The sequence below is a fragment of the Pseudomonas sp. 2(2015) genome (genome assembly GCF_000955865.1).
Classification (GTDB): domain Bacteria; phylum Pseudomonadota; class Gammaproteobacteria; order Pseudomonadales; family Pseudomonadaceae; genus Aquipseudomonas.
This window is the reverse complement of the sequence record NZ_JYOF01000015.1, coordinates 233538-291208: the sequence shown is the minus strand read 5'-3', so window position 1 is coordinate 291208 and position 57671 is coordinate 233538. Positions and strand designations below refer to the sequence as shown.

The 57671-nt window shown below is 63.9% G+C and carries 46 protein-coding genes (2 of these 46 cut by a window edge); 31 read left to right on the top strand and 15 right to left on the bottom strand.

From position 1 onward, the window contains the following. The 3 genes from UB48_RS20865 to UB48_RS20855 all read right to left on the bottom strand — a co-directional run. Positions 1-196, bottom strand: the start of a protein-coding gene (locus UB48_RS20865) for an MFS transporter (protein ID WP_045200515.1). 1115 nt of this gene lie to the left of the window's left edge; only the first 196 of its 1311 coding nucleotides appear in the window; it begins with the start codon at positions 194-196; its stop codon lies off the left edge, out of view. A gap of 96 nt (positions 197-292) precedes the next feature. Then, entirely contained in the window at positions 293-778 is a 486-nt protein-coding gene (locus UB48_RS20860; RefSeq protein ID WP_045200513.1) for a hypothetical protein, read from the bottom strand. A 181-nt stretch (positions 779-959) separates the two neighbouring features. Then, on the bottom strand, positions 960-1439 hold the full coding sequence (locus UB48_RS20855; protein ID WP_045200511.1) for a sigma-70 family RNA polymerase sigma factor: 480 nt from the start codon (positions 1437-1439) through the stop codon (positions 960-962). Between the two features lie 227 nt (positions 1440-1666). Between UB48_RS20855 and UB48_RS20850 the strand changes: the two genes are divergently transcribed. Genes UB48_RS20850 through UB48_RS20840 form a run of 3 tightly spaced genes read left to right on the top strand, consistent with a single transcriptional unit; the run spans position 1667 to position 6217 of the window. After that, complete coding sequence (locus UB48_RS20850; RefSeq protein WP_045200509.1) at positions 1667-2845, top strand: efflux RND transporter periplasmic adaptor subunit; 1179 nt, start codon at positions 1667-1669, stop codon at positions 2843-2845. Next, entirely contained in the window at positions 2846-4813 is a 1968-nt protein-coding gene (locus UB48_RS20845) for a MacB family efflux pump subunit (RefSeq protein WP_045200507.1), read from the top strand. Positions 4814-4816: 3 nt separating this feature from the next. Then, positions 4817-6217 carry an efflux transporter outer membrane subunit gene (locus UB48_RS20840; protein ID WP_045200505.1) on the top strand — a complete coding sequence of 467 codons (1401 nt, stop codon included), beginning with the start codon at positions 4817-4819 and terminating at the stop codon, positions 6215-6217. A 79-nt stretch (positions 6218-6296) separates the two neighbouring features. Here UB48_RS20840 and UB48_RS20835 read toward each other — a convergent pair whose 3' ends face one another. Then, complete coding sequence (locus tag UB48_RS20835; RefSeq protein ID WP_045200502.1) at positions 6297-7919, bottom strand: twin-arginine translocation signal domain-containing protein; 1623 nt, start codon at positions 7917-7919, stop codon at positions 6297-6299. A gap of 145 nt (positions 7920-8064) precedes the next feature. On the opposite strand from UB48_RS20835, the gene UB48_RS20830 reads away from it, so the two are divergent. Then, complete coding sequence (locus UB48_RS20830) at positions 8065-9036, top strand: siderophore-interacting protein (protein ID WP_045200578.1); 972 nt, start codon at positions 8065-8067, stop codon at positions 9034-9036. A 305-nt stretch (positions 9037-9341) separates the two neighbouring features. On the opposite strand, the gene UB48_RS27760 is transcribed toward UB48_RS20830, so the two are convergent. The 4 genes from UB48_RS27760 to UB48_RS20815 form a co-directional block, all read right to left on the bottom strand. Further along, complete coding sequence (locus tag UB48_RS27760; RefSeq protein ID WP_156160226.1) at positions 9342-9491, bottom strand: hypothetical protein; 150 nt, start codon at positions 9489-9491, stop codon at positions 9342-9344. Between the two features lie 331 nt (positions 9492-9822). Further along, positions 9823-11235 (bottom strand): aspartate aminotransferase family protein, encoded by a 1413-nt coding sequence (locus tag UB48_RS20825; protein ID WP_045200501.1) that lies wholly within the window; start codon positions 11233-11235, stop codon positions 9823-9825. A 158-nt stretch (positions 11236-11393) separates the two neighbouring features. Beyond that, complete coding sequence (locus tag UB48_RS20820) at positions 11394-12719, bottom strand: ATP-binding protein (RefSeq protein ID WP_045200499.1); 1326 nt, start codon at positions 12717-12719, stop codon at positions 11394-11396. Beyond that, on the bottom strand, positions 12716-13399 hold the full coding sequence (locus UB48_RS20815; RefSeq protein WP_045200496.1) for a response regulator transcription factor: 684 nt from the start codon (positions 13397-13399) through the stop codon (positions 12716-12718). Before UB48_RS20815 ends, UB48_RS20820 begins: the two co-directional genes overlap by 4 nt. A gap of 175 nt (positions 13400-13574) precedes the next feature. On the opposite strand from UB48_RS20815, the gene dsbD reads away from it, so the two are divergent. The 4 genes from dsbD to UB48_RS20795 all read left to right on the top strand — a co-directional run bounded on the left by dsbD (position 13575) and on the right by UB48_RS20795 (position 17440). Next, positions 13575-15278: a protein-disulfide reductase DsbD gene (gene dsbD, locus UB48_RS20810; protein ID WP_045200494.1), complete on the top strand. Its 1704-nt coding sequence runs from the start codon at positions 13575-13577 to the stop codon at positions 15276-15278. Beyond that, on the top strand, positions 15278-16135 hold the full coding sequence (locus UB48_RS20805) for a TlpA disulfide reductase family protein (RefSeq protein ID WP_045200576.1): 858 nt from the start codon (positions 15278-15280) through the stop codon (positions 16133-16135). Before dsbD ends, UB48_RS20805 begins: the two co-directional genes overlap by 1 nt. Next, positions 16120-16884, top strand: a complete 765-nt coding sequence (dsbG, locus tag UB48_RS20800; RefSeq protein WP_045200491.1) for a thiol:disulfide interchange protein DsbG — start codon at positions 16120-16122, stop codon at positions 16882-16884. The genes UB48_RS20805 and dsbG overlap by 16 nt, the downstream gene beginning before the upstream one ends. Positions 16885-16960: 76 nt before the next feature. Continuing rightward, positions 16961-17440, top strand: a complete 480-nt coding sequence (locus UB48_RS20795) for a YkgB family protein (protein WP_045200489.1) — start codon at positions 16961-16963, stop codon at positions 17438-17440. A gap of 4 nt (positions 17441-17444) precedes the next feature. On the opposite strand, the gene UB48_RS20790 is transcribed toward UB48_RS20795, so the two are convergent. Next, positions 17445-30407, bottom strand: a complete 12963-nt coding sequence (locus UB48_RS20790) for a non-ribosomal peptide synthetase (protein WP_045200487.1) — start codon at positions 30405-30407, stop codon at positions 17445-17447. Between the two features lie 335 nt (positions 30408-30742). Here UB48_RS20790 and UB48_RS20785 point away from each other — a divergent pair, with 335 nt between their 5' ends. Next, on the top strand, positions 30743-31273 hold the full coding sequence (locus UB48_RS20785) for an RNA polymerase factor sigma-70 (RefSeq protein WP_045200486.1): 531 nt from the start codon (positions 30743-30745) through the stop codon (positions 31271-31273). A gap of 63 nt (positions 31274-31336) precedes the next feature. Here UB48_RS20785 and UB48_RS20780 read toward each other — a convergent pair whose 3' ends face one another. Next, a complete protein-coding gene (locus tag UB48_RS20780; protein WP_045200484.1) occupies positions 31337-32350 on the bottom strand; it encodes a GNAT family N-acetyltransferase in 1014 nt (337 codons plus the stop codon). A 62-nt stretch (positions 32351-32412) separates the two neighbouring features. Further along, entirely contained in the window at positions 32413-33174 is a 762-nt protein-coding gene (locus tag UB48_RS20775; protein WP_045200574.1) for an ABC transporter substrate-binding protein, read from the bottom strand. Positions 33175-33381: 207 nt separating this feature from the next. Between UB48_RS20775 and UB48_RS20770 the strand changes: the two genes are divergently transcribed. Further along, on the top strand, positions 33382-33933 hold the full coding sequence (locus tag UB48_RS20770) for an exonuclease domain-containing protein (protein WP_045200482.1): 552 nt from the start codon (positions 33382-33384) through the stop codon (positions 33931-33933). A 70-nt stretch (positions 33934-34003) separates the two neighbouring features. Next, positions 34004-34288: a pyrimidine/purine nucleoside phosphorylase gene (locus UB48_RS20765; RefSeq protein ID WP_010225980.1), complete on the top strand. Its 285-nt coding sequence runs from the start codon at positions 34004-34006 to the stop codon at positions 34286-34288. Positions 34289-34396: 108 nt separating this feature from the next. Here the strand turns inward: UB48_RS20765 and UB48_RS20760 are convergent, their stop codons facing one another. Then, a complete protein-coding gene (locus tag UB48_RS20760) occupies positions 34397-35086 on the bottom strand; it encodes an alpha/beta family hydrolase (protein ID WP_045200480.1) in 690 nt (229 codons plus the stop codon). Between the two features lie 49 nt (positions 35087-35135). On the opposite strand from UB48_RS20760, the gene ccoN (UB48_RS20755) reads away from it, so the two are divergent. From ccoN (UB48_RS20755) to UB48_RS20680, 16 genes are all read left to right on the top strand, one after another. Next, positions 35136-36560 carry a cytochrome-c oxidase, cbb3-type subunit I gene (gene ccoN / locus UB48_RS20755; RefSeq protein WP_038996264.1) on the top strand — a complete coding sequence of 475 codons (1425 nt, stop codon included), beginning with the start codon at positions 35136-35138 and terminating at the stop codon, positions 36558-36560. 10 nt (positions 36561-36570) lie between these two features. Next, entirely contained in the window at positions 36571-37179 is a 609-nt protein-coding gene (gene ccoO, locus UB48_RS20750) for a cytochrome-c oxidase, cbb3-type subunit II (RefSeq protein WP_038996265.1), read from the top strand. 5 nt (positions 37180-37184) lie between these two features. Continuing rightward, entirely contained in the window at positions 37185-37382 is a 198-nt protein-coding gene (locus UB48_RS20745; protein WP_010225988.1) for a CcoQ/FixQ family Cbb3-type cytochrome c oxidase assembly chaperone, read from the top strand. Then, positions 37379-38326, top strand: a complete 948-nt coding sequence (gene ccoP, locus UB48_RS20740) for a cytochrome-c oxidase, cbb3-type subunit III (protein WP_045200477.1) — start codon at positions 37379-37381, stop codon at positions 38324-38326. The genes UB48_RS20745 and ccoP (UB48_RS20740) overlap by 4 nt, the downstream gene beginning before the upstream one ends. Positions 38327-38812: 486 nt before the next feature. Further along, on the top strand, positions 38813-40255 hold the full coding sequence (gene ccoN, locus UB48_RS20735; protein WP_038993873.1) for a cytochrome-c oxidase, cbb3-type subunit I: 1443 nt from the start codon (positions 38813-38815) through the stop codon (positions 40253-40255). Next, a complete protein-coding gene (gene ccoO, locus UB48_RS20730; protein ID WP_036994387.1) occupies positions 40255-40863 on the top strand; it encodes a cytochrome-c oxidase, cbb3-type subunit II in 609 nt (202 codons plus the stop codon). The genes ccoN (UB48_RS20735) and ccoO (UB48_RS20730) overlap by 1 nt, the downstream gene beginning before the upstream one ends. Positions 40864-40868: 5 nt before the next feature. After that, on the top strand, positions 40869-41066 hold the full coding sequence (locus UB48_RS20725) for a CcoQ/FixQ family Cbb3-type cytochrome c oxidase assembly chaperone (protein WP_010225992.1): 198 nt from the start codon (positions 40869-40871) through the stop codon (positions 41064-41066). After that, positions 41063-42043, top strand: a complete 981-nt coding sequence (ccoP, locus tag UB48_RS20720; protein ID WP_045200473.1) for a cytochrome-c oxidase, cbb3-type subunit III — start codon at positions 41063-41065, stop codon at positions 42041-42043. Before UB48_RS20725 ends, ccoP (UB48_RS20720) begins: the two co-directional genes overlap by 4 nt. A 251-nt stretch (positions 42044-42294) precedes the next feature. Then, the gene (ccoG, locus tag UB48_RS20715) at positions 42295-43710 is read left to right on the top strand and encodes a cytochrome c oxidase accessory protein CcoG (protein ID WP_045200470.1); all 1416 of its coding nucleotides are present in this window, start codon (positions 42295-42297) and stop codon (positions 43708-43710) included. Between the two features lie 12 nt (positions 43711-43722). Then, entirely contained in the window at positions 43723-44262 is a 540-nt protein-coding gene (locus tag UB48_RS20710; protein WP_045200468.1) for a FixH family protein, read from the top strand. A gap of 106 nt (positions 44263-44368) precedes the next feature. Further along, positions 44369-46822, top strand: coding sequence for a heavy metal translocating P-type ATPase (locus UB48_RS20705; protein ID WP_045200466.1), 2454 nt, complete (start codon positions 44369-44371; stop codon positions 46820-46822). Between the two features lie 12 nt (positions 46823-46834). After that, positions 46835-47047, top strand: coding sequence for a cbb3-type cytochrome oxidase assembly protein CcoS (ccoS, locus tag UB48_RS20700; protein ID WP_010225999.1), 213 nt, complete (start codon positions 46835-46837; stop codon positions 47045-47047). Then, positions 47040-47723 carry a sulfite exporter TauE/SafE family protein gene (locus UB48_RS20695; protein ID WP_045200464.1) on the top strand — a complete coding sequence of 228 codons (684 nt, stop codon included), beginning with the start codon at positions 47040-47042 and terminating at the stop codon, positions 47721-47723. The genes ccoS and UB48_RS20695 overlap by 8 nt, the downstream gene beginning before the upstream one ends. A gap of 83 nt (positions 47724-47806) precedes the next feature. Further along, positions 47807-49189, top strand: a complete 1383-nt coding sequence (hemN, locus tag UB48_RS20690) for an oxygen-independent coproporphyrinogen III oxidase (protein ID WP_045200462.1) — start codon at positions 47807-47809, stop codon at positions 49187-49189. A 118-nt stretch (positions 49190-49307) separates the two neighbouring features. After that, positions 49308-50042, top strand: coding sequence for a Crp/Fnr family transcriptional regulator FnrA (gene fnrA / locus UB48_RS20685; protein ID WP_010226003.1), 735 nt, complete (start codon positions 49308-49310; stop codon positions 50040-50042). A gap of 53 nt (positions 50043-50095) precedes the next feature. Further along, the gene (locus UB48_RS20680) at positions 50096-50644 is read left to right on the top strand and encodes an adenine phosphoribosyltransferase (RefSeq protein ID WP_045200461.1); all 549 of its coding nucleotides are present in this window, start codon (positions 50096-50098) and stop codon (positions 50642-50644) included. A gap of 78 nt (positions 50645-50722) precedes the next feature. Here the strand turns inward: UB48_RS20680 and recR are convergent, their stop codons facing one another. Further along, positions 50723-51325, bottom strand: a complete 603-nt coding sequence (recR, locus tag UB48_RS20675; RefSeq protein WP_045200459.1) for a recombination mediator RecR — start codon at positions 51323-51325, stop codon at positions 50723-50725. A 365-nt stretch (positions 51326-51690) separates the two neighbouring features. On the opposite strand from recR, the gene UB48_RS20670 reads away from it, so the two are divergent. From UB48_RS20670 to UB48_RS27115, 4 genes are all read left to right on the top strand, one after another. Continuing rightward, positions 51691-52236 (top strand): fimbrial protein, encoded by a 546-nt coding sequence (locus UB48_RS20670; protein WP_045200457.1) that lies wholly within the window; start codon positions 51691-51693, stop codon positions 52234-52236. A gap of 59 nt (positions 52237-52295) precedes the next feature. Next, entirely contained in the window at positions 52296-53042 is a 747-nt protein-coding gene (locus UB48_RS20665) for a fimbria/pilus periplasmic chaperone (protein ID WP_045200572.1), read from the top strand. Positions 53043-53227: 185 nt separating this feature from the next. After that, entirely contained in the window at positions 53228-55696 is a 2469-nt protein-coding gene (locus UB48_RS20660) for a fimbria/pilus outer membrane usher protein (RefSeq protein WP_045200455.1), read from the top strand. 17 nt (positions 55697-55713) lie between these two features. After that, positions 55714-56706 (top strand): fimbrial protein, encoded by a 993-nt coding sequence (locus UB48_RS27115; protein ID WP_082075486.1) that lies wholly within the window; start codon positions 55714-55716, stop codon positions 56704-56706. A 50-nt stretch (positions 56707-56756) separates the two neighbouring features. Here UB48_RS27115 and UB48_RS20650 read toward each other — a convergent pair whose 3' ends face one another. Both UB48_RS20650 and dnaX read right to left on the bottom strand, forming a co-directional pair. After that, complete coding sequence (locus UB48_RS20650) at positions 56757-57083, bottom strand: YbaB/EbfC family nucleoid-associated protein (protein WP_010226011.1); 327 nt, start codon at positions 57081-57083, stop codon at positions 56757-56759. Positions 57084-57152: 69 nt separating this feature from the next. After that, a protein-coding gene (gene dnaX, locus UB48_RS20645) for a DNA polymerase III subunit gamma/tau (protein WP_045200453.1) crosses the window boundary here: on the bottom strand, positions 57153-57671 show its end. Its footprint extends 1485 nt past the window's final position; the window shows 519 of its 2004 coding nt (coding positions 1486-2004); its start codon lies beyond the right edge, outside the window; its stop codon occupies positions 57153-57155.

The window sequence follows — 57671 nt, the reverse complement described above, 5'->3', positions numbered from 1 at the left end:
AAATCCCGAAGCTCTGCAGCAAACGCAGCCATTCGGGCATCTGCGGTGGGAAGAACAACTGGCTAAGGGTCAGGGCGAAGAACACGAATATGATGAAGTCGTAGATCTCCAGCGCCCCGCCCAGGGCCGCCAGGCTCAGGGTCTTGTGGTCGCTGCGCGATAGCTGCAGCGGGCGCGCAGGGTCAGTGGCCGTCATAGGGGTATCCGCAAGTGATCGAGTGCCGGTACGACAGGCGCACCAAGGCAAACGCAAGAGGATAGCAAAAGCTACCCGGCCACACCCAGCGCGGCTTCAGGACTGGCGGCAAAACGCGGTTTGGGCCAGGTCCATCCGCCGTGGGTTGTACGCCGGCCTGGCGGTGCGCTCGGGGATGCCCGGCAAATGGCCGATCACCTGCGGCGAGTCAATGATATGCATGAAGGACTGGATGGTCTCGTTGTCCGGAACCTTGGACAGGCTGACATTCACCGCGCGGCGCTGGTTGTCGGGAATCGAGGGGATCTTCAAGTGTTGCGATTCGTACAGCAAGGCGTGCTGGATCAGCGGGTTGACCCGGCAGAACCGCTCCAGATCAACGCCGGCATGGCTGGCCAGGTCGATGTTGCCCAGCAGCAGGTTGAACGGTTGCAGTGCGCTCTGCACCAGGCGCTGCAGATCCTCGAAGCTCTCGACCGGGGCTATGCGGTAATAGCCCATGCCATTGAGCATCCGTTCCAGTTGCAACAACTGCATCGGGTGTTCGTCGGCAATCAGGATCCGCAGCGATTTGTTCGGCATCGTCATGACCAAGGCAGAGAGCGTTAGAGACGTTCCTTGACCATACTGCGCCAGATCATCAATTGCAGGCTATTGGCGGGCACTTCGCCAGAGAGAGGGTCTTTACTGATAGTTGTCGGGAAATCGCCATAAATCAAGCAAGGCCATGACGGAATTTTCACATTTTTTCGACGTTGGCCGGTTACTGCGATTCCCACTGACGCATGCGCAGCCGGCAGTGTTTCATGGCGTTAACAATATGTTTCTCCACCACACTGCGCGAGATGCCCAGGCGCTCGGCGATCTGCGGGTGAGAAAGGCCGTCGAGCTTGCGCAGCAGAAAACTCTCGCGACAAGGCTGACTGAGCTCGGCCAACGCGCGCTGCATCAGGTCCAGGCGCTGATTGAGGTCCATGCTTTGGGATGGCGCGGGGGTAAAGAAACGCTCATCGCTGTCGAGCACTTCAAGCGGCTCGGACTGGCGCAGCAAACCACGTCGATGCCCATCGATCACAAGATTCAGAGCGGTGCGATAGAGAAACGCCCGGGGATGCTCGATATCGTCTTCACCGCTGCGCTCGAGCACGCGGATATAGGCATCGTGGGCAACGTCTTCAGCCGCCTGCCGGTTACCCAGGCGGGCACAGAGAAAACTCACCAGTTCGCGATAGTAGTTTTCCAACACAACACCTGGCCGCGACATCTGCGGGGGTTCCCTGACTCGTGGTTGAGCGGATCTGAATGATGGCAGTATGCAATAATACAAATTATAATTATTCTCAGCAAGATCAGACCTTGATCCCGGTAAATTCCACGGCCCCCACCTCGTTTACCTGGGAGCCTCCCGTGTCTGCCGTGCCGCTTCGGCAGTGAGATGTCACGGGCCATTCCATCCGGCTGGAACCCTGCATGAAACGCTCATCGAATACTCGTCGCCTGCTGTTGTGTGGCCTCGGCCTGCTCAGCCTGGGCGCCCTGCTCGCCTGGAAAACCCTGCCCGCCGGTGGCGACCCGTTGAGCACCGTTACCGTGACCCGTACCGACATCGAAAGCAGCGTCACGGCCCTGGGTACCTTGCAGCCGCGGCGTTATGTGGACGTGGGTGCCCAGGCCTCCGGGCAGATCCGCAAACTGCACGTCGAGGTGGGAGATCAGGTCAAGGAAGGTCAGTTGCTGGTTGAGATCGACCCCTCCACGCAGCAGGCAAAGCTTGATGCCGGGCGTTTCTCGATCGACAACCTCAAGGCCCAGCTGGATGAACAGAAGGCTCAGTACCAACTGGCCGAGCAGCAGTACAAGCGCCAACGTAACCTGGCCGCCGGCGGCGCCACCCGCGAGGAAGACGTGCAAAGCGCCCAGGCCCAGCTGAAGGTCACCCAGGCGCGCATCGACATGTACCGCGCACAGATTCGCCAGGCCCAGGCGAGCCTGCGCAGCGACGAGGCTGAGCTGGGTTACACGCGCATCTATGCACCGATGGCCGGCACCGTGGTCGCCGTCGATGCCCGCGAAGGCCAGACCCTTAACGCCCAACAGCAAACCCCGCTGATCCTGCGCATCGCCAAGTTGTCGCCAATGACCGTCTGGGCCCAGGTGTCCGAGGCCGATATCGGCCATGTCAAACCGGGCATGAGCGCCTACTTCACCACCCTGGCCGGCGGCAAGCGGCGCTGGACCAGCAGTGTGCGGCAAATTCTGCCGGTGCCGCCCAAACCCCTGGATCAATCCAGCCAGGGCGGTGGCAGCCCGGCCAGCGCCAGTGGTAGCGGCGCCAGCAGCAAAGTGGTGCTCTATACCGTACTGCTGGATGTCGATAACCCGGACAACGCCCTGATGGCAGAGATGACCACCCAGGTGTTCTTCGTTGCCGGGCGTGCCAGCAAGGTGCTCACCGTACCGGTGGCAGCCCTGGATGATCATGCCGACGGCAATGACCTGCGCATTGCCCAGGTGCTCGACAGCAAGGGCAAGGTCAACCAGCGCCAGGTCCGCACCGGCCTCAGCGACCGCTTGCGGGTGCAGGTGCTCGACGGCCTTGCCGAAGGCGAGCGCCTGCTGATCGGCGCACCTGCCGCAAGCGGGGGTTGAATGTCCACGCCCCTGATCGAACTGCGCGACATCCGCAAATCCTATGGCGGCGTCGATACGCCCAAGGTCGAGGTGGTCCGCGGCATCAGCCTGGCCATTCACCCTGGCGAGTTTGTCGCCATTGTCGGCGCCTCCGGCTCCGGCAAGTCGACGCTGATGAACATCCTCGGCTGCCTTGATCGTCCGACCTCAGGCAACTACTACTTCGCCGGCAAGGACGTCGCCGACCTCGACAGCGACGAGCTGGCCTGGTTGCGCCGTGAAGCCTTCGGCTTCGTGTTCCAGGGCTATCAGCTGATCGCCTCGGGTTCGGCCCAGGAAAACGTCGAGATGCCGGCCATCTATGCCGGCACCCCCGCCGCCGAACGCCATGCCCGCGCCGCCGCCTTGCTCGAACGCCTGGGCCTTTCCAGCCGCACCGGCAACCGCCCGCACCAGTTGTCTGGCGGCCAGCAACAGCGGGTGTCGATCGCCCGCGCCTTGATGAACGGCGGACACATCATCCTCGCCGACGAACCGACCGGGGCACTGGACAGCCAGAGCGGCGCCGAAGTCATGGCCCTGCTCGACGAACTGGCCAGCCAGGGCCACGTGGTGATCCTGATTACCCACGACCGCGAAGTCGCGGCGCGGGCCAAGCGGGTCATCGAGATTCGTGACGGCCTGGTGCTCAGTGATTCGGTAGAGCAATCTGCTGCTCCCGCCGCCAGCGCTCCCGGCCTGCAAGCCGAAGACCTGCGCCAGCGCCTGAACCTCGGCGCCACCGCCAGCGGCGCCTGGAAAGGCGAGCTGGTCGAAGCCCTGCAGGCGGCCTGGCGGATCATGTGGATCAACCGCTTCCGTACTGCCCTGACCCTGCTCGGGATCGTCATCGGCGTGGCCTCGGTAGTGGTCATGCTGGCCGTCGGCGAAGGCAGCAAGCGCCAGGTCATGGCGCAGATGGCAGCCTTCGGCTCGAACATCCTGTACCTGAGCGGCAGCGCCCCGACACTGCGTGAACCGGCCGGGGTCATCACCCTCGACGATGTCGCCGCAGTATCCAGCCTGCCGCAGGTGAAGATGATCATGCCGGTGATCGGCAACTCGCTGATGGTGCGCTACGGCAACAATAACCAGCAGTTCTATGTGGGTGGCAACAACACCCACTTCAGCGAAATCTTCAATTGGCCGGTGGTCGAAGGCAGCTTCTTCACCGAGGCCGATGAACAGAGCGCGGCAGCCGTGGCGGTCATCGGCCAGAAGGTGCGGGAGAAACTATTTGGAGCCGGTAACGACCCCATCGGCCAGTACATCCTGGTCGAAAACGTGCCCTTCCAGGTGGTCGGCATTCTCGCCGGCAAAGGCGCAAGCTCGGGCGACCAGGACAGCGACGAGCGCATCGTGGTGCCCTACTCGGCCGCCGCCATCCGCCTGTTCGGCAGCCGCAACCCGGAGTACGTGACCATCGCCGCCGCCGACTCACGGCGCGTGGCCGACACGGAAGCGGCCATCGACCACCTGATGCGCAAGCTTCACAACGGCAAACACGACTATGAACTGACCAACGACGCGGCGCTGATCCAGGCCGAAGCGCGCACCCAGAATACCCTGTCGCTGATGCTCGGCTCGATCGCCGCGATCTCGCTGCTGGTCGGCGGGATCGGGGTGATGAACATCATGCTGATGACAGTGCGCGAGCGCACCCGCGAGATCGGCATCCGCATGGCCACCGGCGCCCGCCAGCGCGACATCCTGCGCCAGTTTCTCAGCGAAGCGGTGCTGCTGTCGATGGTCGGCGGGGTCACCGGCATTGCCCTGGCCCTGTTGATTGGCGGCGTGTTGCTGCTGGCCGATATTGCCGTGGCCTTCTCCTTGCCTGCCGTGCTTGGCGCCTTTGCCTGCGCGGTGGTCACCGGCGTGGTGTTCGGCTTCATGCCCGCGCGCAAAGCCGCCCGCCTCGACCCGGTCAAAGCCCTTACCAGCGAATAATCCATGAACCTGCCCAGCCGTCTCAGTGTCCTGTCGATCAGTTTGGTGCTTGCCGCCTGTACCTCAACCCCCCCTGCACCTTCGAGTGGCCTGCAGGCGCCAGCGCAATGGCAGGGCCAGGCAGCCAGCACCCCGCTGCCCCACGAGAACTGGTGGCAGCAGTTCTCCAGCCCCGCGCTCGATCAACTGATCGAACACGCCCGGCGCAACAGCTTCGATCTGGCCGCTGCCGCCGCGCGTATTCGCCAGGCTCAGGCCTCGGCGGTCATTGCCGGCGCGCCGTTGCTGCCTGAACTCAAGTTCGGCCTGGATGCCAGACGCCAACGCCTGCTGCATGGCAACGGCTTCGACCAACTCGATGCCAGCAGCCGCGAACGCACCAGCACCTCGTTCGGCACTCGCTTGAGCGCCAGCTACGAAGTGGATTTCTGGGGCGGTAAAACGGCCGCACGCGACAGCGCCCTGTTCAACCTCGATGCCAGCCGCTTCGATCGCCAGACCGTCGAGCTGACCTTGCTCAGCGGTGTTGCCAACAGCTACCTGCAGAGCCTGGCCCTGCGTGAGCAGGTGCGTATCGCCCGCCTCAATCTGAGCAACGCCGAGGATGTCCTGCACCTGGTCGAAACCCGCTATCAGTCTGGCTCGGCCACCGCCCTGGAACTGGCCCAGCAACGCAGCCTGGTCGCCGGCCAGCAGCGCCAGGTGCCGTTGTTCGAGCAGCAGTTGCAAGAGGCGCGCATCACCCTGGCAACCTTGCTCGGCGAGCCGGTGCAGGCGCTGCCCGCCCTTGAAGAATCAATTACCCGCCTGAACTGGCCGCAGATCGGCAGCGGCGTGCCCAGCGAGCTGCTCAGCCGCCGTCCCGACATTGCCACCGCCGAAGCCAGCCTGGCCGCCGCCCAGGCAGACGTGCAGGTTGCCCGCGCAGCAATGCTGCCGAGCCTGACCCTGGGCGCCGACCTGGGCTCGGGTGCCGACACCTTTGCCCAGGTGCTGCGCAGCCCCTACTACACCCTGAGTGCCGGGCTGGCTGCGCCGATCTTCAACAACGGCCGCCTGCGCGCCGAGCGCGACAAGGCCCGCGCCAAGCAGGACGAACTACTGGAGAATTACCGCAGCAGCATCATCAACGGCTTTGCCGATGTCGAGAAGGCGCTCAATGGCATCAGCGGAGTAGACCAGCAGCGCCAGTCGCAGGATGAGGAAGTGCAGCAGGCGCAGATCGCTTTCACCCTCTCCGAGCGCCGCTACCAGGCCGGCGCCGAGACCCTGCTGACCGTACTGGAAACCCAGCGCACCCTGTACCAGGCGCAAGACCAGCAGGTGCAACTGCGCCTGGCCCGCCTGCAAGGCAGCGTGGCGCTGTACAAGGCATTGGGCGGCGGATGGCAGGTGGTTCGCTAAATCATTGACCTGCCTGCACAAAACCTGTGGGGGCCGGCCTTGCCGGCGATGGCCCGCACAGCAGGCCCAATACAGCCAATCAGCTCACAATCCCGCGCAACGACAAATGCCGCGCATACCAGGGCCGCTGCGGCACCCGGCGCACCAGGTCGCCGATCTTGTCGTCTTCACCAAAGGTAATGCGCAGAGCCAGCTTCATGATCTCGACATCCATTTCCACCGATTTGCCCGGGAACATCCCCGGCGTGGTGCTGCAGCCATGGGTCACCGGCCCCAGCCACGGGTCGTCGACCTCGACCCAGCGCCCCGGGGCGAACCACTGCACGCCATTGACCTCAAGACGCCGAACCTGCCCCGGGTTGTAGCGCTCATGGGCGCGGTACCAATCCTCGATGCGATCATCGATCCAGCCATGGAAACCCCAGAACACCGGGTTGACGTGAGACGAGAACGGATCGCCGAGAAAGTCGTTTTCCGCCTCGTACCAGCGCCCGGCAAAATCAGCCGGGTCCCGGGCAAACGGCACTGGCGCACCGTTGACCGGATCACGTGGCACCGAGGCCCAGCACATGTGCAGCCAATCGTGCAGGTTCATTTCCAGCTCCGAACCGAACGCACCGAGGGTCAGCTTTGACAGGTACAGCGGGTCCTGGTACTGCGATTCCCAGACCTGGAAATTACTGCAGAAGGTCTCGCCGGCCTTGATCGCCGAGACCCATACGCCATAAGCCTCGTCGCCCGGTGCCCGCCAACCGGGCGGTACACAGTAACCGTCATGGTTGTCGTAATAGCGGGCAAAACCCTGGCGGTCGTGTTCGACGCTGGGTTGCGGCAAGGGGAAATGCGGCCATGACGGCAGGTCCTGCATCGACCGCGCCGTACCGAGCATATGCCGGTGCATGAACAGAAAGTCCACCCCCGAGCCATTGCGATGCTTGCGCGGGCCGCGGGCATCACGCTCCTTGTCACGCGGGCCGGGCTGCCAGCCCAGGCCACGCAAGGCACCGTGTTTTTCTTCAGACAGCCGATGCCATTTGTCACGGGTCGCGTGCCAGAGCTGATGGAACAAGCGGTGCTCGGCGCTGATCAGCCAGGCTTGCAACTGCGGAGTATAGGGCAGCCGCTCACGGGCTTCAGGAAACAGGCGCTTGACGGCAACAAAGTGACTGTCAGCCAAGGGCAAGACCATCGAGCGATCCAGCGGTTGCAAGCGGCCACTGAGGGTAGCGCTGCCAGCGTTGCCAAAACTGCCCCAGACTTCATCCAGGCTCGCGGTACATTCATAACCCGGCCCGCCCTGGGTGCTCATCAGCCGCCAGCGCACCGTGGCGGTGGACGCCCCGACCAGGTCGCCAAGCACTCGGTAGGCGGCCGGGGCGTCGCTGCGCAGAACCCGTTCGGTATCGACAAAACCACGCAGGCCACGGCCTTTGGCGGCGACGTCGAGGTACATCTGCAAGCCTTCCACAGGCAGCCCGGCGAGCTCGCCATCGGCACCGCTCAAACGCAAATCCCAGACGCCGCGCAATTGATCGGCCAGGTGCTGGCCAGCGGCATCCGCGAGCTCAACGCTGGCCTCGCCGGGGGTGACGATGTCGTCCTGTGGATCGTGGGTCAGTTGCTTGTGCGCGTAATAGGCGGCTGGCACGGTCGCGCCCGCCACCGCCAGGCCCGCTATGAATCCTCGTCGCGAAATCGTCATCGTCCTACCCGTATCAGCCATGAAGCAGGCTTTATCCAAGCTAGGACGTTTCCTGGAGGGGGAAATTTAACCACTGCCGCCCTGTGCTAATTCGATCGGCGGCTATTTCGTTTTCAAGGAACCTCCCTTGGAAAAGGTACCGCCCATGTCAGCCTCCACCTCCCTGACCAACGCCCTGGGCAACGGTCTGCGCAAGCTGGTCGGCAAACCTGCCAGAACCAGTGCCTACGGAGTGTTCGATGTGCAGCTCAAAGCCATCATTGCCCTCAGCCCGTCCCTCAGCCGCTTCGTGTTCAGCGGTGAGGATGTCGGGCAGATGCGTACCCTGGCTGCCGACCAGCGCATCAAGATCTTCTTTCCCTCTGCCGATGGCCAATACCCAAACCTGCCCAAGCAAGGTTCCTGGCAGCAAGCGCGTCGCGGCCTGAGCGCCGAGCAGAGCCCGCCGATGCGCACCTACACCATCCGCGACCTGCGCCGCGAGGCACTGGAAGTGGATGTCGACTTCGTCCTGCACGGCGTCAACGGCCCGGCATCGACCTGGGCGACCCAGGCACGTATCGGCGATCGCCTGCAGATGGTCGCCCCGAACCTGGCCTTCGACGCCGATCCCGGCGGCTACGAATGGCGCCCCCCGAAGAACCTGCGCAACCTGCTGCTGATCGGCGATGAAACCGCCCTGCCGGCAATTGCCGGCATCCTTGAGCAGATGGCCGCAGACCTGCCCGAAGTCCCGGTACAGGCGTTCATCGAAGTCCCCTGCGAAGCCGATTGCCTCGACCTGACCTGCAGCCGCGCCACCGAACTGAACTGGCTGCCGCGCGAAGTGCTGCACTGCACCCACGGCGAAGCGATGATCCATGCCATCCGCGAGCTGGCGCGCCTGCCGGCAGCCGCAGCGCGTACAGGTGCGAAGGTCGCCCTGGAGGAGGTCGATATCGACCGGCAGATCCTCTGGGAACTGGCTCAACCCGGCAACGGCGACTTCTATGCCTGGATCGCCGGCGAGTCGGCAGCGGTGATGAATATCCGTCGCTACCTGATCACCGAGCGCGGGCTGGATCGCAGCGCCCTGACGCTGATGGGCTACTGGCGCGCGGGGCGTAGTTTCGACTGAAGCGCAAAAAAAGGTTCTTCACGGAATCCCGGGGGCTATGATTCTTGGGTTGGGTTGCGGGCTTATCCATTCGATGTGGCGCCGCTGTTGGCCCCTTCCGCCCTTACGGCGGGTCCCTTTTGTTCTTGGCAAAAGTAACCAAAACCGCTCGCTCCAGCATACGGCCCTACGCTGCGCTCCGGGTTCCTTCGCTACGGTGCCTTCCAGGGGCATCGCGGCCTACGACTTGCTTTGCAAGTCTACGTCTCGCGACTTCGGCCTCGGCCGAAGGGTGCTACGCACCAGCCCCCTCCAGACACCTACGCTCAGCCTACTGAAGTCGCGAAGTTACGGGCGGCGCCTGCACTGACGTATCTGCGAAAGCAGATGTTGGCGAAGCCATGCTGACGCAGGAGCGGGACAAGCCCGCTGATAAAACGAGCACCAACTTGTTTGGTCTTGATCTTGATGTTCATGCACGTACTTCCAGGCGCCGCGAAAAGCGACTTCAGGAGGCCGAGTGGAGGTGCCTGTAGGGGCGGTGCGCAGCACCTTCGGCGGCAGCCGAAGACGCGAGACGTAGACTTGCAAAGCAAGTCGTAGGCCGCGATGCCCCGGAAGGTGCCGTAGCGAGGGGACCCGAAGCGCAGCGTAGGGCCGTATGCAGGAGCAAGCGGTTTTGCCTACTTCTTCCCAAGAGAAAAGTAGGCCGCCGTAAAGGCGGAAGGGGCCAGCAGCAGCCCCACACTGAATGGATAAACTCGCAGCCTCAACATCCCAGCCCGGGCTTTTACATGCCTGGGCCGTTTACAGGCTGGCCACCGCCGCAGCAACCGCCCGAGCAAAGCGCGCCGCCACCTCATCAACCTGCTCGGCAGTAATGATCAGCGGTGGCAGGAAACGCACCACGGCGCCCTGACGCCCGCCCAGTTCCAGAATCAGCCCACGCTTTAGGCATTCGCGCTGCACCAGCGGCGCCAGGCGCGGGCAGACCGGCGGATGCCCCTGGGCATCGAGCTGCCCTTGCGGATCAACCAGCTCGACCCCCAGCATCAGGCCACGGCCACGGATATCCCCCAACTGCGCGAAGTCCGCCTGCAAGCGGCGCAGATGGCCGGCCAGGCGTTCGCCCATGGCCTGGGCATGGCTGCACAGGTCGTGTGACTTGAGGTAGTTGATCACCGCCGAGCCTGCGGCCATGGCCATCTGGTTGCCACGGAAAGTACCGGCGTGCGCCCCCGGCTGCCAGGTGTCCAGCCACTGGCGATAGACCACCACCGCCAACGGCAGGCTGCCGCCAATGGCCTTGGACAACACCACCACATCCGGAGTGATGCCTGCATGCTCGAAGGCAAACATTTTGCCGGTGCGGGCAAAGCCACTCTGGATCTCGTCGACGATCAGCGCCACACCGGCCTTCTCGGTAATGCGCCGCACACCCCGCAGCCATTCGATGTCCGCCGGGATCACCCCGCCTTCACCCTGGACCACTTCGACGATCACCGCCGCCGGCAGTTGCACGCCGCTCTCCGGGTCGCTGAGCAGGTTTTCCAGGTAGTGCAGGTTGACCTTCACGCCCTCTTCGCCGCCCAGCCCGAAAGGGCAGCGATAGTCATAAGGGTACGGCAGGAACTGCACGCCATTGGCCAGCAAGGCGGCCAGCGGCTTCTTCGGCCCCAGGCTGCCCATCAGGCTCAGGGCGCCCTGGGACATGCCGTGGTAGCCGCCCTGGAACGACAGCACGGTGTTACGCCCGGTAGCGGTGCGCACCAGTTTCAACGCCGCTTCCACCGCGTCGGTGCCGGTCGGCCCGCAAAACTGGATCTTCGCTTCGCCGCGCAGTTGCTCGGGCAGCAGGCTGAACAGGTCCTGGACGAACTGGTCCTTGACCGGCGTGGTCAGGTCCAGGGTGTGCAGCGGCAGTTCATCGGCCAGCACCTGCTGGATCGCTTCGATCACCAGCGGATGGTTATGCCCCAGCGCCAGGGTCCCGGCGCCAGCCAGACAGTCGATGAACTGACGCCCTTCTACGTCTTCGACATAGATGCCACGGGCGCGCTTGAGCGCCAGCGGAATGCGCCGCGGGTAACTGCGGGCATTGGATTCCTGCAGGCTCTGGCGGGCCAGCAACGGCGACTCATTGAATGCATAAAGTGTTTCAGCAGCGTCTGCGGTGGAAGACACCGGCAGCGCCTGGGCAAGGCTGATAGCGACTGACATCTGGGAAACCCTCGCAAGCAAGCGGATGTGCCCGTCACGCGCCTGTTGCCAGAGGAGTGCGGGTTGTTATCGCTTGAAAAACGCTTCAGCGCCCTGCGGATTTAGCCGATGCCCATCAACGCTGCGGATTTTTTCAACTGCCGCTTTGCACTTACCGGTTACGACGGGTTTGCACGCAACGGAATGTGCAACAACACCCGCAAGCCATCGCTGCGGCTGTCAAAGCGCAAGCTGCCGGCACAGCGCTGGACGATCGCCTGGACAATCGCCAGGCCCAACCCGCATCCGCCGCTCTGGCTATGGCGCCAGAAGCGCTCGGTCAGGTGCTCGATGTCCTGTTCGGGAATACCGGGGCCGTGATCGCGCACCAAAAATGCCACCCGGTCCTGCTCCATCTGCACTGCCAGCTCCACCGGTTCGCTGCCACGGGTATGACGCAGGGCGTTGTCGAGCAGGTTGCGCAGGGCCGTGACCGCCAGTGGCGTGGGCATCCCGAGGTAGAGCTGGGCGGCGCCGGGCGCCAACTGCAGATCGATGCGCCCGGCGTTGTCGACCCCGGTGTCCAGGATTGCCTGGCGGGCGATCTGCTCGGCGTTGCACTGCAGGCCGTCTTCAAACGACAGTCGGCCTTCCACCCGGGCCAGCAGCAACAGTTGTTCAAGAGTCCGGTGCAGACGATCGGCGCCCTGCTCGGCGTGTTCAAGGGCCTGCTCGCGCACCTCGCCATCGGTCATCCGTGCCACCTGCAGGTGGGTTTTGATCGCGGTCAGCGGGCTGCGCAGCTCATGGGCGGCATCATCGGTCAGGCGCCGTTCGCGCTCGATGGTCTGGCCAATGCGCAAAAACAGCTGGTTCTGGGTTTCCAGCAAAGGTTGCAGCTCACTGGGCAGGCCGCGCACCTGCAAGGGCTCAAGGGAGTCCGGGCTGCGCCGGCGCAAGGCATCGCGCATCCGGTTGAGCGGCGCCAGCCCCTTGCCAACACCCATCCACAGCAAGCCGAGGCTGCCGAGCAAGGCCATCAGCACCGGTGCCGAGGCCGCCAGCAGGATCGAACGGTTGAGGGCCTCGCGCTCCTGATGGCGGTCGGCGGTGGTAATGCGCACATCGCCATGGGCATAGGTGAAACTGCGCCAGCGGGCGCCGTCGATGGTCTGGTCGCGAAACCCGCTGCGCTGGTCGTCGAGGGGCTGCTCATTATTGTGGCTGCGGGCAAGAATCTCGCCGCGCAGCGAGCTGACCTGGCAGGCCATGCCGTCGACGCTCAACTGGTCGGCGCTCAGGCGCGTGCCCTCGCCCTTGCTCGACAGCGGTTGCGGCAACTGGTCGACCAGGCCGGCAACCATGCGTGCCGATGCCACCAGGCGCTGGTCGAGGGAGAACATCATCTGCATGCGCAGGTCGCGCAGCATCCACGCCGCAGCCAGCACCCAGATGACGATGAAGGCGGTGCCCAGGATCAGGGTCAGGCGCAAACGCAAGGTCATGCTTGCGGCTCCTCCGGCAGTTGCGCCGGGCCCAGGCGATAACCGAGGCCGCGCACGGTTTCGACAATACCATTGCCCAGTTTGCGCCGCAGGTGATGGATATGCACGTTCAGGGCGTTGCTCTCGACCTCGTCGCCAAAGCCATAGACGCTGTCCTTGAGCTGTTCGCTGGAGAGCACCCGGCCACGGTTGTGTAGCAGCGCCTGCAATAGCGCCTGCTCGCGCCGCGACAGGTCGACCGGGCGGCCACCCAGGCAGGTTTCGCGGCTGCTGGGGTCGTAGCTTAGCGGGCCATGCTCGATGATGTTCACCGCTCGCCCGGCGGCGCGGCGCAGCAAGGTGTGCAGACGTGCGGCCAGTTCACGCAGGTCGAACGGCTTGAGCAGGTAATCGTCGCCACCGGCCTGCAGGCCCTCGACCCGGTCAGTGACCGCATCGCGGGCGGTGAGGATCAGCACCGGCAGCTCATGGCCCTGCTGGCGCAGGCGCTGCAGCAGCTTGAGGCCGTCTTCGTCGGGCAGGCCGAGGTCGAGGACCATGACGTCGAACGCCGCGGCCTGGAGCATGGCCTGGGCCGCGCCGGCGCTGGCCACCCGGTCGACGGTCATGCCCTGGGCGCCCAGGCCGGCGCTGATGCCGCTGGCGATCAGGTCATCATCCTCGCAGAGCAGTACGTGCATGGTCGGGTCTCGGTCATGAAAGGCTTTATTCAAGCCCAGGCGGATTAACCCAGGATTATGCCGCGCCAGGCCACAACCGTCGCGGCCTTGGCGACAGCCGTCAGCCAACGGGTTAACTTTCGGTTAATCGGGCTGGGCCAAGCTGGGCCCTTCATCGCATTGCCAAGGCGTCGACATGCGCGTTTTTCTGTTTGCCCTGATGTTCCTGCTAAGCGGCCTGAGCCAGGCCAACCCGTTTGCCCAGAGCGATTTTTTGCCGGTCAACAAGGCCTTCGTGTTCAGCAGCGAACGCCTGGAATCGGGGCAAATGCGCCTGCACTGGCAGATCACCGATGGTTACTACCTGTACCAGAAACGCCTGAAATTCGACGGCCTGGCCCCCGAGCAGCAACCGCAACTGCCACCCGCCCTGCCCCACAGCGATGAGTACTTTGGTGAAACCCAGGTCTACCGTGGCGAGCTGGAGCTGATCCTGCCCGCCAGCGCCAGCGGCGAACTGCGCATGGGCTGGCAGGGCTGCGCCGACGCCGGGCTGTGCTACCCGCCACAAACCAGTGTGGTCAGCCTGGGTGGTACAAGCGCCGCCGCGCAGGCCAGCGACCAGGCCCTGGCCGGCGGCCTGCAACAGTCGACCCTGGCCTGGAACCTGCTGGCCTTCCTCGGCCTGGGCCTGCTGCTGGCCTTCACCCCGTGCTCGTTGCCGATGCTGCCGATTCTTGCAGGTCTGGTACTGGGCAGTGGTGCCAGTGCCCGCCGCGGCTGGTTGCTGGCCAGCGTCTATGTGCTGAGCATGGCCCTGGTCTACGCCGCCCTGGGCGTGGTTGCCGCATTGCTGGGCGCAAGCTTTCAGGCCTGGCTGCAGCAACCCTGGCTGCTGGGCACCCTGGCCGGGCTGTTCGTGCTACTGGCCCTGCCGATGTTCGGCGCCTTCGAGCTGCAGCTACCTGTATGGATCCGCGACCGCCTGGAGCGTGCCGGGAATGGCACCCGCGGCGGCAACCTGTACGGCGCGGCCTTGCTCGGGGCCTTGTCGGGCCTGCTGATGGGCCCGTGCATGACCGCACCGCTGGCCGGCGCCCTGCTGTACATCGCCCAGAGCGGCAATGCCGTGCATGGCGGCCTGGTACTGTTCACCCTCGGCCTGGGCATGGGCCTGCCGTTGCTGTTGCTGGTCACCCTCGGCAACCGCTACCTGCCGCGCCCGGGCGCCTGGATGAACCGGGTCAAGGGCCTGTTCGGCTTCGTCTTCCTGGCCATGGCCCTGTATACCCTGCGTGCGGTGCTGGAGCCTTCGCTGTGGCTGGGCCTGGCCGGTGCCTGGCTAATCGCCCTGGCCTGGGCTGCGTGGCCGGCCTTGCAAGCTATGCGGGCGCTTCGGGCACTGTCGCTGCTGCTGGGCTTGTGGGGCAGCCTGTTGGTCGTCGGCGCGGCAGCCGGTGGCAACGACCCCTGGCAGCCGCTGCAACCGTTCACCGCCGCCAGCGCGCCAATGGGCCTTGCCGTGCCGCATGATGCCTTCACCACCGTCAGCCAGCCGGCCGAACTGCAGCGCGAGCTGGAGGCGGCCAAGGCCCAGGGCCAGTGGGTGATGCTCGACTACTATGCTGACTGGTGCGTGTCGTGCAAGGTCATGGAGAAACAGGTGTTCGCCCGCGCCGACGTACTGGCGGCGCTTGGCGGCGTGCGCCTGCTGCGCCTGGATGTGACCGCCGACGCACCGTCCAGTCGCGAGTTGCTGCAGCGCTACCAGGTCCCGGGCCCGCCCAGCCTGATCTGGATCGGCCCGGAGGGCAACGAGCGCCGGGCCCGGCGCATCACCGGTGAAATCGATGCGGCGAACTTCCTCCAACACTGGGCCGCTACCCGGAGCCAAGGATGATGCTGACCGTCGCACTCGGGCCACTGACCATGGCCCTGAACCACCTGCTGCTGATCTGCGCCCTGGCCCTGGCCAGCCTTGTTGGCTGGCGCGTCGCCAAGCGCGGCGGCGACAACCCCGAGTCGGTGCTGTTCGGCCTGTTCCTGCTCGGCCTGCTCAGTGCACGCCTGGGCTTTGTCATCCAGTACTGGGCGATGTACCGCGAAGACCTGCTGCAGGTCATCGACCTGCGCGATGGCGGCTTTCTGCTCTGGCCAGGCCTACTGGCGGTAGCCATCGGCGCCTTCTGCCTCGGCTATCGCCGCCCGGCCCTGCGCCGGCCGCTGGGCTGGGGCCTGCTCAGCGGTGGCCTGTTCTGGCTGCTCGGCAGCCTGGCCAGCCACCTGTATGACCAGGGCACTCAACTGCCGGAAATGAGCTTGCGCAAGGCCAGTGGCCAGTCCGTCGAGCTCACCGACTACCGCGGCAAGCCACTGGTGATCAACCTCTGGGCTACCTGGTGCCCGCCGTGCCGGCGCGAGATGCCGGTGCTGCAACAGGCCCAGGGTGATTACCCGGACATCACCTTCCTGTTCGTCAACCAGGGCGAGGCGCCACAGACCGTGGTCACCTTCCTCGCCACCACCGGCCTTAATCTGTCCCACGTGCTGTTCGACAGCGGCGGCCAGCTGGCGCAGAAGGTCGGCTCCATGGCCTTGCCCACCACCTTGTTCTATAACGCCGAGGGTCGCCTGGTCGGCAGCCATCTTGGCGAGCTGTCGCGGGCTAGCCTCAGCCATGCCCTGCAATCTTTCGAGCACGCGCCCGCGCCTGCCGCCCCATCCCCCACAAGGAACGTCGCATGCGATCTCTGCTGAAACTGCCCCTCACCCTGGCCGTGGGCCTGATGACCAGCCAGCTGGCGCTGGCTGAAACACTCCCCAAGGCCATCCAGCAACTGGAGGCCAAAGGCGCAAAAATCAAAGGCAGCTTCGACGCCCCCGATGGCCTGCGTGGCTACGCGGCCGAATACCAGAACCGCGGCCTGGCGCTGTACCTGACCGCCGATGGCAAGCATGTGCTGGTGGGCAGCCTGTTCGACGAGCAAGGCAAGGACCTGAGCCAGGCGCCGCTGGAAAAACTGGTGTACGCCCCCATGGCCAAGGAGGTCTGGGCAAAGATGGAAAAAACCGCCTGGATCGCCGACGGCAAGGCCGATGCACCACGCATCGTCTACCTGTTCAGCGACCCCAACTGCCCGTACTGCAACATGTTCTGGCAGCAGGCGCGGCCCTGGGTCGAATCGGGCAAGGTGCAGTTGCGGCACATCATGGTCGGTATCATCCGCGAAGACAGCCCGGGCAAATCGGCCGCCCTGCTGGCCAGCAAGGACCCGGCCAAGGCCCTGGCACAACATGAAAAGGCCGGCAAGGCCAGTACCCTCAAGGCCCTGGACAAGGTTCCCGAAGCGGTACAAGCCAAGCTCGACGCCAACCTCGCGGTCATGGAAGAACTCGGTTTGTCAGCAACCCCGGCGATCTTCTACCTCGACGACCAGCAGCAACTGCAAACCCAACAGGGCGCACCGCGACCGGAGCTGCTGGGCAAGATCCTCGGCAAGCGTTGAGCACGCGATTGATGTAACAACAGGGCGGTCACGGCGTCTTGAGGATACCTGCCTCATCCCACCACAGGACCTCGCCATGACCCGCCCTGCCTACCTTGACCGCTTCATCCGCTCCTCCCTGGACATCCAGCTGCTGCGCTGGAGCCTGATCCTGATTTTCTTCGGCTTTGGCTATGCCAAGTGGTTCGATTACGAAGCCCAGGCCCTGATCCCGCTGATCGACAACAGCCCGTTGCTGTCCTGGCTGCACCTGGCCTTTGGCATCCACGGCGCCAGCTATGCGCTGGGCGTGGCGGAATGGGCGATTGGCGCGGCGTTGCTGGCCGGCATCTGGCAACCACGGCTGGCGGTGATCGGCGCCCTGGGCTCGGTGCTCACCTACGCCACCACCCTGACCCTGATCGTTACCACTCCGGGCGGCTGGGAGAACAGTGCTGGCGGGTTCCCGGCCATGGGCGGGGCGACGTCCTTCCTGATCAAGGACGCCGTGCTGCTGGCCGCTTCAGTCGCCTTGCTCAAGCACGACCTGCAGCGCAACAGCCCCACCCCGGCCTGAAGCCCTACAGCGCTTCGAGTTCAGCCATCAGGTCACTGAGACGGTCGACCTTGTCATCGCTCAGCTCACTGGCTTTCAGGCTGTCGACATAGGTCGCCAGCTCCTCGACCGTGCTGCACTCGAACATCGCCCGCAGCGGCACGTTCAGTTGCAGCACCTTTTGCACCCGCGAGGCGATCTGGGTGGCCAGCAGCGAATGCCCGCCCAACTCGAAGAAGTTGTCGCGCACCCCGACCCGCTCGGCCTTGAGCACCTCGGCCCAGATCCCGGCCAGGGTGCTCTCCAGTTCGCTGCGCGGCGCCAGGTAGGCCTGGCTGTGCTGGGCGCCGATGTCGATGGCCGGCAAGGCCTTGCGGTCGAGCTTGCCGTTGGCATTGAGCGGCAGTTGCTGGAGCCAGGCCCAGTGCAGCGGCACCATGTACTCCGGCAACTCGGCACGCAGGCGCTGCTTGACTTGCTCCAGCAGCACGCTGGTATCGGCACCCGCAGTGCTGGCCACCAGATAGCCGACCAGGTGCTTGCCATTGACCCCGTCCTGCACGCCGACCGCCGCATCGCGAATCTCGCTTTGCTCATGCAGGCGCGCTTCGATCTCGCCCAGCTCGATGCGGTAGCCGCGGATCTTCACCTGATGGTCGATACGGCCGACGTATTCGAGCACGCCGTCAGGCCGCCGGCGCGCCAGGTCGCCGCTGCGATACAGGCGCTCGCCCGGTGCGCCGAACGGGTGCGGGATGAACGCTTGCGCAGTGCGCAGCGGGTCGCCGACATAGCCCCGGCCGACGCCGGTACCGGCCACACACAACTCACCGACGGCGCCCAGCGGCACCAGTTGCTGATCGTCGCCAATCAGGTACAGGCGGTTGTTGTCGGTCGGCGTACCGATTGGCAGGTAACTGCCACGGGTCGAGGCAGCATCGACGCGGAAGAACGCCACGTCATCGGAACACTCGGCCGGGCCATAGGCATTGACCAGGCCGATGTGCGGGTAGCGCTGCAGCCACTGCCAAGCCAGCTCCGGCGGCATCGCTTCGCCCGTCGGCAGCATCCAGCGCAAGCCATCGAGCTGTTGCTGCTCGCTGGCGAGCATGCCCTGGATCAGCGACGGCACGCTTTCCAGTACGGTAATGCCGGTAGCCTGCACGTGTTCCAGCAACCCTTGCGGGTCGTGGGCAATGGCGTTCGGCACGATGGCTACCTGGGCCCCGAACAGCGGTGCGGCGAGGAACTGCCAGACCGAGATATCGAAACTTTGCGAGGCGGTCTGGGCAATCACATCCTGCTCGTCCAGTTGCAGGTACGGCACCTTGCTCAACTGGTTGTTGAGCATGCCGCGCTGCTCGACCATCACCCCCTTGGGCAGGCCGGTGGAGCCTGAGGTATAGATCACATAGGCAAGGTTGTCCGGCCCGCTGTAGATACCTGGATTAGCATCCGGCCCGGCGGCTGCCTGGACCTGCTCCCAGACCAGCAACTTCGGCCGCCCGGCACAGCTGAGCTCATCAAGCAGAGCACGGCCCTGCTCGGCACAGGCTGCGCTGCACACCAGCACCGGGGTACGACTGAGTTCGATGATCCGCTGCAGGCGTGCACCCGGCAGGCCAGGGTCCAGCGGCAGGTAACCGGCGCCGGCCTTGAAGCTGCCGACGATCATGCCCAGCAGCGGCAGGTTGCGTTCAGCCAGCAGCGCCACTGGCTGATCGATTGCCACGCCGGCGGCCACCAGCGCATGGCCCAGGCGGTTGGCCTGGCGGTTGAGCTCGAAGTAACTCAGCGAGTGTTCCAGGCAGCGCGCGGCAGTGCGTTGCGGATGCGCGGCGACCCGCGCCTCAAACAGCTCGACGTAGCTTTGCTCAAGGCTGTAGGCCTGCTCGCTGCGGTTGCAGTCGTCGAGCAAGAAGCTGCGCTCGGCTTCACCGAGTAATGGCAACTCGCTGACCTCGCCCTGGAAGCCGTCGGCCAGGGCCAGCAGCAGGCGCTTGAATTCGGCCAGCAAGCGCTCGACCGTGGCAGTGTCGAAGTAGCGCTGGTCGAACGACAAATGCAGGCCCAGGTCATCGCCCGGGTAGCAGACCGCGGTCAACGGGAAGTTGGTGTGGGTGCGCCCGGAATCGGAACTGGCGTTGAGGCTTTGTGCGCGATCGAGTACGGCAACCTCCACCGGCGCGTTCTCGAACACGAACAGGCTGTCAAACAGCGGCTGGCCCTTGGGCAGTTCGCTGCATTCCTGGATGCTCACCAGCGGCAGGTACTCGTACTCGCGCAGTTCCATGTTGCGTTCCAGCAGGCCTTGCAGCCACTGGCGCACGCTGCAGCGCTCGCCCGCGGCCGGCAGTTTTACCCGCAGGGCGATACTGTTGATGAACAGCCCGACCGTACGCTGCATCTGCGGCATGCTCACCGGCCGACCCGCCACGGTGACGCCGAAAACCACGTCGCGCTCGCCGCTGTAGCGGCTCAGCACCAGCGCCCAGGCGGCTTGGGCAAAGGTGTTGATGGTCAGCTGATGAGCCTGGGCCAGCTCGCGCAAGCGGGCGCCATCGGTGGCATCGAGGCGCGTGTAGCAATCGCCGACGACCATCCCGGCATTTTCCACCGCATGGTCACGCAGCAATGGCCGGTCGCTGGGCACTGCGGTGCTGCGCTCGAAACCTTCGAGGTTGTTGCGCCACCACTGGCGCGCCTCGTCCAGGTCCTGGTGCTGCAGCCAGCTGATGTAGTCGCGGTAGCGCGGCGGCACCGGCAGTTGCGCCTGACGGCCCTCGCCCAGGGCCAGGTAGATCTCGAAGAAGTCATTCATCAGCAGCGAACGGCACCAGGCATCGATGAGGATGTGGTGGTTGCTCATCATGAACCAGTAGCGGTCCTCGCCCACCCGCACCAGGCGCAGGTGGAACGGCGCCTGCTGAAGCAGGTCGAAACCGGCCTCGCGCTCGTGCTTGTGCAATGCCTGCAGGCGCGCTTCCTGTTCAGCTTCAGGGATACCCGACCAGTCTTGATAGTCGACCGCCGTCGCCCCCGGTTTGTGAATGATCTGTAGCATGGCCTCGCCGGCGTTCCAGCAGAACGAGGCGCGCAAGGCTTCGTGACGGCCAACCACCGCTTGCCAGGCCTGGGCAAAGCGCTGCGGGTCCAGCGCGCTGTTGATCCGGTAGCGGTCCTGCATGTAGTAGATGCCGGTGCCCGGCTCCAGCAGAGTATGCAGCAGCAGGCCCTCCTGCATCGGCGTCAGCGGATAGACGTCGTCGATTTGTGCAGCGGCGACCGGCAAGGCATCGATCTGCTCCTGGCTCAATTGCGCCAGCGGGAAGTCCGATGGCGTGAAGCTGCCAGTGCCCGGCGCCAGGCAATGCTCGATCAGGGCAATCAGTTCGAGCCGGTAGGCTTCGACCAGGGTTTCGATGGTTTCCTGGTCATAGCGCTCACGGCTGAAGGTCCAGCGCAACTGCAACTCACCACCGTACACCTGGCCATCGACGCTCAGCCAGTTGGGCAGCGGCGCCTCCAGCGCATGGGCAAGCCCGACGCTTTCATCCACCGGCTGGTACAGCGCGCCGGCCTGGAACTGCTGGTCGAACTGGCCCAGGTAATTGAAGGTGATCCGCGCCTGGGGCAACGCGGCCATGGCTTCGCGCACCGGCGCATCGGCCAGGTAGCGCAGCACACCGTAGCCCAGGCCCTTGTGCGGCACCGTGCGCAATTGCTCCTTGATGGCCTTGATCGAAGCGCCCTGCCCAGCCGCCTCTTCGACGTTATGCGGGCTCAGGCTCAGCGGATAGGCACTGGTGAACCAGCCGACGCTGCGGGTCAGGTCCATGTCTTCGAACAGGTTCTCCCGACCGTGGCCTTCCAGTTGCACCAACACCGAGCTGTCGCCGCTCCAGCGGCACAGCACGCGAGCCAGGGCGGTCAGCAGCAGGTCGTTGACCTGGGTGTGATAAGCAGCGGGCGCTTCCTGCAGCAATTGCCGGGTATGGGTCGCGTCCAACTGTACGCTGAGGGTCTGCGCCTGCTGGTGCAGGTTCGCCCCCTGCGGGTGATCGCAGGGCAGTTCGCGGCTGGCGCGGCTCAGTTGCGCTTGCCACCAGCGTTGCTCGTCACGCAGCGAGTCGCTGCCGGCATAAGCCAGCAGGCGCGCCGCCCAGTCGCTCATGGCGCGGGTCTTGGCCGCCAGCGGCTGACCGCGGTACAGCGCTTGCAGGTCTTCCAGCAACACCCGCCACGACACACCATCGACCACCAGATGATGGATCGCCAGCAACAGGCCCTGGCGGCCCTCGCCGTCTTCGACCAGCAAGGCGCGCAGCAGCGGCCCGTCTGCCAGGTCGAGGCTGCGCTGGACATCGCTGTACAGCGCCTGGCAGTCGCCCAGGTCGGCTACCGAGGCCTGCCAGAGCAACTCGCGCTGGTCGGCCTGGGCGTATTCACCGTGCCACTGACCACCTGCCTGGGTGAAGCGCAGGCGCAAGGCATCATGCTGCTGCAGCAACTGCTGCAAGGCCTGCTCCAGGGGCTTGCCGTGCACACGCTCGGCGGGTGCCAGCAATACCGCCTGGTTCCAGTGCTGAGGGTGCGGCACATCGCTGTCGAAGAACCAGTGCTGGATCGGCGTCAACGCCGCGCGGCCGCTCAGCGGGCCCTGATCGATCTGGCTGGTTTCGCTGCGGCTGACCACGGTCGCCAGGGTCTGGATGGTCTGGTGCTGGAACAGATCGCGCGGGGTGAAATGCAGCCCGGCCTGACGCCCACGACTGACCACCTGGATCGACAGGATCGAGTCACCGCCCAGTTCGAAGAAGTTGTCCTGCAGGCCGACCTGCTGAACGTTCAGTACCTCGCGCCAGATCGTCGCCAGTTGCTGTTCCAGCTCGCTGCGCGGCGCTTCATATCGTTGGCGGCCCTGCTCCAGGTCCGGCGCCGGCAAGGCGCGGCGGTCGAGCTTGCCATTGCCCATCAGCGGCAGCTGTTCAAGCAGTACCAGGTGAGTCGGCACCATGTAGTCCGGCAGCTGCAGGCGCATCTGCGCCTTCAGTGCATCACGCAGCGCGGCCTGTTCGGTGGCATCCGCCAGGGCCTGGTCGCAGACAAGATAACCCGCCAGTTGTTTGCCCCCGGGCATGTCCAGGGCCAGCACCACGGCTTCGCGCACCGCCGGGTGTTCGAGCAGGCGGGTTTCGATCTCGCCCAGCTCGATACGAAAGCCGCGAATCTTCACCTGATGGTCGATTCGACCGACATACTCCACCAGCCCGTCAGCACCCTGGCGCACCAGGTCGCCGGTGCGGTACAGGCGCCCGCCATTGGCGCTGAACGGATCGGCAACAAAACGCTCGGCGCTCAAGCCCGGGCGCTCGTGGTAACCCTGGGCCAGGCACGTGCCACCGACGTACAGCTCGCCAATGCCGCCTTGCGGCAACAGGGCCAGGTCGGCATCGAGGATGTACGCGGTGCGCGCACCGACCACGCTGCCGATCGGCACGCTAGCGGCGCCGGCTTCCAGTTGCGCGGGGGCCAGGCACGCCAGGGGCATGACCACGGTTTCGGTTGGGCCATAGGCGTTGAAAAACTGCTGCGGGGTAAAGGCCTGGCGAATGCGCTGCAGGTGCTCGCCGGTCAGTGCTTCACCGCCGGTGATCACCAGGCGCACCGGCAGCGCTTCGTTGCGGCTGGCCAGCCATTGCGCCAGCTGGCTGCCGTAACTTGGGGTAAAGCCAAGGATCGATACCTGCTGCTCGCGGATCAGCGTGCAGATTTCTTCCGCGCCCCACTGCCCCTGGGCACGCAGCACTACCCGCGCGCCACAGAGCAGCGGCACCAGCAGGCGCTCACTGGCCGCGTCGAAATTGATCGAATAAAAATGCAGCTCACAGTCGTCGCTGCGCATGCCGAAGCGCTCGATCACCGCCTGGCAGTGCATGGCGATTTCACCATGGCTGACCACCACGCCTTTGGGCTTGCCGGTGGAGCCGGAGGTGTAGATCAGGTAGGCCTGATGGGCCGGCAGGGTCAGCGACGGCAAGGCTTCGCGGCTATACGCGGCGAGGCCGTCACGGTCGTCTTCCAGGCACCAGCGGCCGACCTTGGCCGGCAACTCGCCAAGGGCTTCGAACAGTGCCCGCTGGCCCAGCAACAGGGCGATGCCGCTGTCCTCGATCATGTAGTGCAGGCGCTCCAGCGGGTACTCAGGGTCGAGCGGCACATAGGCGCCGCCGGCCTTGAGGATCGCCAGCAAGCCCACCACCAGTTCCAGCGAACGCTCCAGGGCCAGGCCGACACGCACCTGCGGGCCGACGCCGCGCTCGCGCAGCACCCGGGCCAACTGGTTAGCGCGAGCATCGAGCTCGGCATAGCTCAGGTGCTGACCGGCAAAGGTCAGGGCCAGGGCCTCGGGCTGGCGCGCAGCTTGTTCGCTGAACAGCTGCTCAAGGGTCTGATCCAGCGCCAGGCTGTTGTCACCCTTGAGCGAGTCGCACAACGCCTGTTGCTCGACCGCCGCCAGCAACGGCAACTCGCCCAGGCGCTGCTCGGGATCACCCAGCAGCGCCACCAGCAGGTTCTGCCAGTGGCCGGCCATTTGTGCGATGCGTGGTTCGTCGAACAGGTCGCGGCTGTAAGTCAGGCAGCAACCCAGGCGGCGGTCGAGGTCGGTGACTTCCAGGTTGAGGTCGAACTTGGTCGCGCGGGCGTCGTTGACCAGGTACTCGACCTGCATGCCGGCAAGCTCCCGGCTTTGCTGGAACTCCCAGCGCTGGACGTTGCACATCACCTGGAACAGCGGGTTGTAGGCACTGCTGCGGGGCGGCTGCAGGGCCTCGACCAATTGATCGAAAGGCAGGTCCTGATGGGATTGGCCATCGATCACGGTCTGGCGTACCTGCTCGATCAGTTCGCTAACGCGCATCTGCCCGTCGAGCTGGCAACGCAGCACCTGGGTGTTGAGAAAGGCGCCGATCAGGCCTTCGCTTTCCGGACGAATGCGGTTGGCCACCGGCGCGCCGATGCGCAGGTCGCGCTGGCCGCTGTAGCGGTACAGCAGCGCCGCCAGGGTGGCGGTCATGGTCATGAACAGGGTCAGACCGCGCTCGGCATTGAAGGCACGCACCCGCGCCGCCAGCTCCGGGCTCAGGTCGAAACGATAGAGCTCGCCACGGTGGCTTTGCACCGCCGGACGCGGGCGGTCGGCAGGCAGTTCCAGCACCGGGTGCTCATCGCCCAGCTTGGCCTGCCAGTAGTCGAGCTGGCGCTGACGCTCGCCGCTCTCCAGCCACTGGCGCTGCCATGCGCTGTAGTCCAGGTACTGCACCGGCAAGGGGGGCAGCGGCGATTCGCGCTCGTCGACAAAGGCCTCGTACAGCTCGCCCAGCTCACGGGCAAAGATGTCCATGGCCCAGCCTTCGGTGACAATGTGGTGCAACGTCAGGACGAAATAATGCTCACGCTCGCCGGCCTTGACCAGGCAGGCGCGCAGCAGCGGCCCGCGCTCCAGGTCAAACGGCTGGTGCGCCTGCTCATCGGCAAAGGCCTGCAGGCGTTGCTGGCGGTCCACCACGCCATAACTGGAAAAATCCAGCCAGCTCATCTGCAGGTTGCTGTCTTCGGCCACGCACTGGTACGGCACGCCGTCGATGCTCGGGAAGGTGGTGCGCAGGGTTTCGTGGCGCACGATCAGTGCCTGCAACGCCTGCTCGAAGCGGCTGACATCCAGCACCCCGCTCAGGCGCGCCATGCCGCCGACGTTATAGGCCGGGCTGTCGGGTTCCATCTGCCAGAGGAACCACATACGCTGTTGGGAGTAGGACAGCGGCACCGCCTGGCGACGGTCGATGCGCTGGATTTCGCCCTGCAGGTTGCGCGCGCCACTGTGCTGGATCGCCTCTACCGCGGCGGCAAAGGTACCCAGCTCGCTGGCCTCGAACAGCGTGCGCAGCGGCAACTCGACGTTGCAGGCCTGGCGGGTGCGGGAAATGATCTGGGTGGCCAGCAACGAGTGGCCGCCGAGGGCGAAGAAGTCATCCTGCAGGCCAATCCGCGGGATGCCCAGCACCTCGCGCCAGATCGCGGCGATCTGCTGCTGCAGGGCACTGCCCGGCTCGATGTGTTCACGCGATTGCCATTGCGGCTCGGGCAAGGCCTTGCGCTCGATCTTGCCGCTCGGGCCCAGCGGCATCTGCGCCAGGTGAACCAGTTGCGCCGGGACCATATAGGCAGGCAATTGCTCGGCCAGGGCGGCCAGCATCTGCCCGCTCGCGTCGATACCGCTGTAGTAGCCGACCAGTTGCGGGCCGGCAGGGGTGTCGCGAATCATCACCAGCGCCTGCTCGACGCCGGGCTGCTTAAGCAGGCAAGCCTCGACCTCTTCGGGCTCGAGCCGAAAACCGCGCAGCTTGACCTGCTGATCAAGGCGGCCCAGGTACTCCAGCGCCCCCAGGTCAGCCAGCCAGCGCGCCCGGTCACCACTGCGGTACAGGCGCTGGCCGTCGCCATCGGGCTGCGGCACGAAACGCTCGGCGGTCAGTCCCGCGCGTCCCAGGTAACCCCGGGCCAGACCGACGCCGCCCAGGTACAGTTCACCCGGCACGCCGGGCGAGGTAAGTTCGAGTTCATCGTCGAGCACCCTACACAGTACGTTAGCCAGCGGCCGGCCGATCGGCGAACGCGTACCGTCGGCAGCGCTGCACGGCCAGTGGGTAACGTTGATGGCGGTTTCGGTGGGGCCGTAACGGTTGTGCAGGGCCACCTGCGGCAATACCTGCAGCACCCGCTCACGCAGGCTGGCCGACAGCGCCTCACCGCCAGAGAACAACCGGCGCAGGCTGCTGCACTGTGCCGCCAACGGCTCCTGGACAAACACCTGGAGCAAGGCCGGGACGAAATGCAAGGTGGTCACGCCATGCTCGCGCACCAGCTCGGCGATACGCTGCGGGTCACGGTGCTCGCCGGGGCCGGCCAGCACCAGTTGGCAACCGTTGACCAGCGGCCAGAAGCATTCCCACACCGACACGTCGAAGCTGATCGGCGCCTTCTGCATCAGCACGTCGCTGTCATTGAGTTGATAGCTGTCCTGCATCCACTGCAGGCGCTCGGCAAGTGCCGCGTGGGTATTGCCGACGCCCTTGGGCTGGCCGGTGGAGCCGGAGGTGTAGATCACATAGGCAAGGTTGTCGCCGTGCAGGTGCAGGCCCGGTGGCTGGCACGGCCAGCTGTCGAGCTTGAGGCGGTCCATGGCGATGGCGCTGACATCTGCGGGCAGGCTCAGGCGCTCGAGCACGTCGCTGTGGCTCAGCAGCAGGCTGGCACCACTGTCGGCGAGCATGTAGGCCAGGCGTTCTGCAGGGTAATCGACATCCAGCGGCACATAGCCCCCCCCGGCCTTGAGGATGGCCAGCAGGCCGATCAGCAGTTGCGGCGAACGCTCGGCGGCGATAGCCACGCACACATCCGGGCCAACGCCCTTGTCGCGCAGGTAATGGGCCAGGCGGTTGGCCTGCTGGTGCAGGCTGGCGTAATCGAGGCTGCCGCCCTGCCACACCAGGGCGGTGCGTTCCGGGGTCTGGCGGGCTTGTTCATTGAGCTGCTCAACCAGCCACTGTTGTGCCGGCGCTGCTGGCGCCTGACCCCAGGCGAGCAATTGCTCGCGGCCGTCGGCATCGAGCAGTTGCAGCGCGCCGAGGGCAACTTGCGGTTGCGCGCAGACCTGCTCCAGCAAGGCGACCAGCTGTGTGCTGATACGCGCAACGGTCGCTGCATCGAACAGCTCCACGGCATAGTCGAACGACAGGCTCAGGCGACCCTGATGGTCTTCTTCACTGTGCAACTGCAGGTCGAACTTGGCCTCGCGGCTGTGCCACGGCAGCTCGTCGGCCAGCAGCCCGGGAAGCCGCCGCAGGGCGCCGAGGTCACGCTGCTGGTGGTTGAACATGACCTGGAACAGGCCCTGCTCGCGCGCTTGCGGGAAGGCTTCGAGCAGTTGCTCGAACGGCAGGTCCTGATGCGCCTGGGCCTCCAGGCTGCGCTCGCGCACCTGGGCCAACAGCTGGTTGAACGGCAGGCGTGAGTCAAGCTCGGCGCGCAGCACCTGGGTGTTGATGAAAAAGCCCACCAGGCCCTGGGTTTCAAGGCGCGGGCGGTTGGCGTTGGGCACCCCGACACGGATGTCGGTCTGCCCGCTGTAGCGATGCAGCAGGCTCTGAAAGCCGGCCAGCAAGACCATGAACAGCGTTGCGTCATGATCACGGGCCAGGCTGCGCAAGGCTTCGGCCAGGGTCGGCTGCAGGCGCACGCTCAGGCGCGCGGCGGCGTTGCTTTGGCGGTTGGCGCGCGGGTGGTCGGTAGCCAGGTCCAGCACCGCGTGCTGCTCACCAAGCCGTTCCTTCCAGTACGCCAGTTGCCGGGCACTTTCACCCTCGGCAAGCCACTGGCGCTGCCAACTGCCGTAGTCAGCGTAGCCCAGGCTCAAGGCCGGCAGCCGGGCCTGCTGGCCCTGGCAATGGGCGGCGTACAGGCGCGAGAACTCATCAATGAGGATATTCATCGACCAACCATCGGCGATGATGTGGTGCAGGGTCACCCACAGCTGATGGTCTTCGCTGTCCAGCCGCACCAGGGTCACGCGCAGCAGCGGGCCTTGTTGCAGGTCGAAGGGCTGCATGGCTTCGGCTTCGCGCTGCGCCAATACGTCCTGGCTGCTGGCGGCAGACAGGTCCAGGCGCTGCAGGTTAAACACCTGGCTCGGCAGGATGCGCTGCAAGGCCTGGCCGTCTTCCTCGGCAAACACCGTGCGCAAGGCTTCGTGCCGCGCGACCAGGGCCTGGAAGCTGGCCTGCAGCGCCGCTTCGTCCAGCTCGCCGCGCAGGCGCAGGGCGCCGGGAATGTTGTACGCCGCACTGTGCGGCTGCAGTTGCCAGGTCAGCCACAGGCGGTTTTGTGCCAGTGACTGCGGCAGCGCCTGGGCGCGGTCGAGACGGCTGATGGCGCCACGGGCGACACCGCCGTCGTGTTGCAACGCCTCCACTGCCGCGCTGAAGCCGGCCAGGGTCGGCGCCTCGAACAGCACCCGCACACCCAGTTCAATGCCCAACTCATCGGCCAGGTGCGCGCAGGCCTGAGTGGCGGCGATGGAGTTGCCGCCAAGCAGGAAGAAGTGATCGTCTGCGGCGATCTGCTCAAGGCCCAGCAATTGGCCCCACAGGAGGGCAACCCGGGCTTGCATACTGGTCGCCGCAACCGCCTGATCAGCCACCGCTGCTGCTTGCGGGTCGGGGAAACGCGCGTAGCAATCGAGGCTGCCATCGTCCATGCGCAAGCGGCAGGCCGAGCGCTGCAGCTTGCCGCTGGAGGTCTTCGGCAAGGCGCCAGGGTTGAGCAGCAGGACCACCGCCGGCGCCTGCTGGCAGGCATCGGCGATCACCTGGCGCAGGGTCTTGATCAGGCTCCCAGGGGTGATGATTTTCTGTACGTTGCGGCTGACCTCGACGGCCACGCCGATGCCCTCCTCGCCGCAGTCATCGACCGCGAACACCGCCACCCGGCCTTTGCGCAGCACCTCGACTTCACGCTCCAGGGTCTTTTCCAGGTCCTGCGGGTAGAGGTTGTGGCCGCGTACGATCAGCAAGTCCTTGAGCCGACCGGTGACGAACAGCTCGCCATCACGCAAGAAGCCCAGGTCGCCGGTGCGCAACCAGGTCCGCCCGCCCTGCTCGACAAAGGTGCGCGCCGAGGCTTCGGGGTTGCGCCAGTAGCCCTTGGCGATGCTCGGGCCAGTGGCCCAGATTTCACCGACCTGGTTGTCGGCCAGCGGTGCCAGCGCGAGTGGCTCGACGATCTGCACCGCATGCAGCGGCTGGCTGCGCCCGCAACTCATCTGCACCATGCCCCGGCCCGCTTCGGCGCTGTTGCGCGCCAGCGCCTGGCGATCAAGCTCCAGTGCGCCAATACCTTGGCCGCGGGTGCTGCCGCTGACGAACAGCGTGGCTTCGGCCAGGCCGTAGCTGGCAAAAAAATTCTCCGGCACAAAGCCGCAAGCGGCGAACTTGTCGGCGAAGGCCTGCAGGCTGTCCTGGCGGATCGGCTCGGAGCCGGAATAGGCCACCCGCCATTTACTCAGGTCGAGGCTGGCCATTGCCGCGGCGCTGACCCGTTCGCTGCACAAGCGATAGGCAAAGTCCGGCCCGCCGCTGATGGTGCCGCCGTGGTCGCTGATCGCCTGCAGCCAGCGCTGCGGCCGGGCGAGAAAATACGCCGGGGCCATCAATACGCAGGGCACGCCACTGAAGATCGGTTGCAGCAGGCCGCCGATCAGGCCCATGTCGTGGTACAGCGGCAGCCAGCTGACGATCACGTCATCGGGGTTCACATCGATGCCGAAGCCCTCGCGGATCAGCACTTCGTTGGCTACCAGGTTGCCATGGCTGACCTGCACGCCCTTGGGCAATGCGGTGGAGCCGGAGGTGTACTGCAAAAAGGCGATGTCGTCGCCCTGCAGGGGCGGCGCCTGCCAGCCTGCGGCCAGTTCAGCGGCCAGGCTGTCGACTGCCAGCAGTTGTGGCGCGCCGGGCCCGGCCAACACTTCGAGAGCCTGCAGGCTGTCGTGCAGGGCGCTGGTGGTCAGCAGCAGGCGCGGCTCGGCATCGTCGATGATCGACAGCAGGCGCTCCTGGTGGTGACGGCGCGATGACTCTGGCGGATAGGCCGGTACGGCGATCACCCCGGCATACAGGCAAGCAAAGAACGCTGCGACGTAATCCGGGCCACTGGGGAACAGCAGGATGGCGCGGTCCCCCACCTCGGTACGTGCCTGCAAAGCCGCGGCGATGGTCCGCGCCCGCTGATCGAGGTCGTGATAGGAAAGCACGGCTTGATCACGCGGGTCTTCGGCCAGAAAGCGCAAGGCAACCCGGTCGGGTGTGCGCGCAGCACGTTGAACCAGCGCCTGGACCAGCGTAACCGGGAGTTCGAAGGCGTCCGTCATGAGGGGTTCCTGCCAGAGTCTGTACGTGAAATCAGGTCTCGGCCAGCGCAGGGCGGGCACACTGGCACCGCGTTGCGCCTTGCCGGAGCCGAGGATGTACAGAGAGGAACGGATGGCCGGAGGAAATAATTAAGACGTGCGCAGCCGGTCGGGCCGGGTGAAAAAATCTGGAGTTTGAAGCCGGTCACAAAGTAAAAGCTTAGAACCAAAAAGCATAGAGACTTATTAACTTTCGCATTTGACAATAATTATCATTACGAATAGTTTGTCGCACGTCGTAGGAAGCCTCCGAAACTGGAGCGCTCCACTTCCCTCTTAGAGATAAGGTGATTTCCATGGCGGAACAACTATCCACAAGTAAGTGCGATTCACCGTTACTCCAGGCGTTTGTCGACAACCGCAGCATCCTCGTGAAGATTGCCGCGCGCATTACCGGCTGTCGCTCCCGGGCCGAAGACGTGGTCCAGGATGCCTTCTTCCGGCTCAGCGCAGCGCCGCAGATCACCTCCTCGTTCAAGGCCCAGCTCAGCTACCTGTTCCAGATCGTGCGCAACCTGGCCATCGACCACTACCGCAAGCAGGCCATGGAGCTCAAATACTCCGGCAGCGAAGAGGAAGGCCTGAACGTCGTTATCCAGGGGGCTTCGCCAGAAGCCACGCATATCAACTTCGCCACCCTGGAACACATTGCCGAGGCGCTCAACGACCTGCCCCAGCGCACCCGCTACGCCTTCGAAATGTACCGCCTGCACGGCGTGCCACAAAAAGACATCGCCAAGGAACTGGGCGTCTCGCCGACCCTGGTCAACTTCATGATTCGCGATGCCCTGGTACATTGTCGGAAAGTCTCAAGCCAGAGGGTTTGAGAGCGACAAGCTGCAAGCTTCAGGCGGCAAGTGGGTAGTGATGCCGCTTGCCGCGCTTGAGGGTCAAAGCAACCTGCAACCTTCGAAGAACCGCTCCCGCCCCAGAATCATCAATGCCGCACGCTTGTGCGGAAAGTCGAACTCCTTCTCGCAATGAAAACACTGCTCGTGCATGTAGCCGATCATCTTGCCGTTGTCGGCACGTGGCTCGGCCACTACTCGCTGGGTGCGCGGATCGTCCAGGAACAGGTAGTGGACCAGCGCTGACAACCAGCTGGCGACCTTGTGCGGGCCACGATGCTGCTCCTCCCCCACCAGCATGTGGATGCCGCGATCGTAGTCGTCCACCGCATAGAATGGCGCGATGCGGTCTTCCTTGGCCCAGTAGGCTTCGAAGTAGGCGAACGGCTGGTCGTCGAAGCTACCGATCAGGGTCAGGCTGTGCGGATCGGCTTCGAGCTTGCTCAGGTAGTCACGGTGCTGTTCGAGGCTGCCGCCCTCCTGCCAGAAGTTGAGCACCCGCGGGTTGTTCTGCCAGCGGTTGAAACGCTCCAGGTCCTGATCGATTTCCAGGGTACGTAACGAGATCCAGGCGCCGAGCCGGGCATCGAAGCGCCGATACACTTCGCCACGCGGTTTTGGTGCGCGGCGGGGATGGCGCTTGCCGTCACTGAGCTGCATCTGCTGCGGGTACACGCCTGCGAAGGGCTGGCCGAGCCAGGGTTGTGGCAATTGCCAGAACAGGCTGCGTTCGCACAGGTACTGGCCCGGGCTCGGTGTGCTGACCAGCAAGCCGCTGTTCAGGGCGTCCTGCGGCGCTTCATGCAGCTGCCAGGTCAGGCGCTGACAACCAGGGTCGCGTGCAAACAACCAGTAACAGACAGCCCACAGGGCTTGCTGCGCGCGGTCGCGCGCGTAGTCTTCAAGCTGCACCTGCAAGGTCTCGCCCCGCTGCAGGCGCACCCGCACCAACGGGCTGCCTTCAAGTACCAGGCTCAGGTGGCAATCACCTTCATCGGCGCTGAGGCTGCGCCAGCGCGGCAAGGACAAAGTCGGCGAAGCGGAATCGAATGGCATGATCGAGGCTCACGGAAGGAATGATCGGCTCACCCTTGTGAACGTAGCCTGTGCAGGCAAATTTAGTCGCCCTTGGGCGTGCTGACGCTGATGCGATAGGGCTGGAAGATTTTCAGCATCGCGCCGTTGTCGCGCAGCGACTGCAACAACCTGGCAAACGCCGGCGCGCTGATCGGCGCACCCGGACGCAGCAGTGCGTAGTGATGGTAGACCTGGTCGACCCGGTCGGAGGCCAATAGCTGGTCGGCGCTTTGCGGGTTACGTACGAGAAAATCGCTCAGGTAAGAACGGGTCACCAGGGCGATATCGGCGCGGCCACGCTGAACCATCAGCAGGTTGCTGTCATGGGAATAGGTCAGGGTCGCGTTGTAGGTGTCGGCCAGGTACTTGGGGTCGGGATTGAAACTGGCGAAGGCGTAGTGATAGCCGCTGTACAACGCCAGGCGCTTGCCCTTGAGGTCGTTGAAGTAATGCTGATCGCGGCCGGACTGGCGATGGGTGACGAAGACTTCGGCGTCTTCCAGGCCCATGTCGACACTTTCATGGGGGATCTGCTGCCAGCCCCATTCAGGGTTTTCGAAGATCGCCATGTCGGTGCGCCCCTGCTGGAAGTCGCCAAAACGACGCGGGATCGAGGTCGGCACAAGGACGAAGCGATAACGTTGCTGGGTGTTGTTGAGCGCCTCGATCAATTGCGGCAACAGGCCGGTATCGGCGCCCTGCTCGGGCCGTACGGTATAGGGTGGAAAATGCGCTGCGCCGACCTTGACCTCGATTTCCTCTGCTGCCCAGGCTGAGGGCGACAGCCAGGTCGCGGCAAGCATGAACAGCAAGGGCACGGCCTGTGGCATGGGCGTCGAACTCAAAGCAACACACTCTTTGCGGATTTGAACCGGAATCCGCCTAAGCTAGGCGTTTTCCGGGCGTTGCACAACTGTCGGTTATGCCAAGCGCAGCAGGCAAAACGCCAGGGGATACCCGCCGCGCCCGAGTTTGGCTACGCTCTATCGAGTCTTGTATGGGAGCCTACTATGGGCCATTGGCTGGTGATCGACCTTGAAGCAACCACAGACGATGGCGGCTGGCCGGTCACGGATATGGAAATCATCGAAATCGGCGCGACCCTGGTGGATCGCCAGGGCCGTGAAGTCGGGCATTTCCAGCGTTTCGTGCGCCCGCGCCGGCGTCCGCAACTGACGCCGTTCTGCCGTGAACTGACGCACATCAGCCAGGCCAACGTCGACACTGCGGCCACCTTCACCGAGGTCTGGGCGCAGTTCGAGCGCTGGCTCGGCCATCATGCCAAGCACCTGGAGGGCTGGGTCAGCTGGGGCGATTACGACCGCAAGCAACTGCTGCAGGAGTGGCAGCAGTACCAGCTCGCCAGCCTGCTGCAGACCCTGCCGCACATCAACCTCAAGCAACGCTTCGCCAAGGCCCGCCAGCTGCAGCGCCCGCTGGGCCTCAATGGCGCGTTGCAACTGGCCGGCCTGCAGTTCAGCGGACAGCAGCACCGCGCCCTGGAAGACGCGCGCAACACTGCCCGCCTGCTGCCCCTGACCCTGCCGGCCAATGGCACCTGAAAGCGGATGACGACGCTGCGGGCCTTGGGCATACTGGCCTGCCTTTTTAGCCCCTGTTCAGGAGTCGCCCATGTTTAAAGTCAACGAGTACTTTGATGGCACGGTCAAGTCGATCGCCTTCGGCACCGCTGAAGGTCCGGCCACGGTTGGCGTAATGGCCCCGGGCGAATACGAGTTCGGCACTGCCCAGCGCGAAATCATGCACGTGGTCTCGGGTGCGTTGACGGTCAAACTGCCAGACAGCGACAACTGGGAAACGTTCAGCGCCGGCAGCCAGTTCAATGTCCCGGCCAACAGCAAGTTCCAGCTCAAGGTGGCGGTTGATACGGCTTACCTGTGCGAGTATCGCGGTTAAGCCTGAATCAGGCGCCGACCCCATCGCTGGCAAGCCAGCTCCCACAAGTTGTTCACTGCGACCCTTGTGGGAGCTGGCTTGCCAGCGATGGGCTGCGCAGCAGCCCCGTCACTTCAGAAACGCGACAATCCTGTCCGCCGCCGTCGCCAGATGATCGGCATGGCTGAACCCCGAAGCCTTCAGCGGCTTCAGGTCATGATCCCCCGCCTGCAGCCAGCACAGCTCGATCGCTGACGACAGCGCATAACCTTCCACCGTCTGCCGGTTGCCCAGGGCATCGCGCTCGCCCTGAACAATCAGGGTCGGTGTCTGCAATCCGGCCAAATGCGCCACCCGTGGTTTTTCCGGCTTGCCCGCGGCATAGAACGGATAGCCCAGGCACACCAGCGCATCAGCGCCCAACTCATCGGCCACGAGACTGGCCATGCGCCCGCCCATGGACTTGCCACCGATCGCCAGCGTCCCAGTGACCAATGGTCGCACCTGGCTGTACACCTCACGCCAGCATTCGAGCAGTTTGGCCTGGGGATTTGGCGGCCTTTTGCCACCATCGATGCGTCGCTGGGCCATGTAGGGGAACTCGAAGCGCAGCACCCCCAGGCCTTGCTCCGCCAGCCTTTGCGCGATTTCCTCCATGAACCCGCTGTCCATCGGCGCACCCGCGCCATGGGCCAGGATCAGGCACCCCAAATGCTGGCCATCCCCCTGATTTTGCGGGGCATTCCACAGCCAGCCGCGGCTTTTGACCAGCCGCGCCCATTGATCCCCGTCAATACCGGCCAGTTGCCCATTACTCATGCTTGCCTCGCTGTTTAGTCTGCCTATAACCGTGGATGGGAACCCATACATGAACACAACCAGCAGTACCGCCTACAACTACAAGGTGGTCCGCCAATTCGCCATTATGACGGTGGTGTGGGGAATCGTCGGGATGGGGCTCGGCGTTTTTCTCGCCGCGCAACTCGTCTGGCCTTCGCTCAACTTCGACCTCCCCTGGACCAGCTTCGGCCGCCTGCGACCCTTGCACACCAACGCGGTGATCTTCGCCTTCGGTGGTTGCGCACTGTTCGCCGCTTCCTACTATTCGGTCCAGCGTACCTGCCAGACCACCCTGTTCTCGCCACGCCTGGCGGCTTTCACCTTCTGGGCCTGGCAATTGGTGATCCTGCTGGCTGCCATCAGCCTGCCGCTGGGTTATACCAGCTCCAAGGAGTACGCCGAACTGGAATGGCCGATCGACATCCTGATCACCATTGTCTGGGTGGCCTACGCCGTGGTGTTCTTCGGCACCCTGATGAAGCGCACCACCAAGCACATTTATGTGGGTAACTGGTTCTTCGGTGCGTTCATCATCACCGTGGCAATTCTGCACATCGTCAACAACCTGGAAATTCCGGTCAGCCTGACCAAGTCCTACTCGCTGTACGGTGGCGCCACCGACGCCATGGTCCAGTGGTGGTACGGCCACAACGCCGTAGGCTTCTTCCTGACCGCAGGCTTCCTGGGCATGATGTATTACTTCGTGCCGAAACAGGCCGAGCGTCCGGTGTATTCCTATCGCCTGTCGATCGTGCACTTCTGGGCGCTGATCACCCTGTACATCTGGGCAGGTCCCCACCACCTGCACTACACCGCCCTGCCCGACTGGGCGCAGTCGCTGGGCATGATCATGTCGCTGATCCTCCTGGCGCCAAGCTGGGGCGGCATGATCAACGGCATGATGACCCTCTCGGGTGCCTGGCATAAGCTGCGCAGCGACCCGATCCTGCGTTTCCTCGTGGTATCGCTGGCGTTCTACGGCATGTCGACCTTCGAAGGCCCGATGATGGCGATCAAGACCGTCAACGCCCTGTCGCACTACACCGACTGGACCATCGGCCACGTACACGCCGGCGCCCTTGGCTGGGTTGCGATGATCTCGATCGGCGCCCTGTACCACATGATCCCGAAAGTGTTTGGCCGCGAGCAGATGTACAGCCTCGGCCTGATCAACGCGCACTTCTGGCTGGCGACCATCGGCACCGTGCTCTACATCGCCTCGATGTGGGTCAACGGCATCGCCCAGGGCCTGATGTGGCGCGCAGTCAACGAAGACGGCACGCTGACCTACTCCTTCGTCGAAACCCTGGTGGCCAGCCACCCAGGCTTCATCGTGCGCTTCGTCGGCGGGGCGATCTTCCTCACCGGCATGTTGCTGATGGCCTACAACACCTGGCGCACCGTACGTGCCCCGGTGGCCGCGACCGCCCCTGCCGCTGCGCAGCTGGCCTGAGGAGACCCTGATGAAACACGAAGTAATCGAGAAGAACGTCTTCCTGCTGGTGCTGTTGATGGTGTTTGCCGTCAGCATCGGCGGCCTGACCCAGATCGTTCCGCTGTTCTTCCAGGACGTCACCAACAAGCCGGTGGAAGGCATGAAGCCTTACACCGCGCTGCAACTGGAAGGCCGCGACATCTACATCCGTGAAGGCTGCGTGCAGTGCCACTCGCAGATGATCCGTCCGTTCCGCGCCGAAACCGAACGCTACGGCCACTACTCGGTCGCCGGTGAAAGCGTCTGGGACCACCCGTTCCTCTGGGGTTCCAAGCGCACCGGCCCGGACCTGGCCCGCGTCGGTGGCCGCTACTCCGACGACTGGCACCGTGCGCACCTGTACAACCCGCGCAACGTCGTGCCCGAGTCGAAGATGCCGGCCTACCCATGGCTGGTCGCCAACCCGGTCGACAGCAGCCACACCGAGACCAAGTTGAGCACCATGCGCACCCTCGGCGTGCCGTACACCGACGCCGACATCAGCGGCGCGGTGGAGTCGCTCAAGGGCAAGACCGAAATGGACGCACTGGTTGCCTACCTGCAGGTGCTCGGCACCGCGATCAAGAACAAGAGGTAAGGGCCATGGACTTCACACTGGATATCGGCCAATTGCGCGGCCTGGGCACCCTGCTGGTGGCCATCGCCTTCATTGGCCTGTCGCTGTGGGTGTTCAACGGCCGGCGTGACCGTGAATTCGCCGAAGCCAGCCTGCTGCCGTTTGCCGACGACCGCCTGGCACCTGCCGCCAACGAACCCGAACCGAGGAGTAACGGGCAATGACCACCTTCTGGAGTACGTACATCTGCGTACTGACCATCGGTAGCCTGATCGGCCTGACCTGGCTGCTGCTGGGCACCCGCAAGGGCGAAACCAAAGGCACCACCGACCAGACCATGGGCCACAGCTTCGACGGCATCGAGGAGTACGACAACCCGCTGCCCAAGTGGTGGTTCTGGCTGTTCGTCGCCACCCTGGTGTTTTCGGTCGGCTACCTGATCCTCTATCCAGGCCTGGGCAACTGGAAAGGCATCCTGCCGGGCTATGAGGACGGCTGGACGCAGACCAACGAATGGCAAAAGGAAATGAACAAGGCCGACGCCAAGTTCGGACCGATCTTCGCCAAGTTCGCCGCCATGCCGGTGGAAGAAGTGGCCAAGGATCCGCAGGCGCTGAAAATGGGCGGCCGTCTGTTCGCCTCCAACTGCGCTGTTTGCCACGGTTCCGACGCCAAGGGTGCCTACGGCTTCCCTAACCTCACCGACAAGGACTGGCGCTGGGGTGGCGAGCCGGAAACCATCAAGGCCTCCATCATGGGCGGCCGTCACGGGGTAATGCCGGCCTGGGCCGACGTGATTGGCGAACAAGGCGTTGCCGACGTTGCCGCCTTCGTGCTGACCAACCTCGATGGCCGCAGCCTGCCGCAGGAAGCCAAGGCGGATCCGGCCAACGGCGAGAAGCTGTTTGCCGCCAACTGCGTGGCCTGCCACGGTCCACAAGGCAAAGGCACCCCGGCCATGGGCGCACCGGACCTGACCCACCCGACCGCGTTCATCTACGGCTCAAGCTTCGCCCAACTGCAGCAGACCATCCGCTACGGCCGCCAGGGCCAGATGCCTGCCCAGGAAGCGATCCAGGGCAACGACAAGGTCCACTTGCTGGCCGCCTATGTCTACAGCCTGTCCCAGGAGCAACCTGCACAAGGCGAAAGCCTGTCTGCCAAGTAAAACGATTGAGTAACTGAGCCTTGACTCAAACCGCCGCATCGGCACCCGATGCGGCGGTTCCCTTCGCCCTTGCGACCAAGTGTCGCACCCCGCCCTGCCCCCGCCTTGCACCCCCCTCGATCACAACTAAGCTTGTTGCCACAGCGACTGAAACAGCCGGTGTGTTTGCACCTTTTTGGGGCATTTTTCGCCAGCGGTTCTGCGCAAAGGCTGATGGGGCCGACTCAAGCGCCGATCGGCGAGTGATGAACGGTACTGCGCACGCGCTCATCGAAAGCCTTTGCCATAGACGAAAAATCAAATTTTGGTACACATATCAGATAATTAATTGTGTACAATTTGCCCACCACAAAGGCTCGAAACCGCCGTGGAACAGGCTTTGGCAAGGATCGGCGCGGGCGCCATCGCGTTGCAATAACCACACGGTTTATACATACTTGCGCCGATTTTTACCCTATAAAAACACCCAAACCGTGGAACCTTAGAATGAGCACAGCAATCAGTCCGACTGCTTATAACTATAAGGTCGTCCGCCAGTTCGCCATCATGACGGTGGTCTGGGGGATCCTTGGCATGGGGCTTGGTGTCTTCATCGCCTCGCAACTGGTCTGGCCCCAGCTGAACCTGGACCTGCCGTGGACGAGCTTCGGACGCCTTCGCCCATTGCACACCAACCTGGTGATCTTCGCCTTCGGTGGTTGTGCACTGTTTGCCACTTCCTACTATGTCGTGCAGCGAACCTGCCAGACGCGACTGATTTCCGACAGCCTCGCGGCCTTCACCTTCTGGGGTTGGCAAGCGGTCATCGTCGGTGCGCTCATTACCTTGCCGCTGGGCTACACCACGACCAAGGAATACGCCGAGCTGGAATGGCCGATCGCCATTTTGCTGGCCATTGTCTGGGTCACCTACGGCGTGGTGTTCTTCGGCACCATCGTCAAGCGCAAGACCAAGCACATCTATGTCGGTAACTGGTTCTACGGCGCCTTCATCGTGGTTACCGCGATGCTGCACATCGTCAACCACGCCTCGTTGCCGGTCAGCCTGTTCAAGTCCTACTCGGCGTACTCGGGTGCTACCGATGCGATGATCCAGTGGTGGTACGGCCACAACGCCGTAGGTTTCTTCCTGACCACGGGCTTTCTCGGCATGATGTACTACTTCGTGCCGAAACAGGCCGAGCGCCCGATCTACTCCTATCGCCTGTCGATCGTGCACTTCTGGGCGCTGATCACCCTGTACATCTGGGCAGGTCCCCACCACCTGCACTACACCGCCCTGCCGGACTGGGCGCAGTCGCTGGGCATGGCCATGTCGATCATCCTCCTGGCGCCAAGCTGGGGCGGCATGATCAACGGCATGATGACCCTCTCGGGCGCCTGGCATAAGCTGCGTACCGACCCGATCCTGCGCTTCCTCGTGGTTTCGCTGGCGTTCTACGGCATGTCGACCTTCGAAGGTCCGATGATGGCGATCAAGACCGTCAACTCGCTGTCGCACTACACCGACTGGACCGTCGGCCACGTACACGCCGGTGCCCTTGGCTGGGTAGCGATGATTTCGATCGGCGCCCTGTACCACATGATTCCGAAGGTCTACGGCCGCGAGCAGATGCACAGCACCGGCCTGATCAACGCGCACTTCTGGCTGGCGACCATCGGTACCGTGCTGTACATCTCCTCGATGTGGGTCAACGGCATCACCCAGGGCCTGATGTGGCGTGCAATCAACGACGACGGCACCCTCACCTACTCCTTCGTCGAAGCCCTGCAGGCCAGCCACCCGGGCTTTATCGTCCGCGCCCTGGGCGGTGCGTTCTTCGCCTCCGGCATGCTGCTGATGGCGTACAACGTTTTCCGTACCGTACGCGCCTCGAAGCCGGCCGAAGCTGAAGCCGCCGCTCAGATCGCTGTAGTTGGAGCTCACTGATGAAGCATGAAGTAGTCGAGAAGAATATCGGCCTGCTGGCCTTCTTCATGGTCATCGCCGTGAGCATCGGCGGCCTGACCCAGATCGTCCCTCTGTTCTTCCAGGACGTCACCAACAAGCCGGTCGAGGGTATGAAGCCGCGTACCGCGCTTGAGCTCGAAGGCCGCGACATCTATATCCGCGAAGGCTGCGTGCAGTGCCACTCGCAGATGATCCGGCCGTTCCGTGCCGAAACCGAACGCTATGGCCACTACTCGGTCGCCGGTGAAAGCGTCTGGGACCACCCATTCCTCTGGGGTTCCAAGCGTACCGGCCCGGACCTGGCCCGCGTCGGCGGTCGTTACTCCGACGACTGGCACCGTGCTCACCTGTACAACCCGCGCAACGTCGTGCCCGAGTCGAAGATGCCGGCCTACCCATGGTTGGTGGAGAACAAGCTCGATGGCAAGGACACGGTGAAGAAGATGGAAGTCCTGCGCACCCTCGGCACGCCGTACACCGATGAAGACATCGCCGGTGCCCGCGACGCGGTCAAGGGCAAGACCGAAATGGACGCCCTGGTTGCCTACCTGCAAGGCCTGGGCACCATCATCAAAAGCAAACGGTGACATTGATGGATATCGGGATGATTCGTGGCCTGGGCACCGTCGTGGTGATGGTGGCCTTTATCGGCCTGGCGTTGTGGGTGTTCAGTTCTCGGCGCAAGTCCGAGTTCGACGAAGCGACCATGCTGCCCTTCGCGGATGATCCCGAAGCCAGCAAGCACGTCGAGCAAGCGCAAGCGAAAGCGTCTAGGAGTAACAACGAATGACTACCTTCTGGAGTCTGTACGTCACCGTTTTGAGTCTGGGCACCATCTTCGCCCTGACCTGGCTGCTGCTGTCCACCCGCAAGGGCCAGCGCAGCGAAACCACTGAAGAAACCGTGGGCCACGCCTACGACGGCATCGAGGAGTACGACAACCCGCTGCCAAAATGGTGGTTCATGCTGTTCGTCGGCACCATCGTTTTCGCCCTCGGCTACTTGGTGCTGTACCCGGGCCTGGGTAACTGGAAAGGCATCCTGCCGGGCTACCAGTACCTGGACAACGACAAGAAAACCGAGTTTGCCAACGGCCAGGCCGGCTGGACCGGCGTGCACGAGTGGGAAAAGGAAATGGCCCGCTCGGACGCCAAGTTCGGGCCGATCTTCGCCAAATTCGCGTCGATGCCTATTGAAGAAGTGGCCAAGGACCCACAAGCGCTGAAGATGGGCGGGCGCCTGTTCGCCTCCAACTGCGCGGTGTGCCATGGCTCCGACGCCAAGGGCTCCTACGGCTTCCCCAACCTCACCGACAACGACTGGCGTTGGGGCGGCGAACCGGAAACCATCAAGGCCACCATCATGGGCGGTCGTCACGGGGTGATGCCGGCCTGGGCCGAAGTCATCGGCGAACAAGGTGTTGCCGACGTTGCTGCCTACGTGCTGACCAACCTCGATGGCCGCACCCTGCCCAAGGATGCCAAGGCGGATCCGGCCAACGGCCAGAAGCTGTTTGCCGCCAACTGCGTGGCCTGCCACGGCCCTGAAGGCAAGGGCACCCCGGCCATGGGCGCGCCCAACCTGACCCACCCGACCGCGTTCATCTACGGTTCGAGCTTCGCCCAACTGCAGCAGACCATCCGTTACGGCCGCCAGGGCCAGATGCCTGCCCAGGAAGCAATCCAGGGCAACGACAAGGTCCACCTGCTGGCCGCCTATGTCTACAGCCTGTCGCACCAGCCTGAGAAAACCGCTGAAGCGCAGTAATTCGCCCAGCTGGCAAAAGCCCCGTCAGTGAAACTGCCGGGGCTTTTTTATAGACCCTGTCCCGACCCATGACCTGTGTCAATTGACACGGGCCAATACACTATTAACCGCGATTCCCCAACGCGGCCAAAGGTCGCACCCCTCCCCCCTGGCGGCAGGACAGGCGTATCATGCGCCCTAGAGCAGCAAGCTTTCGACTGCGGCCGGCAGGTACTGGCCGCGGCACTTCTCCACTGCCGTGGGACTCAATGATGAGCAAGCAGATTCCGGTACATGACGTCACCCCGCCTGCCAGTAAAGACACCAGCAGCGTCGATCTCTACGCCTCCCGAGAAAAAATCTACACCCGCGCCTTCACCGGCGTGTTCCGCAATTTGCGCATGGTCGGCGGCGCCGTCCTGTTCCTGTTGTACTTCGGTACGGTATGGCTGAACTGGGGTGGCCACCAGGCCGTCTGGTGGAACCTGCCGGAGCGCAAGTTCTACATTTTCGGCACCACCATCTGGCCCCAGGATTTCATCCTGCTCTCGGGCCTGCTGATCGTCGCCGCCTTCGGCCTGTTCTTCATCACCGTTTACGCCGGCCGCGTCTGGTGTGGCTACACCTGCCCGCAAAGCGTGTGGACCTGGATCTTCATGTGGTGCGAGAAAGTCACCGAAGGTGACCGCAACCAGCGCATGAAGCTCGACAAGGCGCCAATGAGCGGCAACAAATTCCTGCGCAAGCTGGCCAAGCACAGCCTGTGGCTGAGCATCGGCTTTGTCACCGGCATGACTTTCGTCGGCTACTTCTCGCCGATCCGCGAGCTGGTGATTGAGTTCTTTACCGGCCAGGCCGACGGCTGGGCCTATTTCTGGGTCGGCTTCTTCACCCTGGCCACCTACGGCAACGCCGGCTGGCTGCGCGAGCAAGTGTGCGTGTACATGTGCCCGTATGCACGCTTCCAGAGCGTGATGTTCGACAAAGACACCCTGATCGTTTCCTACGACCCGCGCCGCGGCGAAACCCGTGGCCCGCGTAAAAAAGACCTGGACTACAAGGCCAAGGGCCTGGGCGACTGCATCGACTGCACCATGTGTGTACAGGTGTGCCCGACCGGCATCGACATCCGTGACGGCCTGCAGATCGAGTGCATCGGCTGCGCCGCCTGCATCGACGCCTGCGACACCATCATGGACAAGATGAACTACCCCAAAGGCCTGATCAGCTACACCACCGAGCACAACCTGTCGGGGCAAAAGACCCACATGGTGCGCCCGCGCCTGATCGGTTATGCCGTGGTGCTGTTGACCATGATCGGCCTGCTCACTACCGCGTTCGTCATGCGTCCGCTGGTCGGTTTCGACGTCAGCAAGGACCGCGTGCTGTACCGCGAGAACGCCCAGGGGCGGATCGAGAACGTCTACAGCCTGAAGGTCATGAACAAGGACCAGCGCGACCACGTCTACGTGCTCGAAGCCGGCGGCCTGCCTGACCTCAAGCTTGAGGGCGCACGGGAAATCCGCGTCGCGGCCGGCGATATCGTCAGCCTGCCGGTACAACTGTCGATGGCGCCGGAGCAACTGCCGTCGACCACCAACGAAGTCATCTTCACCCTCAAGGACGCTGACGACAGCGCCACCCAGGTTGAAGCCAAGAGCCGCTTCATCGGCCCGCAAATTCGATAAGAGACTGAGCCCATGCCTTCTGCAACTGCCGCAAGCCCCTGGTACAAGCACCTCTGGCCGTGGATCATCATCGGTGTATTGGCCACCTCGGTGACCCTCAGCCTGACCATGGTGACCATCGCGGTGAACAACCCTGATAACCTGGTCAACGACAACTACTACGAGGCCGGCAAAGGCATCAACCGCTCGCTGGACCGCGAGCTGCTGGCCCAGACCCTCAACCTCAAGGCCAGCGTGCACCTGGACGCGCTGACCGGTGAAGTCGACCTGCGCCTGACCGGCAACAGCCAGCCGCAAACCCTGGAGCTGAACCTCATTTCGCCGACCCAGCCGGAGAAAGACCGCAAGATCATGCTGACCCGTAGCGACAGCGAAGCCGGCCGCTACCTCGGCCAGCTTGGCGACAAGGTCGAGGGCCGGCGGTTCGTCGAGCTGCTGGGCAGCCAGGACGCGCATGTCTGGCGTCTGTTCGAGGAAGAAGAAGTCGCCCACGACAAGACCCTGGTACTCGGTGACGAGGCGCTGCAAGGGGCTGAACACCTCGAGAAATGAGTCGTTGCTTATCGCGGGTCAAGCCCGCTCCCACAGGTGCAATGAATCCCTGTGGGAGCGGGCTTGCCCCGCGATCAGCCCAACACCACACCTTGCGACTGACACCATGACCAGCCCCACGCCCTGCTACCACTGCGCCCTGCCCGTGCCCGCCGGCAGCCACTTCACCGCCGTGGTGCTTGGCCAGCCGCGGGCGTTTTGCTGTCCGGGCTGCCAGGCGGTGGCCGAAGCCATCGTCGCCGGCAACCTGGAAAGCTATTACCAGCACCGCAGTGAAGCCAGCGCCAACCCCGATGCCCTGCCCCAGCAACTGGTCGACGAACTGGCCCTGTACGACCGCGCTGATGTGCAAAAGCCCTTCGTGCGCCACAGCGGCGAGCTGGCCGAAACCACCCTGCTGATCGAAGGCATCAGTTGCGCCGCTTGCGGCTGGCTGATCGAAAAGCACCTGCGCAACCTGCCGGCGGTGGCCGAGGCGCGTTTGAACCTGTCCAACCACCGCCTGCAGGTGAGCTGGGCCGACAGTGCGTTGCCGCTGTCCAAGCTGCTCGCCGAGCTGCGCCACATCGGCTACGCCGCCCACCCCTACCAGGCCGACCGCGCCGCCGAACAACTGGCCAGCGAGAACCGCACCGCCCTGCGCCAACTGGGCGTGGCCGGGCTGCTGTGGTTCCAGGCGATGATGGCAACCATGGCCACCTGGCCGGAGTTCAACATCGACCTGAGCCCGGAGCTGCACACCATCCTGCGCTGGGTGGCGATGTTCCTTACCACGCCGATCGTGTTCTACAGCTGCGCACCGTTCTTTCGCGGCGCCGCCCGCGACCTGCGTACCCGCCACCTGACCATGGACGTCTCGGTATCGCTGGCCATCGGCCTGGCCTACGGTGCCGGGATCTGGACCGCAATCACCGGCAGCGGCGAGCTGTACTTCGACGCCGTGGGCATGTTCGCCCTGTTCCTGCTCGCCGGACGCTACCTTGAGCGCCGCGCCCGCGAGCGCACTGCCGCCGCCACCGCGCAACTGGTCAACCTGCTGCCGGCCTCGTGCCTGCGCCTGGGCTCGGCCGGGCAGAGCGAGCGGATCCTGCTCAGCGAACTGCGCCTCAAAGACTGCGTATTGATCCAGCCAGGCCACGTGATCCCCGCCGACGGGCGCATCGTCAGTGGCCAGTCGAGCATCGACGAGTCGCTGCTTACCGGCGAGTACCTGCCGCAACCACGCAGCGCTGGCGACGCAGTCACCGCCGGCACCCTCAACGTCGAGAGCGCGCTGACCGTCGAGGTCCAGGCTCTGGGCCAGGACACTCGCCTGTCGGCGATCGTGCGCCTGCTGGAGCGGGCACAGTCGGAAAAACCGCGCCTGGCGGAAATCGCCGACCGCGCCTCGCAGTGGTTCTTGTTGTTTACCCTGATCGCCTCGGCCGCCATCGGCCTGCTGTGGTGGCAGATCGACCCGTCGCGGGCGTTCTGGATCGTCCTGGCCATGCTGGTCGCTACCTGCCCCTGCGCCCTGTCGCTGGCCACCCCGACCGCGCTGACTGCCGCCACCGGCACCCTGCACAAGCTCGGCCTGCTGCTGACCCGCGGCCACGTGCTGGAAGGCCTGAACCAGATCGACACGGTAATCTTCGACAAGACCGGCACCCTCACCGAAGGCCGCCTGACCTTGCGCGCAATCCGCCCCTTGCGCGACACCGACGCCGATCGTTGCCTGATGCTCGCCGCCGCCCTCGAAAACCGCTCCGAGCACCCCATCGCCCGCGCCTTTGGCCGCGCCAGCCAGGCTGCCGACGAAGTTCAGGCAATGCCCGGGCTGGGTCTTGAAGGCAAGGTAGGCGAGCACGTGCTGCGCATCGGCGAAGCCGGCTTTGTCTGCGCCCTCAGCGGCGCCCCCACACCGGCGATGCCAGACGAAGCCGGGCAATGGCTGTTGCTCGGTGACCAGCAAGGCCCGTTGGCCTGGTTCGTCCTCGACGACCGCCTGCGCAGCGATGCCGCCGACCTGCTGGCGGCCTGCCGCGCCCGTGGCTGGCAGACCCTGCTGCTGTCTGGCGACAGCTCGCCGATGGTCCACAGCGTGGCCGCCGAACTGCAGATCGACCAGGCCATTGGCAGCCTGCGCCCGGACGACAAGCTGGAGCAACTCAAGGCCCTGCAGCAGCAAGGGCGCAAGGTGTTGATGCTCGGCGACGGGGTCAACGATGTGCCAATCCTGGCGGCGGCCGACATCAGCATCGCCATGGGCTCGGCCACCGACCTGGCCAAGACCAGCGCCGACGCGGTGCTGCTGTCCAACCGCCTGGACGCCCTGGTCCAGGCCTTCAGCCTGGCCCGGCGCACCCGGCGGATCATTATCGAGAACCTGCTGTGGGCCTCGGCGTATAATGGCGTCATGCTGCCGTTTGCCGCACTGGGCTGGATCACGCCAATCTGGGCGGCGGTCGGCATGTCGGTCAGTTCGCTGATCGTGGTCCTCAATGCCCTGCGCCTGACCCGCGTCAGCGGCCTGCCGGCCAGCCATGCGCCAGCCACTGCCACGCATCCCGCGACGGCCTGACCAGGAGCCCCCATGCCCGCGCTTTACATCATGATCCCGGCGGCCCTGCTGATCGTCGCCATCGCCATCTACATCTTCTTCTGGGCGGTGGACAGCGGCCAGTACGACGACCTCGACGGCCCGGCCCACAGCATCCTCTTCGACGACCAGGACCCGCAGCACCAGGCGGCCATGGACGAGGCCGACGGCAAGAAACCCGACGACGGTACCCCGCCCCGTGACTGAACTTCTGCCCCTGCTCAGCTCGGCGTTGATTCTCGGCCTGCTCGGTGGTGGCCATTGCCTGGGCATGTGCGGCGGCCTCATGGGCGCGCTGACCCTGGCCATTCCCAAGGAGCAACGCAGCCGCCGCTTTCGCCTGTTGCTGGCCTACAACCTGGGGCGCATCCTCAGTTATGCCCTGGCCGGCCTGCTGCTCGGCCTGGCCGGCTGGGCGGTGGCCAACAGCCCGGTGGCGACCGCCATGCGCGTACTGGCGGCGCTGCTGCTGATCAGCATGGGCCTGTACCTGGCCGGCTGGTGGAGCGGCCTGACCCGTATCGAGGGCCTGGGCCGGGGCCTGTGGCGGCATATACAGCCGCTGGCCAACCGCCTGCTGCCGGTCTCCAGCCTGCCGCACGCCCTGCTGCTGGGCGCCCTGTGGGGCTGGCTGCCGTGCGGGCTGGTGTACAGCACCCTGCTCTGGGCCGCGAGCCAGGGCAATGCCGCCGACAGCGCGCTGTTGATGCTGGCCTTCGGCCTGGGCACCTGGCCGGTACTGCTGGCCACCGGCCTTGCCGCCGAACGCACCAGCGCCCTGCTGCGCCAGCGGGGCGTGCGTATCGCCGGCGGCGTGCTGGTGATGCTGTTTGGCCTGTGGACCCTGCCAGGGCCACACCAGCACTGGCTGATGGGCCACTGAAGCGGCGTTGATACAAATCAACACGGGTTTGCCCGGCACTCCCTAGACTCCGGACACTGCTGCTCTTTCTGGGGACTGCCCGCATGCTCGACGTTCTTCGTTGGGACTCCGACCTGATTCGCCGCTACGACCTGGCCGGCCCACGCTACACCTCCTACCCGACCGCGGTGCAACTGCACAGCGAAGTCGGCTCCTTCGACCTGCTGCACGCCCTGCGTGACAGCCGTCGTGCCGCTCGCCCACTGTCGATCTATGTGCACGTGCCGTTCTGCGCCAACATCTGCTACTACTGCGCCTGCAACAAGGTCATCACCAAGGACCGTGGCCGCGCCGCGCCCTACCTGCAGCGCCTGGAGCAGGAAATCCAGCTGATCGCCTGCCACCTGGACCCCAAGCAGACCGTCGAGCAGTTGCACTTTGGCGGCGGCACCCCGACCTTCCTCAGCCACGTCGAGCTGCGCCAGCTGATGGCCCACTTGCGCCAGCATTTCAACCTGCTGGATGACGACTCCGGCGACTACGGCATTGAAATCGACCCGCGCGAGGCCGACTGGTCGACCATGGGCCTGCTCCGTGAGCTCGGCTTCAACCGCGTCAGCCTCGGCGTGCAGGACCTCGACCCGGTTGTGCAGCGGGCGATCAACCGCCTGCAGAGCCTGGAGCAGACCCGGGCAATCATCGAAGCGGCGCGCACCCTGCAATTTCGCTCGATCAACCTCGACCTGATCTACGGCCTGCCCAAGCAGACCCCGGAAGGTTTTGCCCGCACCGTCGAGGAAGTGATCAAGCTGCAGCCCGATCGCCTCTCAGTGTTCAACTATGCGCACCTGCCGGAACGCTTCATGCCCCAGCGGCGCATCGACAGCAACGAGCTGCCGGCCCCGGCGGCAAAACTGGAAATGCTCCACAACACCATCGAGCAACTGACCGCCGCTGGCTACGTGTACATCGGCATGGACCACTTCGCCCTGCCCGATGACGAGCTGGCGATTGCCCAGGAAGAGTCGACCCTGCAGCGCAACTTCCAGGGCTACACCACCCACGGGCATTGCGACCTGATTGGCCTGGGGGTCTCGGCCATCAGCCAGATCGGCGACCTCTATTGCCAGAACAGCAGCGACCTCAACACCTACCAGGACACCTTGTCCACCGCTCAACTGGCGACCAGCCGCGGCTTGATCTGCAGCGAGGATGACCGCCTGCGCCGGGCGGTGATCCAGCAATTGATCTGCCATTTCGAACTGGACTTCGCAACCATCGAGCGGGATTTCACCATCGACTTTCGCGGCTACTTCAACGACCAGTGGCCCGCCCTGCAGGCCATGCACAAGGATGGCCTGATCGAACTAGGCAACGACAGCATCAAGGTGCTGCCCGCCGGACGGCTGCTGGTGCGCTCGGTGTGCATGGTCTTCGATGCCTACCTGGACCTGCACAACCGCCAACGTTTCTCCCGGGTTATCTGAGGTTTTTTGTCGCAGTCTTGTCCCGTCTGGCCTCGGCACAATCGTCCAAGCTGGCCGAAACACCCTAGCCTGGGTTACCCTTACGGCTTATGTGTGCTTTCCCACAAGGATTGAAGAAATGTCCGAGCCAGTTAAACTGCGCCCCCATAACCAGGCCCATTGCAAGGATTGCAGCCTGGCGCCTCTGTGCCTGCCCTTGTCATTGAACTTGGAAGACATGGATGCACTGGATGAAATCGTCAAACGCGGGCGTCCGCTGAAAAAAGGCGAGTTTCTGTTCCGCCAGGGCGACAATTTTGGCTCGGTCTATGCGGTGCGCTCCGGCGCCCTGAAAACCTTCAGCCTGAGTGACAGCGGCGAAGAGCAGATCACCGGCTTCCACCTGCCCAGCGAACTGGTTGGCCTGTCCGGCATGGACACCGAAGCCTACCCGGTGTCGGCCCAGGCCCAGGAAACCACCTCGGTGTGCGAGATTCCTTTCGAGCGCCTGGATGAGCTGTCGGTGCAACTGCCACAGCTGCGTCGCCAGCTGATGCGGGTGATGAGCCGGGAAATCCGCGACGACCAGCAAATGATGCTGCTGCTGTCGAAAAAGACCGCTGACGAGCGCATCGCCACCTTCCTGGTCAACCTTTCGGCGCGCTTCCGCGCCCGTGGTTACTCGGCCAACCAGTTCCGCCTGAGCATGTCACGCAACGAAATCGGCAATTACCTGGGCCTGGCGGTCGAGACCGTCTCACGGGTGTTCACGCGCTTTCAGCAGAACGGCCTGATCCAGGCCGAGGGCAAGGAAATCCATATCCTTGACCCGATTCAGCTGTGCGCCCTGGCCGGTGGTTCGCTGGAAAGCTGACCCCGCGGATAACAGGTATACTGGCGGGCATTCGTTTCTCAGGATACCCGCCCATGCCCAGCGCCACTTTCGACCTCAAAGCCCTGATCCGCCCCGTACCGGACTTCCCCAAGCCGGGCGTGATCTTTCGCGACATCACCCCGCTGTTCCAATCGCCGCGGGGCCTGCGCCATGTCGCCGATGCCTTTATCGAACGCTATGTTGAAACCGAGTTCAGCCATATCGGCGCGATGGATGCGCGCGGCTTTCTGATCGGCTCGATCATCGCCCACCAGTTGAACAAACCCCTGATCCTGTTTCGCAAGCAAGGCAAGCTGCCGGCCGACGTGCTCGCCGAGGGCTACCAGACCGAGTACGGCGAAGCCTTCCTCGAAGTGCACGCCGACAGCCTCTGCGAAGGCGACTCGGTACTGATTTTTGATGACCTGATCGCCACCGGCGGCACCCTGCTGGCCGCCACCAAACTGGTACGGCGCATGGGCGCGCAGGTATATGAGGCGGCGGCGATCATCGATCTGCCGGAGCTGGGCGGCTCGCAGCGCCTGAACGACGTGGGTGTGCCGACCTTCTGCCTGACCGAGTTCTCGCTGAGCGAGTATTGACAGCATCGCGGGGCAAGCCCGCTCCCACAGGCTAAGGTTCTGTGGGAGCGGGCTTGCCCCGCGATTAAAGACCCAGGGTTACAGCGAGATCGGTTTGCGCCCGGCGAACGAATGCGCCAGGGTGCCGCCGTCGACCAGCTCCAGCTCACCGCCCAATGGCACACCGTGGGCGATACGAGACGCGACCAGACCTTTGTCGGCCAGCAACTGGGCGATGTAATGGGCGGTCGCTTCACCTTCCACCGTCGGGTTGGTGGCCAGGATTACTTCGGTGAAGCTGCCCTGCTCCTCGATCCGCGCCATCAGTTGCGGAATGCCGATGGCTTCCGGGCCCAGGCCATCAAGCGGCGACAAATGCCCTTTGAGCACGAAGTAACGGCCGCGATAGCCGGTCTGCTCGACGGCATAGACATCCATCGGTCCTTCTACCACGCACAGCAGCGTGTCGTCCCGGCGCGTGTCGGAACACTGCGGGCACAGCTCCTGCTCGGTCAGGGTCCGGCACTGGCGGCAATGCCCCACCCCTTCCATGGCCTGGTTCAAGGCCTGGGCCAGCCGGGTACCGCCACTGCGATCACGCTCCAATAGCTGCAAGGCCATGCGCTGGGCGGTTTTCTGTCCGACGCCAGGCAAGATGCGCAACGCGTCGATCAGCTGTCGGATAAGCGGACTGAAACTCATGGGAAAAGGCCTTGATGCAAGTGAAGGCGGTTTATACCTGCCTGACTGGGCAACGTCAAATCTTACAGACATTAAGACTAGCCGCGTAAGAAGCTAATCTTTCTTTTACGCTAGCAGTAATATTGCCTACATCGCATAAAGCATACCAACCCCTTTCTAACCCTTCTTGCCTCAATCCCTTCTATAAACACCCAATCGTACAACACCCGGCTAAGTTCCCTCCGCCATCACCACCCTTCTTCCTACATCCAGCCAAATAAATAATCCGCATAATTTCCTGGCGTTCAAGAGCAAGTAAATATGTCTATGCAACACCTCATTTTACTTATCAACGCGCAATCTTAATTAATCCAGTTGGAAAAAAAATGAACACACGCATTTTCGCTCTTGCCCTGTCCTTACCTCTGTTGGCTGGCGTCACCCTCAATGCCCAGGCAACTGATGGCTTGATCGATTTCACCGGCAGCATCTCGGGCACCACTTGCACCATCAACGGCGGCCCTGGCGGCCAGAACTTCACTGTTGCCATGAGCCCGGCGCATACCACCGAATTCACTACTGTCGGCAGTATCGCCCAACCTCGCCCCTTCGAGATCTCCCTGACCAACTGTGTCGCTGGCACCAGCGGCCAAGTGGACATCGAGTTCCTGGGCGGCGCCAATGTGCAGAACGGCCGACTGAACATGGATGCCGGTCCTACCAGCGCAACTGGCGTGCAGTACCAACTGCTCAACCAGGCGGGCATTCCGATCATTATCGGCGGGGTAAGCGGTGGCCAAAACACTGTCCCCGTAGAACTGGTAGATGGCGCTGCGACCCTGCGCTACACCAGCCAGTACTACGCTTCCGCCGCAGCGGTCACCCCGGGTGCCGCCAACTCCCGCGTTCAGTACGTGATCAATCTGCCGTAATGAACCAGCAGGCGCGCCTTGCGCGTCTGCTACCCCCAATCAGGTCGGATATCGCTTTCATGACTCGCTTTTCTTCCTTCCTGCTGGCTGCCCTCGCGCTACTGGCGGCCAGCGCACCCGCGCATGCCAGCGTTGTAATTACCGGCACCCGTATCATCTTTGCGGCACAAGAGCGCGAGGCTACCGTCAACCTCCTCAACAATGGCAAAGACCCCAGCCTGGTTCAGGTCTGGGTAGACGATGGCGATTCCCGAGCAGCACCCGAGACTCTACAGGTCCCCTTTACCGTAACGCCGGCGCTGGCCCGCATCGAACCGGCTCAAGGGCAGAGTATTCGCCTGTTGCACACCGGCAGCCCGATGGCCAGTGATCGAGAGTCAATCTTCTGGTTCAACATGCTAGAAGTCCCCCCAAAAGCCAAAGACAGCAACGTCCTGCAACTGGCCTTTCGTACCCGCATCAAGCTGCTGTACCGCCCACAAGGCCTGCCAGGCAAGCCCGAGGACGCACCCGCCCTGGTAACCTGGCACCGAGCGCCTGGCCAGGACGGCAAGCCGCACACGCTGGTTGGCCGCAACCCAACGGCCTACTTTGTCAATCTCGGGGGAATAAAAGTCGAATTCAACGGCCAGTCGACGTCCTTGGGCACCGGCTATATTGCACCTTATTCGCTCGCACACTTCAGCCCTTCGGCACCTATTAATCCAAGCGCAACCATCAACTTTACCAGCATTAATGATTATGGCGCAGGCCATAACAATAGCGCGCCCCTAAGTGCAGTGACGGCTACTACACCCAGCCCATAGCCTTACTCCTTATCTGACACTCCGGGCGGTCTCGAAGTTTTCGTGCGTGCCCAGGTTTACTATTGGCACTTCTGAAAATGACGATAATGTTATTGCACTTTCGCTCGCATCGAAAAAGCTCAGCTTCGTTAGTAAGCCGATTACCCGTTGGCCTGGCCAGCCTGTTGCTTTGGCAAGTACCGGTCATGGCCGACACACCTTCGTCCGCACTTGTCGAGTTTGAACCGGCGTTTCTGGGCAACGGTAGTACCTCCCCCGTGGACCTCTCGCGCTATCAGCGACGCAACATCACAAGCCCCGGAACCTACAGCGTGGATGTGCTGGTCAACGATAACTGGCACGGGCGCATGAACCTCAGCTTCAAGGCCTGGCCCGGTAAAGAAGAAGCCCTGGCCTGTTTCGACAACGCTTTGCTGGAGCGTCTGGGCCTGGATATCAGCAAGTTCAGCCCGCAGGCGCAACAGCAGCTGCTTGCCGTCGATACCTGCATCCCCCTGGACGGCGCACTTGACGATGCCAGCAGCCGTCTGGATTTTGCCAGCCAACGCCTGTACCTGTCGGTACCGCAAATCGCGGTCAAGCGCAGTGCGCGTGAAACAGTCGACCCGGCGCAATGGGATGAGGGCATAACGGCGGGTTTTCTCAATTACAACCTCAACAACTACAGCACCCGGCACCGCAATCAGGATAATTCGCGCCAGACCTACCTGGGCTTGGGCGCCGGGCTCAACATCGGGCCATGGCGCCTGCGTCATGACGGTTCACTGAACTGGAGCGGCCAGGGCCAGCAGCGCTATCAGAGCATTGCCAGCTATGCCCAACGCGATATCACGCCCTGGCGCTCGCAACTGACCCTGGGCGAAAGCTACACCTCGGGCGAGCTGTTCGACTCATTGAGTTTCACCGGCATACGCCTGGCCAGCGACAATCGTATGCTCCCCGCCTCGCAGCGCGGCTATGCCCCCGTAGTCCGCGGGATTGCCAGCAGTAATGCCCGGGTGGTGGTCCGCCAACGCGGCGTGACCCTGCATGAAACCACTGTGGCGCCGGGCGCCTTCGAAATCGATGATTTGTATGCAACCGGCTACGGTGGCGATCTGGAGGTCACGGTAACCGAGGCCGACGGCCGCGAACATAGCTTCTCCGTGCCGTACGCTGCTGTTCCGTTATCCGTGCGCGCCGGTGCCAGCCGCTTCAGCGCAACCCTGGGCACCCTGCGCAATCAGGCACTGGACAGTGACCCGGTATTTGTCGAAGGCACCTGGCAATATGGCCTGAACAACCTGGTCAGCACCTACAGCGGCATGACCCTGGCATCAGGGTATGGCTCGGCCTTGTTCGGTGGCAGCCTGATCACTGAGCTTGGTGCGTTCGGCGCCGACCTCACCCAGGCCCGCACCCATCTGCCCGGGCTCGGCAGCCAGCAAGGCCAGAGCCTGCGCCTGAGCTACGCCAAGACCCTGAGTGAAACCGACACACAAATCGCTCTGGCGACCTATCGCTACTCGACCCGCGGCTTTTATGGCCTGGAAGACGCCCAGTTGAGCCGCCAGTTCCTGCGCGATGCAGGCGATCAGCGCCACCAGCGTCATCGCAACCGCACGACCCTGTCGCTGGCGCAACCGCTGGCCGAGCACTATGGACAGTTGCACTTGAGTGCCTCGGCATCCAGCTATTGGGACCATGCCGGCAGCGACGTCAACTATTCGATCGGCTACAGCAATCACTACAAGACGCTGGGCTATACCCTCAGCAGCACCAGGGAACGTGACCGCTTCGGGCGCGCCGACAACACCTATTCCCTGAGCTTGTCCCTGCCCCTGGGCGGCGAACGCGCGCGTAGCCTCAGCAGCAGTATTTCCAGGGACGGCAGAGGCAACAGCCGGGCCCAGGCCACGCTCACCGGCGCCCTCAGTGCCGATCAGCAGGTCAACTATGGCATCACCGCCAGCCAGGATCGCTCCGATGGCCTGAACAACCATACGCTGAGCAGCAACGTACTGTACCGCGGCTCTGCCGCCGAACTCAGTGCATCGATCAGTCAGGGCCGGCATACCTCACAAGCCTCGCTCGGCCTGCGCGGCGCCATTGTCGCCCACGCCGATGGCATGACCTTGTCGCAACCCTTGAGTGAGACCTTCGGGTTGATTCAGGCCAAAGATGCCGATGGCGCTCGGGTGATTTCGGCGTCCGCGCTGAAAGTCGACAGCAGCGGCTACGCGGTCGTCCCGAACCTTACGCCTTACCAACGCAATACGGTTGCCATTGACCCCAAGGGCCTATCGACCGATGTCGAGCTGCAATCGAGCAGCCAGCAGACCGTGCCGCGCGCCGGCGCCATTGCGTTGCTGGTGTTCCAGACCCGCTCCGGACGTTCGGCCGTCATCCATGCCCGCCAGGCCGATGGCCAGCCGCTGCCGTTTGGCGCCGCAGTGCTGGATAGCCAAGGTAACGAGCTGGGCGCGGTGGGCCAGGGTAGCCAATTGTTTGCCCGCGGCCTGCAGGATGCAGGTGAGTTGATCGTGCGCTGGGACAGCGGCCTGGCAGGCAACTGCCGAATTACCTATGCCCTGCCCGCCACCGCGAAAAAAGCCGCGAACGCTGCACCACAGAACATTCACTCCGTTTGCCACGCACCCCCAGCCCACCCTTGACCCGCCGAGACCTGCCCATGTTTTGTTCTCTACCCGCGCGCCTCGCCGGCGCTACAGGATTGTTGCTGCTGGCCCACAGCGGTATCAGCGCCGCCAGCTGTGTACATATCGGCTCAACACCATCTCAGGCGTTTATCACCATAGACTCGAGATTGACGGTGTCTGCCGCAGACCCGGTCGGCACGGTGATTTATGACAGCAACACCCGGTTCGCGACACGCATGGCCTACCGTTGCTCAGCCGCCCATGAGCAGCGCGCCGGCTTTACCCAGGGCTTCACTCACATCGGTGAGGGCATTCATCAAACCAACCTGGAGGGTATCGGTATCAAGATCACCGGTTCCGAAGCCGGCGCCAGTCGTTTTTACCGCTGGCCGGTTCCTACTACCAGACATCCTGCCGGCACTACCGACGTCACCCCTTGGTACAGACTGCAGTTGATCAAGACCGGACCGGTAACCAGTGGGGTGCTGTTTTTCCCTCAGACAATCATTAGCCACACCTTTGAGCCGCATCATATCCCGGCCAATACCGCCAGGCTGACGATGGTGCAAACCCGAGTAGAGGTTGTTTCGGCCGATCCCACCTGCGCCGTCGACCCCGGTTCGAAAACCATCCCCGTTAACCTGCGGGATCATCCAGCAGGGTTCTTCGACGCTGTTGGCAAGGTTACCGCACCCCAGCCACTTGAAATCCGCCTCAACTGTGCCGGCGGCAGTAGCGGCAGCCGCCTCAACGTCAGCTATACCGTCAGCGACGCCAGCAACCCGGGCAACCAGACCTCCATCATCAGCCTGGCCAGTCACGCTACTGCACGTGGCATCGGCATTCGCTTGTTGCGTAGCGACAACACCCCGATCGTGCTGGGCACCCGGCAACCGGGCGGTACGGTCGGAGCAGGCCCGATAACGCATCGCATACCCCTGCTCGCGCAGTATGTGCAAACCGCATCCCGGGTAACCCCAGGCTCCGCGCCAGGCCGGGCGACATTTCTGATGAGTTATGACTGAGCAGAAAAAAGCCAGGCAATAGCCTGGCTTTTATTTACGCTGCGACCGCCTCAGAACGGCATCTTGAAGCCCGGCGGCAACTGCATGCCGGCGGTCATGCCGCCCATTTTTTCCTGGCTGTTGGCTTCGACCTTGCGCACCGCGTCGTTGACGGCGGCGGCGATCAGGTCTTCGAGCACTTCCTTGTCTTCCTGCATCAGGCTGTCGTCCAGGCTGATGCGCTTGACGTCGTGACGACCGGTCATCACCACGCTGACCAGGCCGGCACCGGATTGGCCAGTCACTTCGGCGTTGGCCAGTTCTTCCTGCATCTTGGCCATTTTTTCCTGCATCTGCTGGGCCTGCTTCATCAGGCCGGCCATGCCACCTTTCATCATGGGGTTCACCTCAACTATTAGCTTACGGGGTGCGGCGAGGGTCGGGCCCGGGCCGCTGCTGTTTTTCCGTTACTCGCCCTGGGCAACCGGGGCGTCGACAGGTTCAATCGTATCGTGGCGGACCATGGCGCCAAATTGCTGGATCATCTGCTGGATCAGGGGATCATCCTCGATCGAGGCCTCGGCCAGGCCCTGGCGCTCGGCGCGTTTGCGGGCTGCGGCCTGGGCGGGGGTTTCCTGCTCCGGGCGAATCAGCTCGATGGTCAATTTGAGCGTACGGCCCAGGTGCTGGTTCAACGCATCGTTCAGGCGCCGCTGTTGCGTGCTGTTAAACAGGGCGCTGTGGGCCGGGTCCAGGTGCAGCAGCCAGTCGTCGCCTTCGGCGCTGATCAGCGTACAGTTGGCGGCGATATTGCCGGTCATCCCGGAAATCGGCAACTGCGGGAACAATTCCAGCCATTTCAGCGCCAGCCCCGTGGCCGGTTGCGCGGCCGGCAAGGGCTCGGCCGGTGGCGCGTCGACTTCGTGGGCATGCTCGATGGCCAGCTCGTCCAGATAACTGTAGCTGGCCGGGTCCATTTCCGGCTC

Coding starts and splice junctions, on each gene's coding strand:
- UB48_RS20860 (WP_045200513.1), bottom strand. CDS start 778: ATGCCGAACAAATCGCTGCGGATCCTGATTGCCGACGAACACCCGATG.
- UB48_RS20850 (WP_045200509.1), top strand. CDS start 1,667: ATGAAACGCTCATCGAATACTCGTCGCCTGCTGTTGTGTGGCCTCGGC.
- UB48_RS20845 (WP_045200507.1), top strand. CDS start 2,846: ATGTCCACGCCCCTGATCGAACTGCGCGACATCCGCAAATCCTATGGC.
- UB48_RS20840 (WP_045200505.1), top strand. CDS start 4,817: ATGAACCTGCCCAGCCGTCTCAGTGTCCTGTCGATCAGTTTGGTGCTT.
- UB48_RS20835 (WP_045200502.1), bottom strand. CDS start 7,919: ATGACGATTTCGCGACGAGGATTCATAGCGGGCCTGGCGGTGGCGGGC.
- UB48_RS20830 (WP_045200578.1), top strand. CDS start 8,065: ATGTCAGCCTCCACCTCCCTGACCAACGCCCTGGGCAACGGTCTGCGC.
- UB48_RS27760 (WP_156160226.1), bottom strand. CDS start 9,491: ATGAACATCAAGATCAAGACCAAACAAGTTGGTGCTCGTTTTATCAGC.
- UB48_RS20825 (WP_045200501.1), bottom strand. CDS start 11,235: ATGTCAGTCGCTATCAGCCTTGCCCAGGCGCTGCCGGTGTCTTCCACC.
- UB48_RS20820 (WP_045200499.1), bottom strand. CDS start 12,719: ATGACCTTGCGTTTGCGCCTGACCCTGATCCTGGGCACCGCCTTCATC.
- UB48_RS20815 (WP_045200496.1), bottom strand. CDS start 13,399: ATGCACGTACTGCTCTGCGAGGATGATGACCTGATCGCCAGCGGCATC.
- dsbD (WP_045200494.1), top strand. CDS start 13,575: ATGCGCGTTTTTCTGTTTGCCCTGATGTTCCTGCTAAGCGGCCTGAGC.
- UB48_RS20805 (WP_045200576.1), top strand. CDS start 15,278: ATGCTGACCGTCGCACTCGGGCCACTGACCATGGCCCTGAACCACCTG.
- dsbG (WP_045200491.1), top strand. CDS start 16,120: ATGCGATCTCTGCTGAAACTGCCCCTCACCCTGGCCGTGGGCCTGATG.
- UB48_RS20795 (WP_045200489.1), top strand. CDS start 16,961: ATGACCCGCCCTGCCTACCTTGACCGCTTCATCCGCTCCTCCCTGGAC.
- UB48_RS20790 (WP_045200487.1), bottom strand. CDS start 30,407: ATGACGGACGCCTTCGAACTCCCGGTTACGCTGGTCCAGGCGCTGGTT.
- UB48_RS20785 (WP_045200486.1), top strand. CDS start 30,743: ATGGCGGAACAACTATCCACAAGTAAGTGCGATTCACCGTTACTCCAG.
- UB48_RS20780 (WP_045200484.1), bottom strand. CDS start 32,350: ATGCCATTCGATTCCGCTTCGCCGACTTTGTCCTTGCCGCGCTGGCGC.
- UB48_RS20775 (WP_045200574.1), bottom strand. CDS start 33,174: ATGCTTGCCGCGACCTGGCTGTCGCCCTCAGCCTGGGCAGCAGAGGAA.
- UB48_RS20770 (WP_045200482.1), top strand. CDS start 33,382: ATGGGCCATTGGCTGGTGATCGACCTTGAAGCAACCACAGACGATGGC.
- UB48_RS20765 (WP_010225980.1), top strand. CDS start 34,004: ATGTTTAAAGTCAACGAGTACTTTGATGGCACGGTCAAGTCGATCGCC.
- UB48_RS20760 (WP_045200480.1), bottom strand. CDS start 35,086: ATGAGTAATGGGCAACTGGCCGGTATTGACGGGGATCAATGGGCGCGG.
- ccoN (WP_038996264.1), top strand. CDS start 35,136: ATGAACACAACCAGCAGTACCGCCTACAACTACAAGGTGGTCCGCCAA.
- ccoO (WP_038996265.1), top strand. CDS start 36,571: ATGAAACACGAAGTAATCGAGAAGAACGTCTTCCTGCTGGTGCTGTTG.
- UB48_RS20745 (WP_010225988.1), top strand. CDS start 37,185: ATGGACTTCACACTGGATATCGGCCAATTGCGCGGCCTGGGCACCCTG.
- ccoP (WP_045200477.1), top strand. CDS start 37,379: ATGACCACCTTCTGGAGTACGTACATCTGCGTACTGACCATCGGTAGC.
- ccoN (WP_038993873.1), top strand. CDS start 38,813: ATGAGCACAGCAATCAGTCCGACTGCTTATAACTATAAGGTCGTCCGC.
- ccoO (WP_036994387.1), top strand. CDS start 40,255: ATGAAGCATGAAGTAGTCGAGAAGAATATCGGCCTGCTGGCCTTCTTC.
- UB48_RS20725 (WP_010225992.1), top strand. CDS start 40,869: ATGGATATCGGGATGATTCGTGGCCTGGGCACCGTCGTGGTGATGGTG.
- ccoP (WP_045200473.1), top strand. CDS start 41,063: ATGACTACCTTCTGGAGTCTGTACGTCACCGTTTTGAGTCTGGGCACC.
- ccoG (WP_045200470.1), top strand. CDS start 42,295: ATGAGCAAGCAGATTCCGGTACATGACGTCACCCCGCCTGCCAGTAAA.
- UB48_RS20710 (WP_045200468.1), top strand. CDS start 43,723: ATGCCTTCTGCAACTGCCGCAAGCCCCTGGTACAAGCACCTCTGGCCG.
- UB48_RS20705 (WP_045200466.1), top strand. CDS start 44,369: ATGACCAGCCCCACGCCCTGCTACCACTGCGCCCTGCCCGTGCCCGCC.
- ccoS (WP_010225999.1), top strand. CDS start 46,835: ATGCCCGCGCTTTACATCATGATCCCGGCGGCCCTGCTGATCGTCGCC.
- hemN (WP_045200462.1), top strand. CDS start 47,807: ATGCTCGACGTTCTTCGTTGGGACTCCGACCTGATTCGCCGCTACGAC.
- fnrA (WP_010226003.1), top strand. CDS start 49,308: ATGTCCGAGCCAGTTAAACTGCGCCCCCATAACCAGGCCCATTGCAAG.
- UB48_RS20680 (WP_045200461.1), top strand. CDS start 50,096: ATGCCCAGCGCCACTTTCGACCTCAAAGCCCTGATCCGCCCCGTACCG.
- recR (WP_045200459.1), bottom strand. CDS start 51,325: ATGAGTTTCAGTCCGCTTATCCGACAGCTGATCGACGCGTTGCGCATC.
- UB48_RS20670 (WP_045200457.1), top strand. CDS start 51,691: ATGAACACACGCATTTTCGCTCTTGCCCTGTCCTTACCTCTGTTGGCT.
- UB48_RS20665 (WP_045200572.1), top strand. CDS start 52,296: ATGACTCGCTTTTCTTCCTTCCTGCTGGCTGCCCTCGCGCTACTGGCG.
- UB48_RS20660 (WP_045200455.1), top strand. CDS start 53,228: ATGGCCGACACACCTTCGTCCGCACTTGTCGAGTTTGAACCGGCGTTT.
- UB48_RS27115 (WP_082075486.1), top strand. CDS start 55,714: ATGTTTTGTTCTCTACCCGCGCGCCTCGCCGGCGCTACAGGATTGTTG.
- UB48_RS20650 (WP_010226011.1), bottom strand. CDS start 57,083: ATGATGAAAGGTGGCATGGCCGGCCTGATGAAGCAGGCCCAGCAGATG.